General features: G+C 67.4%; 55 protein-coding genes and 2 pseudogenes (1 of these 57 running past the window's edge). 22 read left to right on the top strand and 35 right to left on the bottom strand.

Translation table 11 applies throughout. The features are described 5' to 3' along the window. A protein-coding gene (locus AO501_RS08750; RefSeq protein ID WP_055577351.1) for a DUF3152 domain-containing protein crosses the window boundary here: on the bottom strand, positions 1–291 show its beginning. 735 nt of this gene lie to the left of the window's left edge; 291 of the gene's 1,026 nt are visible here — the first part of the coding sequence; its start codon is at positions 289–291; its stop codon lies off the left edge, out of view. A 183-nt stretch (positions 292–474) separates the two neighbouring features. On the opposite strand from AO501_RS08750, the gene AO501_RS08745 reads away from it, so the two are divergent. Beyond that, the gene (locus tag AO501_RS08745) at positions 475–1,161 is read left to right on the top strand and encodes a TetR/AcrR family transcriptional regulator (protein ID WP_055577350.1); all 687 of its coding nucleotides are present in this window, start codon (positions 475–477) and stop codon (positions 1,159–1,161) included. Here the strand turns inward: AO501_RS08745 and AO501_RS08740 are convergent. Beyond that, positions 1,158–1,418: a DUF3107 domain-containing protein gene (locus tag AO501_RS08740; protein ID WP_055577349.1), complete on the bottom strand. Its 261-nt coding sequence runs from the start codon at positions 1,416–1,418 to the stop codon at positions 1,158–1,160. The genes AO501_RS08745 and AO501_RS08740 overlap by 4 nt on opposite strands. 216 nt (positions 1,419–1,634) lie before the next feature. Here AO501_RS08740 and AO501_RS08735 point away from each other — a divergent pair, with 216 nt between their 5' ends. Next, on the top strand, positions 1,635–2,378 hold the full coding sequence (locus AO501_RS08735) for an MmpS family transport accessory protein (protein WP_231752409.1): 744 nt from the start codon (positions 1,635–1,637) through the stop codon (positions 2,376–2,378). Here AO501_RS08735 and AO501_RS08730 read toward each other — a convergent pair. Continuing rightward, positions 2,375–3,079: a ferritin-like fold-containing protein gene (locus AO501_RS08730; RefSeq protein WP_055577347.1), complete on the bottom strand. Its 705-nt coding sequence runs from the start codon at positions 3,077–3,079 to the stop codon at positions 2,375–2,377. The genes AO501_RS08735 and AO501_RS08730 overlap by 4 nt on opposite strands. Before the next feature lie 255 nt (positions 3,080–3,334). On the opposite strand from AO501_RS08730, the gene AO501_RS08725 reads away from it, so the two are divergent. Then, the gene (locus tag AO501_RS08725; protein WP_055577346.1) at positions 3,335–4,837 is read left to right on the top strand and encodes a DEAD/DEAH box helicase; all 1,503 of its coding nucleotides are present in this window, start codon (positions 3,335–3,337) and stop codon (positions 4,835–4,837) included. Positions 4,838–4,853: 16 nt separating this feature from the next. Beyond that, positions 4,854–6,068, top strand: coding sequence for a hypothetical protein (locus AO501_RS08720; RefSeq protein ID WP_055577345.1), 1,215 nt, complete (start codon positions 4,854–4,856; stop codon positions 6,066–6,068). Positions 6,069–6,143: 75 nt separating this feature from the next. Here the strand turns inward: AO501_RS08720 and AO501_RS08715 are convergent, their stop codons facing one another. Continuing rightward, the gene (locus AO501_RS08715; protein WP_156452418.1) at positions 6,144–6,944 is read right to left on the bottom strand and encodes a ParA family protein; all 801 of its coding nucleotides are present in this window, start codon (positions 6,942–6,944) and stop codon (positions 6,144–6,146) included. A gap of 87 nt (positions 6,945–7,031) precedes the next feature. On the opposite strand from AO501_RS08715, the gene AO501_RS08710 reads away from it, so the two are divergent. Genes AO501_RS08710 through AO501_RS08700 form a run of 3 tightly spaced genes read left to right on the top strand, consistent with a single transcriptional unit; the run spans position 7,032 to position 9,216 of the window. Next, positions 7,032–7,643 (top strand): acid phosphatase, encoded by a 612-nt coding sequence (locus AO501_RS08710; RefSeq protein WP_055577343.1) that lies wholly within the window; start codon positions 7,032–7,034, stop codon positions 7,641–7,643. After that, a complete protein-coding gene (locus tag AO501_RS08705) occupies positions 7,640–8,737 on the top strand; it encodes an isochorismate synthase (RefSeq protein ID WP_055577342.1) in 1,098 nt (365 codons plus the stop codon). The genes AO501_RS08710 and AO501_RS08705 overlap by 4 nt, the downstream gene beginning before the upstream one ends. Then, on the top strand, positions 8,734–9,216 hold the full coding sequence (locus AO501_RS08700; protein ID WP_055577341.1) for a GNAT family N-acetyltransferase: 483 nt from the start codon (positions 8,734–8,736) through the stop codon (positions 9,214–9,216). Before AO501_RS08705 ends, AO501_RS08700 begins: the two co-directional genes overlap by 4 nt. On the opposite strand, the gene AO501_RS08695 is transcribed toward AO501_RS08700, so the two are convergent. Then, entirely contained in the window at positions 9,168–9,599 is a 432-nt protein-coding gene (locus AO501_RS08695; protein WP_055577340.1) for a hypothetical protein, read from the bottom strand. The two genes, AO501_RS08700 and AO501_RS08695, sit on opposite strands and share 49 nt — an antisense overlap. 54 nt (positions 9,600–9,653) lie before the next feature. Continuing rightward, positions 9,654–10,877: a sensor domain-containing diguanylate cyclase gene (locus tag AO501_RS08690; RefSeq protein WP_055577339.1), complete on the bottom strand. Its 1,224-nt coding sequence runs from the start codon at positions 10,875–10,877 to the stop codon at positions 9,654–9,656. 353 nt (positions 10,878–11,230) lie between these two features. On the opposite strand from AO501_RS08690, the gene AO501_RS08685 reads away from it, so the two are divergent. Both AO501_RS08685 and whiB1 read left to right on the top strand, forming a co-directional pair. Beyond that, entirely contained in the window at positions 11,231–12,187 is a 957-nt protein-coding gene (locus AO501_RS08685) for a diacylglycerol/lipid kinase family protein (protein WP_055577338.1), read from the top strand. 290 nt (positions 12,188–12,477) lie between these two features. After that, positions 12,478–12,732, top strand: a complete 255-nt coding sequence (whiB1, locus tag AO501_RS35240; protein WP_036353357.1) for a transcriptional regulator WhiB1 — start codon at positions 12,478–12,480, stop codon at positions 12,730–12,732. Positions 12,733–12,789: 57 nt separating this feature from the next. Here the strand turns inward: whiB1 and AO501_RS08680 are convergent, their stop codons facing one another. After that, entirely contained in the window at positions 12,790–14,292 is a 1,503-nt protein-coding gene (locus AO501_RS08680; protein ID WP_055577337.1) for a sensor histidine kinase, read from the bottom strand. 21 nt (positions 14,293–14,313) lie between these two features. After that, positions 14,314–14,529: a biotin/lipoyl-binding carrier protein gene (locus AO501_RS08675; protein WP_055577378.1), complete on the bottom strand. Its 216-nt coding sequence runs from the start codon at positions 14,527–14,529 to the stop codon at positions 14,314–14,316. 167 nt (positions 14,530–14,696) lie between these two features. Here AO501_RS08675 and AO501_RS40670 point away from each other — a divergent pair, with 167 nt between their 5' ends. Further along, positions 14,697–14,771, top strand: a complete 75-nt coding sequence (locus AO501_RS40670) for a 50S ribosomal protein bL37 (RefSeq protein WP_011728008.1) — start codon at positions 14,697–14,699, stop codon at positions 14,769–14,771. A gap of 3 nt (positions 14,772–14,774) precedes the next feature. Here the strand turns inward: AO501_RS40670 and rsrA are convergent, their stop codons facing one another. Then, positions 14,775–15,074 carry a mycothiol system anti-sigma-R factor gene (rsrA, locus tag AO501_RS08670; RefSeq protein WP_055577336.1) on the bottom strand — a complete coding sequence of 100 codons (300 nt, stop codon included), beginning with the start codon at positions 15,072–15,074 and terminating at the stop codon, positions 14,775–14,777. Next, positions 15,071–15,727 (bottom strand): sigma-70 family RNA polymerase sigma factor, encoded by a 657-nt coding sequence (locus tag AO501_RS08665; RefSeq protein ID WP_197419802.1) that lies wholly within the window; start codon positions 15,725–15,727, stop codon positions 15,071–15,073. Before AO501_RS08665 ends, rsrA begins: the two co-directional genes overlap by 4 nt. 255 nt (positions 15,728–15,982) lie before the next feature. On the opposite strand from AO501_RS08665, the gene AO501_RS08660 reads away from it, so the two are divergent. Then, positions 15,983–16,831 (top strand): SDR family oxidoreductase, encoded by an 849-nt coding sequence (locus tag AO501_RS08660; protein ID WP_055577334.1) that lies wholly within the window; start codon positions 15,983–15,985, stop codon positions 16,829–16,831. A gap of 1 nt (position 16,832) precedes the next feature. Further along, on the top strand, positions 16,833–17,321 hold the full coding sequence (locus AO501_RS08655) for an aminoacyl-tRNA deacylase (RefSeq protein ID WP_055577333.1): 489 nt from the start codon (positions 16,833–16,835) through the stop codon (positions 17,319–17,321). Here the strand turns inward: AO501_RS08655 and AO501_RS08650 are convergent. From AO501_RS08650 to AO501_RS08640, 3 genes are read right to left on the bottom strand one after another with little or no spacing between them, the layout of a single operon-like run. Next, complete coding sequence (locus AO501_RS08650; protein WP_055577332.1) at positions 17,299–18,099, bottom strand: alpha/beta fold hydrolase; 801 nt, start codon at positions 18,097–18,099, stop codon at positions 17,299–17,301. The two genes, AO501_RS08655 and AO501_RS08650, sit on opposite strands and share 23 nt — an antisense overlap. Continuing rightward, positions 18,096–19,784, bottom strand: coding sequence for a PHA/PHB synthase family protein (locus AO501_RS08645; protein WP_055577331.1), 1,689 nt, complete (start codon positions 19,782–19,784; stop codon positions 18,096–18,098). The genes AO501_RS08650 and AO501_RS08645 overlap by 4 nt, the downstream gene beginning before the upstream one ends. A gap of 2 nt (positions 19,785–19,786) precedes the next feature. Next, a complete protein-coding gene (locus AO501_RS08640) occupies positions 19,787–21,292 on the bottom strand; it encodes a long-chain-fatty-acid--CoA ligase (RefSeq protein WP_055577330.1) in 1,506 nt (501 codons plus the stop codon). Positions 21,293–21,425: 133 nt separating this feature from the next. Between AO501_RS08640 and AO501_RS08635 the strand changes: the two genes are divergently transcribed. Beyond that, complete coding sequence (locus tag AO501_RS08635) at positions 21,426–22,616, top strand: PucR family transcriptional regulator (protein WP_055577329.1); 1,191 nt, start codon at positions 21,426–21,428, stop codon at positions 22,614–22,616. Positions 22,617–22,644: 28 nt separating this feature from the next. On the opposite strand, the pseudogene AO501_RS37010 reads toward AO501_RS08635, so the two are convergent. The 3 genes and pseudogenes from AO501_RS37010 to AO501_RS08625 form a co-directional block, all read right to left on the bottom strand. Then, positions 22,645–22,811, bottom strand: a pseudogene (locus AO501_RS37010) (undecaprenyl-diphosphatase); the annotation flags it as partial. Next, positions 22,811–23,688 (bottom strand): annotated as a pseudogene (locus tag AO501_RS08630) (3-hydroxyacyl-CoA dehydrogenase family protein). The pseudogenes AO501_RS08630 and AO501_RS37010, both read right to left, overlap by 1 nt. A gap of 28 nt (positions 23,689–23,716) precedes the next feature. Beyond that, positions 23,717–24,481 (bottom strand): SOS response-associated peptidase, encoded by a 765-nt coding sequence (locus AO501_RS08625; RefSeq protein ID WP_055577328.1) that lies wholly within the window; start codon positions 24,479–24,481, stop codon positions 23,717–23,719. Positions 24,482–24,525: 44 nt separating this feature from the next. Here AO501_RS08625 and aroA point away from each other — a divergent pair, with 44 nt between their 5' ends. Further along, entirely contained in the window at positions 24,526–25,803 is a 1,278-nt protein-coding gene (gene aroA / locus AO501_RS08620; protein WP_156452414.1) for a 3-phosphoshikimate 1-carboxyvinyltransferase, read from the top strand. Continuing rightward, entirely contained in the window at positions 25,800–26,780 is a 981-nt protein-coding gene (gene rsgA, locus AO501_RS08615; protein WP_055577326.1) for a ribosome small subunit-dependent GTPase A, read from the top strand. The genes aroA and rsgA overlap by 4 nt, the downstream gene beginning before the upstream one ends. Here the strand turns inward: rsgA and AO501_RS08610 are convergent. Next, positions 26,767–27,240, bottom strand: coding sequence for a winged helix-turn-helix transcriptional regulator (locus AO501_RS08610; protein ID WP_055577325.1), 474 nt, complete (start codon positions 27,238–27,240; stop codon positions 26,767–26,769). The two genes, rsgA and AO501_RS08610, sit on opposite strands and share 14 nt — an antisense overlap. A 97-nt stretch (positions 27,241–27,337) precedes the next feature. Between AO501_RS08610 and AO501_RS08605 the strand changes: the two genes are divergently transcribed. Genes AO501_RS08605 through AO501_RS08595 form a run of 3 tightly spaced genes read left to right on the top strand, consistent with a single transcriptional unit; the run spans position 27,338 to position 30,000 of the window. Further along, on the top strand, positions 27,338–28,510 hold the full coding sequence (locus tag AO501_RS08605; protein ID WP_055577324.1) for a thiolase family protein: 1,173 nt from the start codon (positions 27,338–27,340) through the stop codon (positions 28,508–28,510). A gap of 28 nt (positions 28,511–28,538) precedes the next feature. Beyond that, positions 28,539–29,498: a nitrilase-related carbon-nitrogen hydrolase gene (locus tag AO501_RS08600; RefSeq protein ID WP_055577323.1), complete on the top strand. Its 960-nt coding sequence runs from the start codon at positions 28,539–28,541 to the stop codon at positions 29,496–29,498. Next, positions 29,485–30,000, top strand: a complete 516-nt coding sequence (locus tag AO501_RS08595) for a DUF302 domain-containing protein (RefSeq protein WP_055577322.1) — start codon at positions 29,485–29,487, stop codon at positions 29,998–30,000. The genes AO501_RS08600 and AO501_RS08595 overlap by 14 nt, the downstream gene beginning before the upstream one ends. On the opposite strand, the gene AO501_RS08590 is transcribed toward AO501_RS08595, so the two are convergent. From AO501_RS08590 to AO501_RS08535, 12 genes are all read right to left on the bottom strand, one after another. After that, the gene (locus AO501_RS08590) at positions 29,974–31,260 is read right to left on the bottom strand and encodes a carboxylesterase family protein (protein WP_231752406.1); all 1,287 of its coding nucleotides are present in this window, start codon (positions 31,258–31,260) and stop codon (positions 29,974–29,976) included. The two genes, AO501_RS08595 and AO501_RS08590, sit on opposite strands and share 27 nt — an antisense overlap. 11 nt (positions 31,261–31,271) lie before the next feature. Next, positions 31,272–33,047 (bottom strand): PecA family PE domain-processing aspartic protease, encoded by a 1,776-nt coding sequence (locus AO501_RS40100; RefSeq protein ID WP_055577320.1) that lies wholly within the window; start codon positions 33,045–33,047, stop codon positions 31,272–31,274. Positions 33,048–33,165: 118 nt separating this feature from the next. Next, positions 33,166–34,032, bottom strand: coding sequence for a 3-keto-5-aminohexanoate cleavage protein (locus AO501_RS08580; protein WP_055577319.1), 867 nt, complete (start codon positions 34,030–34,032; stop codon positions 33,166–33,168). A gap of 4 nt (positions 34,033–34,036) precedes the next feature. Beyond that, positions 34,037–34,573: a hypothetical protein gene (locus tag AO501_RS08575; RefSeq protein WP_055577318.1), complete on the bottom strand. Its 537-nt coding sequence runs from the start codon at positions 34,571–34,573 to the stop codon at positions 34,037–34,039. After that, positions 34,574–36,283 carry a GMC oxidoreductase gene (locus tag AO501_RS08570; protein WP_055577317.1) on the bottom strand — a complete coding sequence of 570 codons (1,710 nt, stop codon included), beginning with the start codon at positions 36,281–36,283 and terminating at the stop codon, positions 34,574–34,576. Next, a complete protein-coding gene (locus AO501_RS08565) occupies positions 36,280–37,761 on the bottom strand; it encodes a flavin-containing monooxygenase (protein ID WP_055577316.1) in 1,482 nt (493 codons plus the stop codon). The genes AO501_RS08570 and AO501_RS08565 overlap by 4 nt, the downstream gene beginning before the upstream one ends. A 34-nt stretch (positions 37,762–37,795) precedes the next feature. Further along, positions 37,796–38,878, bottom strand: a complete 1,083-nt coding sequence (locus AO501_RS08560) for an AraC family transcriptional regulator (RefSeq protein WP_055577315.1) — start codon at positions 38,876–38,878, stop codon at positions 37,796–37,798. 9 nt (positions 38,879–38,887) lie between these two features. Then, complete coding sequence (locus tag AO501_RS08555) at positions 38,888–40,168, bottom strand: fatty acid desaturase family protein (protein ID WP_055577314.1); 1,281 nt, start codon at positions 40,166–40,168, stop codon at positions 38,888–38,890. 56 nt (positions 40,169–40,224) lie between these two features. Continuing rightward, positions 40,225–41,358, bottom strand: coding sequence for a ferredoxin reductase (locus AO501_RS08550; protein WP_055577313.1), 1,134 nt, complete (start codon positions 41,356–41,358; stop codon positions 40,225–40,227). 54 nt (positions 41,359–41,412) lie between these two features. Continuing rightward, entirely contained in the window at positions 41,413–41,913 is a 501-nt protein-coding gene (locus AO501_RS08545; protein WP_055577312.1) for a DUF6912 family protein, read from the bottom strand. Beyond that, positions 41,910–42,746 carry a polyphosphate kinase 2 gene (ppk2, locus tag AO501_RS08540; RefSeq protein ID WP_231752405.1) on the bottom strand — a complete coding sequence of 279 codons (837 nt, stop codon included), beginning with the start codon at positions 42,744–42,746 and terminating at the stop codon, positions 41,910–41,912. Before ppk2 ends, AO501_RS08545 begins: the two co-directional genes overlap by 4 nt. 31 nt (positions 42,747–42,777) lie before the next feature. Next, positions 42,778–44,187 carry a WS/DGAT/MGAT family O-acyltransferase gene (locus tag AO501_RS08535; protein WP_055577310.1) on the bottom strand — a complete coding sequence of 470 codons (1,410 nt, stop codon included), beginning with the start codon at positions 44,185–44,187 and terminating at the stop codon, positions 42,778–42,780. A 120-nt stretch (positions 44,188–44,307) separates the two neighbouring features. On the opposite strand from AO501_RS08535, the gene AO501_RS08530 reads away from it, so the two are divergent. Beyond that, positions 44,308–44,832 (top strand): Rv3235 family protein, encoded by a 525-nt coding sequence (locus tag AO501_RS08530; protein ID WP_371934969.1) that lies wholly within the window; start codon positions 44,308–44,310, stop codon positions 44,830–44,832. Here the strand turns inward: AO501_RS08530 and mddA are convergent. Further along, positions 44,788–45,558, bottom strand: coding sequence for a methanethiol S-methyltransferase (mddA, locus tag AO501_RS08525; protein ID WP_055577376.1), 771 nt, complete (start codon positions 45,556–45,558; stop codon positions 44,788–44,790). The two genes, AO501_RS08530 and mddA, sit on opposite strands and share 45 nt — an antisense overlap. Before the next feature lie 96 nt (positions 45,559–45,654). On the opposite strand from mddA, the gene AO501_RS08520 reads away from it, so the two are divergent. After that, entirely contained in the window at positions 45,655–47,295 is a 1,641-nt protein-coding gene (locus tag AO501_RS08520) for an alkaline phosphatase D family protein (protein ID WP_055577309.1), read from the top strand. Here the strand turns inward: AO501_RS08520 and AO501_RS08515 are convergent. Then, positions 47,279–48,892 (bottom strand): ATP-binding cassette domain-containing protein, encoded by a 1,614-nt coding sequence (locus tag AO501_RS08515; RefSeq protein WP_055577375.1) that lies wholly within the window; start codon positions 48,890–48,892, stop codon positions 47,279–47,281. The two genes, AO501_RS08520 and AO501_RS08515, sit on opposite strands and share 17 nt — an antisense overlap. Positions 48,893–48,941: 49 nt before the next feature. Beyond that, positions 48,942–50,402 carry an HD domain-containing phosphohydrolase gene (locus AO501_RS08510; RefSeq protein WP_231752407.1) on the bottom strand — a complete coding sequence of 487 codons (1,461 nt, stop codon included), beginning with the start codon at positions 50,400–50,402 and terminating at the stop codon, positions 48,942–48,944. A 151-nt stretch (positions 50,403–50,553) separates the two neighbouring features. Between AO501_RS08510 and AO501_RS08505 the strand changes: the two genes are divergently transcribed. Continuing rightward, positions 50,554–51,315: an adenylate/guanylate cyclase domain-containing protein gene (locus AO501_RS08505; protein WP_055577307.1), complete on the top strand. Its 762-nt coding sequence runs from the start codon at positions 50,554–50,556 to the stop codon at positions 51,313–51,315. An 8-nt stretch (positions 51,316–51,323) separates the two neighbouring features. On the opposite strand, the gene secA is transcribed toward AO501_RS08505, so the two are convergent. From secA to AO501_RS08490, 3 genes are all read right to left on the bottom strand, one after another. After that, entirely contained in the window at positions 51,324–54,176 is a 2,853-nt protein-coding gene (secA, locus tag AO501_RS08500) for a preprotein translocase subunit SecA (protein ID WP_055577306.1), read from the bottom strand. Between the two features lie 62 nt (positions 54,177–54,238). Further along, the gene (hpf, locus tag AO501_RS08495) at positions 54,239–54,940 is read right to left on the bottom strand and encodes a ribosome hibernation-promoting factor, HPF/YfiA family (protein WP_055577305.1); all 702 of its coding nucleotides are present in this window, start codon (positions 54,938–54,940) and stop codon (positions 54,239–54,241) included. Between the two features lie 229 nt (positions 54,941–55,169). Then, entirely contained in the window at positions 55,170–55,802 is a 633-nt protein-coding gene (locus AO501_RS08490; protein ID WP_055577374.1) for a ComF family protein, read from the bottom strand. Positions 55,803–55,980: 178 nt separating this feature from the next. On the opposite strand from AO501_RS08490, the gene AO501_RS08485 reads away from it, so the two are divergent. Beyond that, the gene (locus AO501_RS08485) at positions 55,981–56,877 is read left to right on the top strand and encodes a L,D-transpeptidase (RefSeq protein ID WP_082658482.1); all 897 of its coding nucleotides are present in this window, start codon (positions 55,981–55,983) and stop codon (positions 56,875–56,877) included. Positions 56,878–56,882: the final 5 nt, after the last annotated feature.

Genomic DNA, 56,882 nt, shown 5'->3' with positions numbered 1-56,882 from the left:
GTGCGTCGCATGGGCAGCCGGCTTGGGTGTGCTCGTCCCGGTCACCGTCTGGTAGACGACGACCAGGGTGAGCACCGTCAGCAGGGGCAGCGCATAGGCCCGCCAGCCGTAGGTCGACACGAATCGTCCCAGCCAGGTCTGCTTGCGCCATTGGCGCGGCCGGTCCCGGTCCGCGCGAACGCGCCCGGCACTCTGGCCGAGTGGGTCGCGCTGGGCGCGTAGCGGCTCACGCCAGTCGTCACGCAGCACGGGCGCGCGACCGGGACCGTGGGGCGGCCACTGGGACGTCATTTTCCCAGGATGGCACAGTCGCTACGGGCAACCAGCCCTGGCGCGCCCGAAAAAACGCGCGGACCTGCTTCACATCGACCTCACACCCCAGCGAGTCCGCAGGTAGTAAGGTCATGGCAAGACAAGGGCGGCCGGGGGGAATGGCCTGAACGGTCGCCGGCCGAAGCGATCAGATTGAGGACGATGAGCGAGCTAGCCAAGACGGTGCAGCGACGTGCCGTCAGATCAGCCGACGGCGTTCGGCCGATTGAAGGCGCTCCGGTCTCCAACCGCCGGGGTAACCGGTTGCCGCGCGACGAGCGTCGCGGCCAGCTGCTGACCGTCGCCAGCGACGTCTTCGTGGAGAGCGGCTACCACGCCGCCGGGATGGATGAGATCGCCGACCGCGCCGGGGTGAGCAAACCGGTTCTCTACCAACACTTTTCGAGCAAGCTGGAGCTGTATCTGGCAGTGCTCAATCGGCACGTGGAGAACCTGGTCAGCGGCGTCCAGCAAGCGCTGGGCCGCACCACCGACAACCGGCGCCGGCTGCACTCTGCGGTGCAGGCCTTCTTCGACTTCATCGAGCACGACAGCCAGGGCTACCGGCTGATCTTCGAGAATGACTACGTCACCGAGCCCGAGGTCGCCGCGCAGGTGCGGGCGGCCACCGAATCGTGCATCGACGCCGTCTTCGCCCTCATCGCCGAAGACTCCGGCCTGGACCCGCACCGCGCCAGAATGATCGCGGTCGGGTTGGTCGGCATGAGCGTCGACTGCGCCCGGTACTGGCTGGACTCGGATCGCCCGATCTCGAAGTCCGACGCGGTCGAGGGCACCGTGCAGTTCGCCTGGGGCGGCCTGTCGCACGTGCCGCTCGCCCGTTCCTAACCCTTGGCAGCTTTGGCGGCGACGGCTTCGGCTCCGACCCCGAATCCCACGCGGCGTGCGTCCGCGACACCGATCTCGACGTAGGCGATCTTGGCCGAGTTGATCAGAAAGCGCCGGCCGCGCTCGTCATTCAGGCTCAGCAGACCAGCGTCGTCGCGCAGCGCGGCTCCGACGAGTTCTTCGACCTCAGCGGGCGTCTGCGTACTGGAGAACACCAGCTCGCGCGGACTGTCCGTGATACCGATCTTGACCTCCACGGGGGCCCCTTCCGTTGGCGTTTTCATCGCAGGCGTCTGTGCAGCAGGCTAGTAGACGGTCCGGACGCGCATAGCGCCCCGCCCCCGAACCGGGAGTTCGCGGTTAGTGAACAAACCCGTCACGATTCGGTTTAGGCACCCGCTGGAACCCCGTTCCAGACAGCCGGCGTCATTAACATCGGCACCATCAGTAACATCCGTGACACCCTCTACGACATCGTCCGAGACCTCGAAGAGTTCCCGGGTGATGAAGTTCGCGCGGAAAGTTACCCGCGGGACTTCGACGACGATCCGGAGACGGACAGCTGGGACGAGCCCGACTACGAAACCGACGAGGAATGGGCCTGGCCCGCCGACCGCCGCTGGCGTCCGATCGCCCTGCTCCTGGGCGCCGTCGTGGCGATCGGCGCCATCGCCACCGCGGTGATCATCAACAGCGGCGACAGCGCCACCACAAAGGCCACCGTCGGAGTGACACCCCCCAGGACGGCTGTCACGTCGCCCAGATCGAGTGCGCCACCCAGCGCGACCACAAGTGCCCCGCCCACCTCGTCCCGCGCCGCGCTCCCCCCGGAGACGGTCACCACCATCGCGCCCAGTGACGCGCCCACCAAGACGGCGGTGCCGCCCACCCGGCTTCCGAACGCGGCCCCGGCCCCGACGGCCGCCCCTCCGGGTGCGACGCTCAACCCACGCGCCGTCGTCTACAGCGTGACGGGCACCAAGCAGCTCTTCGATCTGGTCAACATCGCCTACACCGATGCGCGCGGCTTCCCGGTGACCGAGTTCAACGTCGCGCTGCCCTGGACGAAGGTCGTCGTGCTCAATCCGGGCGTGCAGACCGAATCGGTGATCGCGACCAGCATCTACGGGCAGCTGAACTGCTCGATCGTCAACGCACAGGGCCAGCTGGTGAAGGCGTCGACCAGCAACTCCGCCCTGGCGACCTGCACTCGCTAGGCCAGGCCCAGTTCGCGCATCCGGCTGTCGTGGGTGTGCTGTAGCCGTTCGAAGAACGCGCCGAGCTGCCCCAGGCCGCCCGTCCCGGAGACCACCAGATCCACCAGTTCGTCGTGGTCGGCGAGCAGGAATTGCGCCTGGGTGATGGCTTCGCCGAGCAGTCGGCGCGACCACAGCGCCAGCCGGCTGCGCTGTTTGCCGCTGGACGTCACCGCCGCCCGAACTTCGGCGACGACGAACTGGGAGTGACCCGTCTCGGACAGCGCCGCGCGCACCACGTCGGCGACCTCGTCGGGCAACCCGTCGGCGATCTCCAGGTACAGGTCGGCGGCCAGCGCGTCACCGACATACGTCTTCACCAAGGCTTCCAACCAGGTACTCGGAGTAGTCAGCCGGTGGTAATTTTCCAGCGCCGAAACGTACTTGGACATCGCCGGCACCACGTCCACACCACGTTGTTCCAGGGCGTCCCGCAGCAGCTCGTAGTGGTTCATCTCGGCGGCGGCGATGCTGGCCATCGAGATCCGCCCGCGCAGATTCGGGGCCATTCGCGCCTCTTCGGTCAACCGGTAGAACGCTGCCACCTCGCCATATGCGAGCAGCGCGAACAGTTCGTTGACGCCGGGATGATCCGCCGGCAGTTGTGGCCTGGGCGAATCGGCCGCCTCGTCGTAGGAGTCAGCGGAGGATGGCGAAGGCATGGTGACACTTTAGTCGGCAGGATTAACGGAACATGGGTGCCCGCTGGGCGACCAGGTACCATGCTTGTAGGTAGTGGCTGAATCTGTGCTGCTGCTGCCCAAAGAAATGTGCGTGCACGCAACTGGCCCGCCCCGATCTTTCCAGCGGGCCTCGGCGACGTAATCGGAGTCGGAAATCGTGCGCGCGAACCGCGACACAGACGAAGTACCGACTCAAAACTCGATTACTGTCACCGAAAGGCTCTTACCCCGCGTATGACCGCACTTAAAAGCACTACCCCACTGACCTTTGCCAGCCTTGGAGTCCGCGACGAAATCGTCAGCGCACTGGCCGAAAAGGGCATCGAAACCCCGTTTGCTATCCAGGAGCTCACCCTTCCGCTCGCGCTCGCCGGCGAGGACGTCATCGGCCAGGCCCGCACCGGCATGGGCAAAACCTTCGGCTTCGGCGTACCGCTGCTGCAGCGCATCACCTCCGAGACCGCGACGCGGCCGCTGACCGGCGCACCGCGGGCCCTGGTCGTGGTACCGACCCGCGAGCTGTGCCTGCAGGTCAACGATGACCTGGCCACCGCAGCCAAATATCTCAAGGCCACGAACGAAGACGGCGCCCAGCGGCCGCTGTCGGTCCTTGCCATCTACGGCGGCCGCGCCTACGAGCCGCAGATCGAAGCGCTGCACAAGGGCGTCGACGTCGTGGTGGGGACCCCCGGCCGGCTGCTCGACCTGTGCCAGCAGGGCCACCTGCAGTTGGGCGGGTTGTCGGTGCTGGTGCTCGACGAGGCCGACGAGATGCTCGACCTGGGCTTCCTTCCCGACATCGAGCGCATCCTGCGCCAGATTCCCGCCGACCGGCAGTCGATGCTGTTCTCCGCGACCATGCCGGACCCGATCATCACCCTGGCCCGCACCTTCATGGTTCAGCCCACCCACATCCGCGCCGAGGCCCCGCACTCGCTGGCGGTGCACGACACCACCGAGCAGTTCGTCTACCGCGCCCACGCCCTGGACAAGGTGGAACTGGTCACCCGGATCCTGCAGGCCCGCGATCGCGGCGCGACGATGATCTTCACCCGCACCAAGCGGACCGCTCAGAAGGTCGCCGACGAGCTGCAGGAACGCGGTTTCGCGGTCGGAGCCGTGCACGGCGACCTCGGGCAGATCGCGCGCGAGAAGGCGCTCAAGGCGTTCCGCTCAGGTGACATCAACGTGTTGGTCGCCACCGACGTGGCCGCCCGCGGCATCGACATCGACGACATCACGCACGTCATCAACTACCAGTGCCCCGAGGACGACAAGATGTACGTCCACCGGATCGGGCGCACCGGCCGCGCCGGTCGCACCGGCATCGCGGTCACGCTGGTGGACTGGGACGAGCTGGAACGCTGGGCGACGATCGACAAGGCGCTGGGCCTGGGCTCCCCCGACCCGGCCGAGACCTACTCCAACTCACCGCACATGTACGCCGAACTGGGCATCCCGGCCGAGGCCGGTGGCACCGTGGGAACGCCACGCAAGGCCCCGGTCAAGCGTCGCGAGGCCAGCAGCAGCGGCAGTTCCGAACGCCCCGCCCGCCGCCCGGACCGCCGCAAGCGCACCCGCGGCGGCAAGCCGGTCACCGGCCACCCCGAGGCGAACGCGGCCGCAGTCGCTGACGCGCCCGCCGAGGATGCGGCACCTGCTGCCGGCGCGCCCAGCAGCAGCCGGCGTCGTCGGCGTCGTCGCAAGCCGGCGGATGCCGCCGCGGTGACCAACTGACGGCATACTCACTTCCGTGGTCCGACCCGAGCGCCGCACCAAGACCGACATTGCGGCCGCCGCGGCCATCGCGGTCGTCGTCGCGGTAGCCGCCTCGCTCATCTGGTGGACGAGTGACGCCCGGGCCACCATCAGTCGGCCGGCCGCGACACCCGCGCCCACCGCTACCCAGGCCCGCGACGTTCCGGCTGCGCTGCACCAGCTCTGGACCACCCCCAGCCCGGCCACCCGGGTGCCCGTCGTGGTGGGCGGCACCATCGCCACCGGCAATGGTCGCGAGGTCCAGGGCCGCGACCCCGGCACGGGTCAGGTCCAGTGGAGTTACTCGCGCGATACCGACCTGTGCGGGGTGACCTGGGTTTACCACTACGCAGTCGCCGTCTATAAGGACGACCGGGGCTGCGGTCAGGTCAGCACCATCGAGGGATCAACCGGGCGCCGTGGCCCGGCCCGCAGCAGCTACGCCGATCCGGCGGTGCGTCTGTCCTCGGACGGCACCACCGTGCTGTCGGCGGGCGACACCCGGCTGGAGATGTGGCGCTCGGACATGGTCCGGATGATGGCCTACGGCGAGACCGACGCCCGCGTGAAGCCGGTGAACCGGGGCCTGCACTCGGGTTGCACCCTGGAATCTGCGGCAGCCAGTTCGTCCTCGGTGGCGGTGCTCGAGGCCTGCGCGAACCAAGCCGACCTGAAGCTGATCCTGCTGCGACCCGGCAAGGAGGACGACGAGCCGCAACAGCAGGTGGTTCAGGAATCCGGGGTGCGCCCCGGCACCGGCGCACGGGTGGTATTGGTCTCCCAGAACCGCGCCGCGGTGTACCTGCCGACACCGCAACCGCGCCTCGACGTGGTCGACGAAACCGGCACCACGGTGTCGAGCACGCTGTTGACCGGCCCGCCCTCGGCGTCGTCGGTGGTCTCCAATACCGGGAACCTGATCACCTGGTGGACCGGTGACGCGCTGCTGGTGCTGGACGCGACGACTCTGACCGCCCGCTACACGATCGCGGCCGGCGAGACCGCCGCCCCGCTCGGCCCGGGGGTGATGATGGCCGGTCAGCTGCTGGTGCCGGTGACCGGTGCGCTCGGGGTGTACGACCCGGTGAACGGCGAGGCCAGCCGCTATATCCCGGTGGAGCGGCAGCCGATCAGTACCGCGGTGATCCCGGCGGTGTCAGGCTCGCGGGTGCTCGAGCAGCGCGGCGACACCTTGGTGGCGCTGGGCTGACTCACCTGCGCGAGCAGACACGAAATCACCCGGGAGCGTGCGCTCCGAGGCGATTTTGTGTCTGCTCGCGGGGAATTAGTACTCCACTGCGAAGGTCGGCAGCGCCTTGCCGGTCTTCCAGTGCTTGAGCAGCGCCTTGGCCAGGTCCCGATAGGCCAGCGCCCCCTTGTTCTTGCGGCCCGCCAGCACCGACGATCCCGACGCGCTGGCCTCGGCGAAGCGCACCGTTCGCGGAATCGGCGGCGCCAGCACCGGCAGCTCGTAGCGATCGGCGACGTCGAGCAGCACGTCGCGGGTGTGAGTGGTCCGCGAGTCGTAGAGCGTCGGAAGGGCCCCCAGCAACCGCAGATTCGGATTGGTGATCTGCTGGACGTCGGCCACGGTGCGCAGGAACTGACCCACCCCGCGGTGCGCCAGCGTCTCGCACTGCAGCGGCACGATGACCTCGTCCGCGGCGGTCAGCCCGTTGAGCGTGAGCACCCCAAGCGAAGGCGGGCAGTCGATGATCACCACGTCGAAATCGTCGGCGAGCTTGGCCAGCGCCCGCTTGAGGGCGTACTCGCGTCCGGCCCGCATCAGCAGCATCGCCTCAGCACCCGCAAGGTCAATGTTGGCCGGCAGCAACGTCATTCCCTCGTCCGTCGTCACCAGCGCGGCGCTCGGTTCGACGTCGCCGAGCAGCACCTCATGGACGGAGACGGGCAGCTTGTCCGGATCCTGGCCCAACGAGAAGGTCAGACACCCCTGGGGGTCCAGATCGACGAGCAGCACTCGTTTTCCCTCGTCCACCATCGCCGCACCGAGGGAAGCGACCGTCGTCGTCTTGGCCACACCGCCCTTCTGGTTGGCTACCGCCAGTACCCGCATGTCACTCACAGTGCCCATCCTGGCACGGAACCCGTTGCCTCGTTCGGGTGGCGGGCCCGGCACGGCTCTCGGCGTGTCTCGGGCAGAATCGCGAGCATGGGCGTACAAGATCACCGGCTGGTGCTGTTGCGCCACGGGGAGACCGAATGGTCGAAATCGGGGCAGCACACCGGCCGCACCGACATCGAGCTGACCGGCGCCGGCCGGGAACAGGCGGAGTTCGCCGGGGTGGTGCTGGGCGACCTTCACCTCAAGCGCCCGATGGTGATCTGCAGCCCGCGCCGCCGGAGCCTGGTCACCGCCGACCTGGCCGGACTCATCGTCGACCAGGTCACGCCGCTGGTCGCCGAGTGGGACTACGGCGACTATGAGGGACTGACCACTCCGCAGATCCACGAAACCGACCCGGACTGGCTGGTGTGGACGCACGGCTGTCCCGGGGGCGAAAGCGTCGCACAGGTCAGCGATCGTGCCGACCGGGCCATCGCTCTGGCGCTGGAGAACATGGAGTCACGCGACGTGCTCTTGGTGAGCCACGGCCACTTCTCCCGCGCAGTCATCACCCGGTGGTGCCAGTTCGATCTGCGCGAGGGCAGCCGCTTCGGCATGCCCACCGCCACCATCGCGATCTGCGGGTTCGAGCACGGCATCCGGCAACTCGCTCAGCTCGGCTTGAGCTGCCATCCGAAACCGTCTGCGATCGCGTGAGCCCCGAACCGGCGTTTGCGCTGACCGGGCCACGGGGGACGCTGGTCGCCGATCGGGCCCGTGACAGCTTCCCCGACATTGCCTCGGCGCAAGCGGCACTGCACACGGGTCGGGCCTCAATAGTGTTGGGCGCGTTGCCTTTCGATGTCACGCGACCGGCAGCGCTACTGACCCCGGACACACTGCGCCGCATCGATGCGCTGCCCGACTGGCCGACCGATCCGCTGCCGGCCGTTCACATCGGCGCCGCCGTACCGCCCAGTGACGAGCATCGCGACCGCATCAGGCGCGCCCGCGAACAGCTTGGGGCGCCGGACAATCCGCTGCGCAAGGTGGTGCTGGCCCGCGCGTTGCGGCTGTCCGCCGACGCACCCGTCGACGGCCGCGCCGTCCTGCGACGCCTCGTCGACGCCGACCCGACGGCGTACGGCTTCCTCACCGACCTGAGTGCGGCCGGCCCGGCCTACACCGGGGCGGCCCTGGTCGGCGCCAGCCCGGAACTGTTGGTCGCCAGATCCGGTGAACAGGTCGTGTGCCGGCCGTTCGCCGGTTCAGCGCCCCGCTCGGATGACCCCGACACCGACGCGGCCAATGGCGCCGCGCTGGCCGGATCCGACAAGAATCGCCACGAACACCAGCTGGTCATCGACACCATGCGCGCGGCGCTCGAGCCGCTGTGTGACGACCTGACCATCGCCGCCGAACCGCAACTGAGCCGCACCGCGGCCGTCTGGCATTTGTGCACCCCGATTGTCGGCCACCTTCGCGATACTTCAACCAGCGCAATCGATCTGGCCCTGGCGCTACACCCCACCCCGGCGGTCGGCGGGGTGCCGACCCGACAGGCGGTCGAGTTGATCGATGCCTTGGAGGGCGACCGCGGGTTCTACGCCGGAGCGGTGGGTTGGTGCGATGCACGCGGCGACGGTTACTGGGTGGTGTCGATCCGGTGCGCCGAGTTGTCGGCCGACCGCCGCACCGCACTGGCCCGGGCGGGCGGTGGCATCGTCGCCGAATCCGATCCCGACGACGAAGTCGCGGAAACCACCACGAAATTCGCGACGATATTGAGAGCACTGGGAGTGCAGCAGTGACCGAGCAGATCCGCCGGGCCACACCGGACGACGTTGCCGACATCACGGCCATGATCCACCAGCTCGCCGAGTTCGAGCACGCCGCCGACGAGTGCACCGTGACCGAAAAGCAGATCACTGCAGCACTTTTCGGAGACGCGCCGACGGTGCACGGACACGTGGCCGAGTGCGACGGCCAGATCGCCGCGATGGCCCTGTGGTTTCTGAACTTCTCCACCTGGGACGGGGTGGCGGGCGTTTACCTCGAGGACCTCTACGTGCGACCGCGCTTTCGTAGACGCGGCTTGGCCCGCGGGCTGCTCGCGGCCCTGGCCTCCGAATGCGTGCGCAACGGCTACAGCAGGCTGTCGTGGGCGGTGCTCAAGTGGAACACCGACGCAATCGCGCTGTACGACGGCGTCGGCGGGCGGCCGCAGACCGAGTGGACCACCTACCGGGTGTCGGGGCCCGAACTGGCCGCGCTGGCCGGACCGGGCTGATCCCGCCCGGCGGCCCACCGCACCGCCGGCCCACTGAACAGCAGCGCCAAGGTCACCAGCGCCACCAGCGCCACCGGAGTGCCGAACACCGGCCGGTGCGAACCGACCGCCAGGTACCAGGCCACCGGCAGCAGCAGTAACTGTGTGAACACGGCCAGTCCCCGGCCCCAGCGCTTGCCCCTCACCAGGGCCAGCCCGGCCGCCAGCACCCCGGCCCCGATCACCGCGAACCACGCCGCCGTGCCCAGTCCGTTGACGACATGCTGATCGGCTCCGGCGAGCCCACGGACAACGAGGATCGCGGCCACTACGAGCCCAGCGACACCTTGGGCCGCGACGATGAATCCGGCTCGACGGACGACGGACGGGGCGGGAACGGTCACAGCGCCAGCGTAGTCAGGCTGCGCCGCGCGGGCCGAGATTGCCCAGGGTTGGCGTCAGGGGCCGAAAGTGCAGCCGCCGCCCCGTTGTTTTGCCTGGTACATGGCTTGGTCCGCCTGATGCAGGGCATCACTGCCCAGTTGCCCGGGGGTGATCATGCTGACGCCGATCGTGACGCTCCCGGGCGAGTGCGTTCGTACCCGCTCCACCAGCGTGCAGGCCAGTTGGCGAGCCTTGTCGGCGGAGGTGTGGGGCAGCAGAGCGGCGAATTCATCGCCGCCGATGCGGGCGAAGACGTCAGACAGGCGTAGCTGGCAGCTGATGATCTGGGCCACGCTCTCGATGTAGCCGTCCCCGGCCGCGTGGCCGTACTGATCGTTGATCCGCTTGAGGCCGTCGAGGTCGATCATCAACACCGCCGCCTCTCCCTGATAGCCATGACGGCTGAGCAGCGCGCCGTGCTGGGCGAGTTCCTCGGCGAACTGCGCGCGGTTGAGCACTCCGGTCAAGGGGTCTCGAGTCGCCTGGTGCCGGAGGAGTTCTTCGTCGCGTTTGCGAGCGGAGATGTCCTCAATGTGGGAGATGAAGTGCAGAGGCTGACCGTCCGCGTCGCGGACCATCGAAGCCGAGAGGTGGACCCAGATCAGGTGTCCGTCCTTGGCGTAGTAGCGCTTATCGATCTGATAGCTGGTGATCTCACCGTGCAGCAGCCGGGTGGCTTCATAGAGGTCCGAGTCGAGATCGTCGGGGAAGGTGATGTCCTGGAACGTCAACCGGGTCAGTTCCTGCTCGTGGTATCCGGTGATGCGACACAGCGCCCGGTTGACCCACTGGAAGCTGCCGTCCAGACCGACAACGGCAATACCGATCGGCGCGCTATCGAACACGGCCTTGAACATGGTCGGGGTACTGCACTGAACAGCTCGGTCCCCAGACACCCCGGTCATGTCGCGAACGAGTGCATGCAACGTCACACTCGGCGCAGAACGGACCGCGAGGACGACCATTTCGACGGGTAGTTCGGTGCCGTCTTTGGCGCGAACTACCTGTGCAACGACGTTGCCGACAACCGGCGACCGGCCGGTGCGCAAGCAGTCCACCAGGGCCTGCAACGCCAAGCCGCTCTGCTCGCCGGCAGAGACTCGCAGAAGCTCCGCCAGCGGCTGCCCGACCGCTTCCGCCGCGGCCCAGCCCAACATCGCGGTCGCGGCGCCGTTCCACTCCAGCACGCGACCGTCCGAATCCAGACCAACACAGGCATCCACGAAGGAGCCCACCATCGGGCGAGGACGGTCATCTACCCCTCGCGCGCCGTCGGGGTTAGACAACGCGAGAGCCATTGCGCCGGTGGCTGGTTGGTGTAACCGGAACTCGCAACTCCATGCACTCCCTCCGGCGGCGTCGGGACCAACAGGCAGCGCGGCCGGTGGGCGTTGGCCGCGGTCCTCTGGGTGAGTATCGCGCGGGAACGCAGATTCTGGTGCCGAACGGGTCGAATGAAGCTCAGCGGCCCGTCGCGCTTCTCCTCAGCGGCCCGTCCCGGCCCGCATCGTCGTCACGCCCCATCACAATCGCGCTTCTCCTCAGCGGCCCGTCCCGGCCCGCATCGTCGTCACGCCTAAGCTCAAACGTCATGCGTGCCATGTTGATCGTCAATCCGATTGCCACCACCATCACGCCGAGCGCCCGCCAACTGGTGGGGCACGCCCTGGGCAATCGGCTCGACCTCACCATCGAGCTCACCAACTACTCCGGTCACGCCGAGGAGCTCGGACGCAAGGCCGTCGCCGACGAGTTCGATCTCGTCGTCGTGCACGGCGGCGACGGAACGGTCAACCAGGTGGTCAACGGCATGCTCGGCCGGCCCGGCTCCGCCCCGGCAGGACCGGTTCCGGCGCTGGGCATCATCCCCGGCGGATCGGCGAACGTACTGGCCAGGGCTTTGGGCATCCCGCGAGACGCCTCCGGCGCGACCGACCAGCTCATCGCCCTGCTGAACGCCTACGAGCGCCACCACGAGTGGCGCCGCATCAGCCTGATCGACTGCGGCGAGATATACGCGCTGGTCAACGCCGGCATGGGCGTAGACGCGGAAGTGGTCCAGGCAGTCGAAGAAGAGCGGAAGAAGGGCCACAAGATCACCCCGCTGCGCTACTGGCGGGTGGCCACCCCGGTCTCGGTGAGGTTCAGCCGCCGCGAGCCCAACCTGATCCTGGAGCGGCCCGACCACGAGCCCGTCTCCGGCGTCCACTTCGTCTGGGTGTCCAACACCAGCCCGTGGACCTACAGCGACGACCGGCCGATGGTCACCAACCCGGGCTGCAGCTTCGAGACCGGCCTGGGGCTGTTCGCGCTCACCAGCATGAAGCTGATACCTACCCTGCGACTGCTGCGCCAGCTGCTCGCCAAGCGACCGAAGCTGGAAGCCGAACAGCTCATCCGGGACGATGACATCAGCCACATCCGCGTCAGCACGATGGCGGGGCCGGCCGCCTGTCAGTACGACGGAGAATACCTCGGGCTGCGCGAAACCATGACCTTCCGGGCCGTACCGGCCGCCTTGGCGGTCGTCGCGCCTCCGCCAAAATAACGTCGCCGACCTGCGGAAATCGAAGATGTGACAAGCCCGCGACAAAAATGTGGGGCGAAATTTCCCGAGTAGTGTAGTACAACGGAGTAAGGGCTTGTGTAAGAGTTCGATGAAGTGAGATACCCCACGGGCCCGCGTAACACTATTGACATCTGTTGAGCCTGTGAAACGATCAAAAGGTTGCATGCAGAAATATGCAGAGGTACGGAAACCTTTCTTGAGCACGCTCAACAGCCAAGAAGAAAAATGCCCGTGCGCAGTGCTGCGCACTTAGTGAGGAGTAGCAACTAATGGATTGGCGCCACAGGGCGGTCTGCCGTGACGAGGATCCGGAGCTGTTCTTCCCGGTTGGGAACAGCGGCCCGGCACTCGCGCAGATCGCTGACGCGAAACTGGTCTGTAATCGGTGTCCGGTGACCACAGAGTGTCTCGGATGGGCTCTGAATACTGGTCAGGACTCGGGCGTCTGGGGTGGGATGAGCGAAGACGAGCGGCGCGCACTCAAGCGTCGCAACGCCCGGACGAAGGCCCGCAGCGGAGTCTGACAACTCAGCTAAGCAGCTTTACGGCCCCGATTTCATCGGGGCCGTATTGCTGCCCGCCTAAACCAGCAACCGCCCCATCCGGCCGATCGGCACCCGCAGCACCACGTCGGTGCCGCGGTCGGGGCCTTCTCGCATCCCCAGGGAGCCGTCCAGCTCCGCGGACACCAGCGTCCGCACAATCTGCAGCCCCAGGCTGTCCGACTTCTCCAGGCTGAACCCGTCCGGTAGGCCACGCCCGTCGTCGTGCACCACGACGTCCAGCCACCGCGCCGAGCGTTCGGCGCGAATCGTCACCGATCCCCCGGTGGCCGACGGATCGAACGCGTGCTCGATCGCGTTCTGCACCAGTTCGGTGATCACCATGATCAGCGCCGTCGCCCGGTCGGAGTCCAGCACCCCCAGGTCGCCCACCCGGTTGATCCGGATCGGCCGGTCCACCGAGGCCACGTCGTTCATGATCGGCAGGATCCGGTCGATGACCTCGTCCAGATTCACCTGCTCGTCCACCGACATCGACAGAGCGTCGTGCACCAGCGCGATCGACGACACCCGGCGCACCGACTCGATCAAAGCCTCGCGCCCCTCGGCGTTGACGGTGCGGCGGGCCTGCAGCCGCAACAGGGCCGCCACCGTCTGCAGGTTGTTCTTCACCCGGTGGTGAATCTCACGGATGGTGGCGTCCTTGGAAATCAGCGCGCGGTCCCGCCGCTTCACCTCGGTGACGTCGCGGATCAGGATCGCCGCGCCCACGTTCTCACCGTGGACCACCAGCGGCAGCGTCCGCAGCAGCACGGTGGCGCCGCCGGCGTCCACCTCCATCCGCATGCTGGACCCGCCGGCCAGCAGGTTGAGCACGTGTTCGGCAACCTCTTGCGCCTCGAACGGGTCCGAGATCAGCGGACGGGTGACCTTGATGAGGTTGTGGCCTTCCAGTTCACTGGTCAGGCCCATCCGGTGGTAGGCCGACAACGCATTGGGACTGGCGTAGGCGACGATGCCCTCCACATCGAGCCGGATGAAGCCGTCACCCGCCCTCGGGGTCGAACGGGACATGGCGACGTCCCCGACGTCGGGGAAGGTGCCCTCGGCGATCATGTGCAGCAGGTCGACGGCGCACTCCCGGTACGCGGTTTCCAGGTGGCCCGACATGCGCTGCGCGGCCAGTTCAGTCTGGTGCTGGGTGAGCACCGCCACCACCTGGCCGCCGTAGCGGACCGGGGACGCCACGATGTTGGGGCCAGGCAATTGCCACGAATGGTTTTCTGCCGCTTCGCTTTCCTGGATAGCGACCCCGGAGCTGAACGTTTCAGCGACCAGCGGCAGCCGGTCGGCCGAGACGACGCTGCCGACCGCGTCGGTCTGCAACACCGTAGGCGAGGTGTTGGGCCGGCACTGCGCCACGCACACCAGCATGCCGTCGTCCCGGTGGACCCACATCAGGTAATCGGCAAAGGACAGGTCGGCCAGCAACTGCCACTCCCCCACCACGGCATGCAGGTGATCGACGGCGTTGCCGGGCAGAACGGTGTGCTCGGCGAGCAGATTACCGAGAGTGGACATGCAGTGAGTGACGCCTGACGGCTAGCTGATCACGGCTATAAGGTCGCCGGCCTGGATCACATCACCGACGGCAACGCTCACCCTGCTGATGGTTCCGGCGACCTCGGCCAGCACCGGGATCTCCATCTTCATGGATTCCAGCAGCACCACGACGTCACCCTGGCCGATTTGGTCGCCTTCGTTGACCACGACTTCGAGCACGCTGGCCACGATCTCGGCGCGGACCTCCTCGGACATCATCACCCCACTCGTATCGGCCGATTCTGCGTATATCGAACCATAAGGCGGGTCGGGGTGGCGCCGCGCGGGCTAATGAGGGCGCGTCGCCGGTCTCATGAGACACTGGAGGGCAACCCGGCGGCCGGTGTGCCGCCCAGCTCATTCAGACGAAACGAGGTTCCATCATGGCCAAGCGTGGCCGCAAGAAGCGTGACCGCAAGCACAGCAAGGCCAACCACGGCAAGCGCCCCAACGCCTAAACCTCAGGCCTGAAACTCTCCCCGGACGATCGTCGTCCGGCGGATTTCCAGCCGGAGGCGCTCGCGCAACGTGTCGGGCGCCTTCTCACCACTGCATTTGGTCGCGATCAGGGCTTTGAGCCGCTCCTCGATGCCGTAATGCTGAAAGCATCCGGGGCATGCCTCGAGGTGCCGGCGCAGGCTTTCCTTCTTCTCAGGGGTGCACTCGCCGTCGAGCAGCGTCCATACCTCGGCGATCACCTCGGCACAGCCGAAGGCACCGTGGTCATCGTGCTCGCTGGGTCGGCCGCAGGACTCACTCATGACGACACCTCCTCGTGTGCCTGCTCACCGCGGGTGAAACCACGATCCTTGGCCACGTCAGCCAGCAACTCGCGCAGCTGACGGCGGCCCCTGTGCAGCCGGGACATCACGGTACCGATCGGCGTTCCCATGATCTCGGCGATCTCTTTATACGGAAAACCTTCGACGTCCGCGTAGTAAACCGCCATCCGGAACTCTTCCGGCAGCGCTTGCAGCGCCTCTTTGATCTCGGTGTCCGGCAGCGACTCGAGTGCCTCGACCTCCGCCGAGCGCAGTCCGGTCGAGGTGTGCTCCGCGTTGGCAGCCAGCTGCCAGTCGGTGATCTCCTCGGTCGGATACTCCGACGGCTGCCGCTGTTTCTTGCGGTAGCTGTTGATGTAGGTATTGGTCAGAATCCGGTACAGCCACGCCTTGAGATTGGTGCCCTCGCGGAACGAACGGAATCCGGCGTACGCCTTCACCATCGTCTCCTGCAGCAGGTCCTCGGCATCGGCCGGATTGCGCGTCATGCGCAGCGCACCGCCGTAGAGCTGGTCGAGCAGCGGAATCGCGTCGCGTTCGAAGCGCGCCGTCAGCTCGGCGTCGGTCTCGTCAGGCTTGGGCGGCCCGTTCGTGGCACCGTCTAGCCCGGTCTCGCCATCGATGTCGGCCATCTTGATTAATACGGTCCCTTCGGTTGCGGTGTCGCCGGGGCGCGCAAACCACGCCGCCGGACTCGCAAGGAAGCGATCCAACCGCTCCGCACCCAAGAGGCTCGTCGCAGTTGACACCGAACTCCCTCCTTCAATCTAAAGGCCGCCACCGAACCGTGCAGTCACCGCCTCACATAACGGCAATTTCCGGCGCGCTATTTCCGGCGTGTGATCCCGCGCACGGGCTCAATGGCAGGTGGCGTTAATGTGACGGCCATGTCTCTCAACGGCAAAACCATGTTCATCTCCGGCGCCAGCCGCGGTATCGGCCTGGCGATCGCCAAGCGCGCCGCCCAAGACGGCGCCAACATCGCCCTGATCGCAAAGACGGCCGAGCCGCACCCGAAGCTTCCCGGCACGGTGTACACCGCCGCCAAGGAACTGGAGGAAGCCGGCGGACAGGCCCTGCCGATCGTCGGCGACGTCCGCGACCCGGACTCGGTGGAGTCCGCCGTCGCCAAGACCGTCGAGCAGTTCGGTGGCATCGACATCTGCGTCAACAACGCCTCGGCCATCAACCTGGGGTCGATCCTCGAAGTGCCGATGAAGCGCTTCGACCTGATGAACGGAATCCAGGTGCGCGGCACCTACGCCGTGTCGCAGGCCTGTCTCCCGCACCTGAAGGGCCGGGAGAACCCGCACATCCTGACGCTGTCGCCCCCGGTCCTGCTGGGCAAGGAGTGGCTGAAGCCGACGGCGTACATGATGGCCAAGTTCGGTATGACGTTGTGCGCCTTGGGAATCGCGGAGGAGATGCGCCAAGAGGGCATCGCGTCCAACACCTTGTGGCCGCGCACCTTGGTGGCCACCGCAGCGGTGCAGAACCTGCTCGGCGGCGACGAGGCGATGGCGCGTGCCCGCAAGCCCGAGGTGTACTCCGACGCCGCCTACGTCATCCTCAACAAGCCCTCGCGGGAGTACACCGGCAACATGGCGCTGTGCGAGGACGTGCTGCTCGAGTCCGGCGTCAGCGACCTGTCGGTCTACGACTGCGTGCCGGGCGGGAAGCTCGGCGTCGACTTCTGGGTGGACGGCGTCAACCCGCCGGGGTACACCCAGCCCTGACGTGACGGCCGCCGCGACACCGGCTTTGGCGGCACTGACCAAAGCCGGTGTGCCGCACCAGGTGGTGAAGTACGACCACGATTCCCGCGAACGCTCTTTCGGCGCCGAAGCGGTCAGTGCGCTGACTGAGTCGGGAAGCATTGCGGCAGAACAGATTTACAAGACGCTGATTATCGCGGTGCCCGGCGGCCTGGCGGTGGCCATCCTGCCGGCGTCGTCGAAGTTGTCGCTGAAGGCAGCCGCCGGGGCGCTGGGCGTCGGGAAGGCCGCCATGGCCGAACCCGCGGTCGCCGAGCGGACCACCGGCTACGTGCTGGGTGCGGTGTCCCCGTTCGGGCAGCGCAAGCGGCTGCCGACCGTGCTGGATGCCGGAGCGCTGGCCTGGGAGACCGTGTACTGCAGCGCGGGCCGCCGCGGTTGGGACGTGGCGGTTGCGCCGCAGGATCTGATCCGGTTGACCGGCGCCGTCACCGCCCCGATCCAGGCTTAGCGGTCAGGAAACCCTCGATGACGGGCGCCAGCTCGGCGGCGTTGTGCACCACGTCGATATGCCCGCCCGCGTGCAGGTGCAGACGGGAATGGGGAAGCAACCGGTGCATGATGTGCGCGTTGATCACCGGGATGATCGGGTCGTCGGTGCCCGCCACGATCAACGTCTGCTGCCGCACCGCCCGCAACGCGAACAGGCTGGTCCACACCGAACCCGCGAGCAGCTGATGCAGGTAGCCGACCTTGGAGCCGGCATGCAACTGCTTGACGAACAGCCGCGCCACGTCCTCACCATGAGCGCGGACGGTACCGCCGTAGAGCTCACCGGCGATGTAGGCCGCGTAATCGGGATCCGAGAAGCGGCGCGGGGTAACCATTTTCGCCAGCACGCGCGGGTGGGCAGGCACCATCAGCGCTCCGGTTCCGGTCGCCACCAGGACCAGCCGCCGGCACCGCCGCGGATTCTGAAACGCGAACTGCTGCGCCAGCGCGCCACCCCAGGACAGGCCGAGGATGTCAACCACGCCGAAATCCAGCTTCGTCAGCACCCGACCCAATACCCAGGCGAGGTAGGGAAAGCCGTAGGGCAGCGGCGAAGTCGGCGATCCCCCGGTGCCCGGGACGTCGAATCTGATTACCGGACAACCGAATTGCTCGACCAGCGGGTCCAGTACCTCGAGACTGGCGCCGATACCGTTGCACAGCACCAGCGGCACCCCGGTTCCGGGCCGAACCTCGACCCGGATCCGCTGGCCGCCCGCCGTGACGTAGTGGCTCACTTTTCCATCACATAACTGCCGGGCGCCGGTCCCAGCGGCGGAAGGCCCTCCCCGCCCAGGGCTTTCGGAGCGTCGATCTCGGGCCCGCTGCGGTCGGCCAGCCAGGCCACGTAATGCGGCCACCAGGAGTCGGCGAATTTCTCGGCGGTGTCGAGCCACTGTTGTGGATCCTCCTCGCCCACCGGACCGACCCGGTAGGACGCCTTCGGATTGCCGGGCGGGTTGACTAGGGCCGCGATGTGACCGCTGGTGGACAACACGTAACTGTTGTCCTTGCTGCCCAGCAGGCGCGCACTGCGATAGGTGGCCTGCCACGGTGAGATGTGGTCGGCGACGCCGCCGATCACGTAGGCGTCCGAGGTGACCTTGCCCAGGTCGACCGGACTACCCAGCATGCTCACCGCGCCGGGGGTCAGCAGCGCGTTCCGCAGCCCCATCAACACCATGTCGCGGTGCAGCGCGGCGGCCATCCGGGTGGTGTCGGCGTTCCAGAACAACACGTCGAACGCCGCGGGCTTACGACCTTGGACATAGTTGTTCACCACGTATCGCCACACCAGATCGGTGGGGCGTAGCCAGGCGAACATCTCCGCCATGTCGCGGCCGTCGAGAAATCCCTTCTTGGCCGACACCCGAATCGCGGCCTGCGCCGCCCGTTCGCTCATCGCCGCCGCGGCTACGCCGGCCCGGGTCTCGTCGAGGACGGTGACGGCCAGCGTCAGGCCCGCGACCCGGTCGCCCTCACCGATGTCGGCCAGGTGGGCAGCCGTCATGGCGGCGAGGATGCCGCCCGAGCAGGTGGCCAGCAGGTGGGTGTTGTCGGTCCCGGCGATCTTCTGCACGGCGTCCATCGCCTCGATGATCGCCGCGCCGTAGGCGTCGAATCCCCAATCCCGGTGCCTGGCCTGTGGATTGCGCCATGAGATGACGAACACCTGTTGGCCTTGACTGACGAAGTACTCGATCATGCTGCGGCCGGGCGCGATGTCCATGACGTAGTACTTGTTGATCACCGGCGGCACCATGAGCAGCGGGATCGCCCGTACCTTCGCGGTCTGCGGGGCGTACTGGATGAGTTCGAACATCGAGGTTTGCAGCACCACGGCACCCTTGGTGACGGCCACCGTCTCGCCCACCACATAGGCGTCAGGCTCAACCATCGCCGGCACGCGCGGCTTCGAAAGCATGTCCCGGGCAAAGGCTTTGAGGCCGCGCACGGCGCTCAGCCCACCGGTGTCGATCAGCGCCTTCCAGCCGAGCGGACTGATCAGCGGATTGTTGCTCGGGGCCAGCCCCTCGACCACGTTGTCGAGGACGAACTGCATCCTTTCCTTGTCGCGCCAGTCGAGTGCGGCGTCGTCCAGCAGTTCGCCGGCCGTCTCGGCCCCGGCCAGGTAGGCCTGCATGATTCGGTGCAGCAGTGGATTCTCCTGCCACGCAGGGTCGCTGAACCGTTTGTCGGCCCGCGCCGGCGCGCGTTGCGACTTGCCTGCGGCGATTCTGCCGAGTTCACGGGTCAGGGTGCCGACCCGGTCCGCGACGGCGCCCGGCTGTTGCGCGAGGCTTCCGGCGACCCGCGCCCAAGTGGCGTCGGGCATCATCCGACTGGCGAAGGGCCGGGTGGCGCTGGTGAGCAACAGGTCCAGCGGGGCGGCCAGTTCGTCTGGTTTGTGTTGAGTGGCCATGGTTATCGGGTGCTTTCGGTGGTAGGGACGGTGATGTCGCGCTTCTGGACCTTGCCGGTGGGGCCCTTGGGCAGCTCGTCGACGAGCCAGACCAGGCGCGGGTATTTATAGGCGGCGACCCGGCTCTTGACGTGGTCGCGCAGTTCCTCGACGGTCACCACGCTGTCCTTCTTCAGGGCGACCGCGGCGCCGACTTCCTCGCCGAGCGAGTTGTGCGGGATGCCGACGACGGCGGCTTCGGCCACCGCCGGGTGCTCGTAGAGCACTTCCTCGATCTCCCGGGGATAGACGTTGTATCCCCCGCGGATGATCAGGTCCTTGATGCGGTCGACGATGTAGTAGAAGCCGTCTTCGTCGACACGTCCGACGTCGCCGGTGTGCAGCCAGCCGTCCTCGGTGATGGTGGCCCGGGTGGCTTCCGGCAGATTCCAGTAGCCCTTCATCACGTTGTGGCCCCGGATCTGGATCTCCCCGGTCTCCCCTTGCGCAACCTCGGCCCCGCTCAGGTCGACGACCCGCATTTCCACCCCGTCGATGGGCGTGCCGATGGAACCGGGCTTGCGCGGTCGGTCAGGATGATTGAAGGCGGCCGCCGAGGAGCTTTCGGAGAGCCCGTAGCCCTCGAGAACGGTGCAGCCGAAGGTTGTTTCGAAATTGACGAGAACCTGCACGGGCAGGGCGGCGCCGCCGGACACGCAGGTCCGCAGAGTCCGCGTCCCCGCCGCCGCGTCGGCGGCACCGAGCAGCGCGGAGTACATCGTCGGCACGCCTTCGAAGACCGTCACGCAGTCGCGCTCGATCACCTCAAGCGCCTTGCGCGGGTCGAACCGGGGTATCAGCGTCAACGTCGCACCCGCGCGCACCGCGCTGTTGAGCGCTCCCGTCAACCCGAAGACGTGAAACAGCGGCAGGCAACCCATCACCACATCGTCGGGCCCGATCTTCGCCAGGGTGCGCACCGTGACGTCGGCGTTGTGACCGATGTTGCCGTGAGTGAGCATGGCGCCCTTGGGTTTTCCAGTAGTGCCGGACGTGTGCACGATGACTGCTACATCGTCGGCGGCCCGCTGGACCGGACCGTTCTGAGCGGGCAGGTCGGCGATCAGCCCGGCCAGTCCGGCGTCGTCGACGAGCCAGCACCGGGCTCCGACCTCGTCGGCCCCGGCGGTGGCCTCCGCAGCGAAGGCGGGCGTGGCGAACAACGCGGTGGCACCGCTGTTGGACAGGTAGTAGGAAACCTCGCGGGACTTGAGCAGCGGGTTCATCGGCACGGCGACGGCGCCCCGGTACATGATTCCGAAGAACGCGATGGCGTAGGCGGGGGTGTTGGGCAGCATCAGGCCGACCCGGTCGCCGGGCTGGATGCCGGCCCGCTCGAGCAGGGTCGCGACCCGCGATGCCGCGGCGTCGAACTCGGCGAAGGTGAACTGCAGGTCGTCGCAGCGCAGGGCCACGCGGTCGGGGTAAAGGTCTTTCGACACAACGAGATTGGTGCTCAATGCGGTCATGGGTCTGCCTCCGGGAAGTGCTTGTCTGGGCCTGACTCCAGCGTCGTGCCGGCGGCCTCGAACGACAATGTCCCCGCCGACAACGTGAAACCCGGTTCGGTGTTCCCGCGCACAACGGGCTTAAGGTTTGACCATGGGCGTCGGCACGACGGTGGACCCACACGTCATCGAACTCGGCAGGCTGATGCTGGCCCGCGCTCCGAGTCTGGGTGAAGCCATGGCCGAACAGTTGTGCCGCGAGATCGACGCCTACAGCGACGGGACCGTCGTGTCGAAGGACGAGGTACGCGAAAGCTGCGTCGCCAACCTGACATTCATCTTCGACTCGCTCGCCAGTGATTCCGACGGCGGCGCGGACGTGGCGCCCGCCGAGCGCACCGGCACCGCACGGGCGATCAGCGGGGTGCCGCTGCCGGCGGTGATGACCGCGTACCGGATCGGCTTTCGCTTCATGTGGGAGCAGACCCTCGCCGTCGCACGCGAGGCAGCTATACCCACCGACTCCATTCTGAATGCGACCTCTCGGGTCTTCTTTGCCCAGGAGAGGTTCACCCAGGCGATGAGCGACGCCTACCGGGAACAGCTGACGGTGCAGATCCTGGAGCGGGAGGAGGAACGCTCGGCGCTGGTGGAAGCGCTGCTGTCGCGCCGGATGACCGACCGGCAGAGCCTGTGGGAGGCTGCGGACCTGTTACGGCTGCCCACCTCGGGGCCGTACGTCGTGGTGGCGGCGGAACTGCCGGCGATCGGCAAGCTCGGCCTGCCGGCCATCGAGAACAGGCTGTCCGCCCGCGACATTCGGTCCGCCTGGCGACTGCTGCCCGAACTTCAGGTCGGCATCGTCCATCTTCGGGAACCGGCGCACACCCTCAACACCCTGGTGGAGGTGCTTGGGCATGCAGCCGCGGCCCGGGTCGGAATCAGTCCGCCGTTCCACGAACTGCCCGAGACCGCAGACGCGTTGCGCTATGCCCGGCTGGCGGTCGCCGGTAACTCCCCCGACCTGGTCACCGTGTTCGACGACACTCCGCTTGCCCTCGCGGCGGTCAGTGCACCCGAGGTCATGACGCGCATCAGATCCTCGGTACTGGGTCGGCTGGACGGCATGCCGGCCGAGGAACGGGCCATCCTGGTCGACACCTTCCGTGCCTGGCTGGCTGCCGGCGGCTCAGCCAATGACACTGCGGCACAGATCTATTGCCACCCGAACACGGTGCGGCACCGGCTGCGTCGCATCGAGGAGTTGACCGGCAGGACGCTCACCCGTCCCAAAGACGTCGCAGAACTCTGTCTCGCGTTCGAAGTAGATCAGCGGCTGCCGTGACGTGTCAGCGCACGGCCGGCCAGACCAGGCTGGCGGCCCCGACGTGAACTCCGACGATGAACGCCAGATAGGGCGACTGCGGCGCCGTCACGTTCAGGTCTTCGCATGTCCGAGGCTGGACATCGGAAACAATTCGGTGACTCCCTGAAAGGCGCCGACGACGATGGCCCCGGCAAAGCTCAAGTGCGCGCCCACTATTGAGTTTTTCCCCAGTCGTAGAAACCCTCGCCCGTCTTCACGCCCAGCTTGCCCGCGTCGACGTAAGACTGCAGTAGATCCCGCACGCTCTGCGGCAGGTGCGGAAACTCCTGCGCGTAGTTGTTCTCGATGTCGAGCACCACGTCCAGGCCGACCAGGTCCATCATCTGGAACGGCCCCACCGGGAAGCCAAAATTGACCTTCCAAATGCCGTCGACATCTTCGGGGCGGGCTACCCCCTCGGCGACGACGGCGACGCACTCGCGCTTGATGGCCGCCCAGACCCGGTTGAAGATGAACCCGGTGCACTCCTTGCGGGCTTCGAAAGGATGCACCCCGAATTCGGGCAGCACGGCCAGCAGAGTGTCCAGCAGGCCACGGTCGGTCTGGCCGTCCGACATCAGTTCCAGAGCGTTGAACTCAGGCGGCATATTGAAGTGCATGTTGCACAGGCGCGTCTTGTCGCGCACATTTCGGCCATCAGCCGCGACGGAAAGGACGACGAGTTGGTGGCGAAGATGGTGCCCGGCGGTGCGGCCTGGTCAATGTCGCCCCACAACGGGATCTTGATGTCCAGCCGCTCGGGCACCGACTCGACGGCCAGCCAGGCGCCGTCGAGCGCCTCCGGCAGAGTCGCGGCGCCGACAGCGGTACCCAACTCACCAAAGCCTCTGTCAGTCAACAGTTTCGGCAGAGATTCGGTGACGTACCCGACCGCCTCGTCCCGCTGCTCGGCGCGCCGGGCGTAGATCCGCACCGGTCCCCCGCGACTCGCCATCATCAGCGCGATGCGACGGCCCAGGGTGCCCGCACCGATCACGGCGACGGGGCGGTCCTGGATTTCTTCGAACGTGTGGGTGTATTTGCCGGTCACATACGCATGCTAGGTCGCACGCCAGCGCCTAGAGCAACGTCATCTGCCCGGGCTCCGGCTCGGCCGGCTCCAGCAACTCCGGCCCGTTGTTGCGGATGTTGTTGACCAGTTTGGACACCTCGCGCATCTCGATGTCCCGCACGTCCGGCGGGCGTGCCAGCAGTTCGGGATCCAGCGGCGCGTCCGGGTTCAACCAGGCATCCCAGTCGCCCTCACCCAACATCAGCGGCATGCGGTCGTGGACCTCGGCCAGCTCGCCCACCGCGTCGGTGGTGATGATGGTGCAACTGAGCAACGGCTTCGCCTCTTTGTCGGATTTCCAGACCGACCACAAACCGGCCGCGAACAGCGGTTCACCGTCCCGCCGGTGCATGAAAAACGGTGTCTTGCCTGCCTTTTTCGCGGTCCCACCGTCGGGATTGGCGCGCCATTCGTAGTAGCCGTCCATCGGAACCAGGCAGCGCTTGCCCTTGGCGGAGCCCCGGAAGGCCGGCGAGGTGGCGACCTTGTCGGCGCGCGCGTTGATCAGCAGCGGACCCTTGGTTTCCGGCTTACCGTCAGCGTCGGCCTTCACCCACGGCGGCAACAGACCCCACCGCATCAGGCGCACCCGGCGGGTGGGTTGATCGTCGGGCTCGTCGTGGCGGGTCACCACGGTGGCGATCGTCGTGGTGGGGGCCACGTTGTAGTTGGGCTCGGAGGCCCGTTCATCGGAGCCCGTGGCCTCGTCGATTGCCTTGATCTTCTCGGCCAGCAGGGCCGGATCCGTGGTGACTGCGAACCGTCCGCACATATCTCCAATGGTGGCAGATGACCCCGACAAGAGATGATGGACCGGTGAACGCATGGCAGGCCCCGTCCACACCGACACCGGTGCACGCGACCGTGACCGTTCCGGGCTCGAAATCCCAGACCAACCGCACCCTGATACTGGCCGCGCTGGCGGCCGCGCAGGGCCAAGGCACCTCCACCATCACCGGCGCACTACGCAGCCGCGACACCGACCTGATGATCGGCGCGCTACAGACACTGGGCCTGCGCGTCGAGGGCCCCGGGCCCGACCTGACGGTCAGCGGCGGCATCGGCCCCGCGCCTGGCGCCCGGGTGGACTGCGGCCTGGCCGGTACCGTCCTGCGTTTCGTGCCGCCGCTGGCCGCCTTGACCGCGACCCCGGTCGTCTTCGACGGCGACGAGCAGGCCCGCGCCCGGCCGATCGCCCCGCTGCTCGATGCGCTGCGCGGACTGGGTGTCCCGGTCGACGGTTCGGCGCTGCCGTTCCGGGTGCAGGGCAGCGGCGCGGTAGCCGGCGGCACCGTGGCCATCGACGCCTCCGCTTCCTCACAGTTCGTCTCGGGCCTGCTGCTGTCCGGCGCGTCGTTCACCGAGGGACTGGCCGTGCAGCACACCGGCGCGTCGCTGCCGTCGGCGCCGCACATCGCGATGACGGTGGCGATGCTGCGGCAGGCCGGCGTGGAAGTCGACGATTCGGTCGCCAACCGCTGGCAGGTGCTACCGGGGCGGGTCAAGGCGCGGCACTGGGAGGTCGAACCGGACCTGACCAACGCGGTCGCGTTCCTCGCGGCCGCGGTGGTGACCGGTGGCACCGTCCGCATCACCGGCTGGCCGCAGACCAGCGTGCAGCCCGCAGAGCACATCCTGGACCTGCTGAAGAAGACGGGTGCGGTTGTGACACAGAGCGATTCGGCCCTGGAGGTACAGGGCACGGCAGGTTACGAAGGGTTTGACGCCGACCTGCGCGACGTCGGCGAGCTGACACCGACGGTGGCCGCGCTGGCCGCGCTGGCCCGCCCGGGATCGGTGTCGCGGCTGACCGGGATCGCACACCTGCGTGGACACGAGACCGACCGGCTGGCCGCGCTGAGTACCGAGATCAACCGCCTGGGCGGCGACTGCCGGGAAACCGACGACGGCCTGGTGATCACCGCGACGCCGCTGCGGCCCGGCCTCTGGCACGCCTACGCCGACCACCGGATGGCGATGGCGGGTGCCATCGTCGGGCTGCGGGTTCCCGGCGTCGAAGTCGACGACATCGCCGCCACCACCAAGACGCTGCCCGAGTTCCCGCAGCTGTGGCGCGAAATGGTGGGCGATTGAGGCCTGGCGACTACGACGAGTCCGACGTCAAGGTCCGGTCCGGCAAGGGGTCGCGGCCCCGGACGAAGACTCGCCCCCAGCACGCCGACGCCGAGTCCGCCATGGTGGTCAGTGTCGACCGCGGCCGCTGGGGGTGCGTGCTGGGCGGGGACCCCGAGCGCCGCGTGGTCGCCATGCGGGCCCGCGAGCTCGGCCGCACCCCGATCGTCGTCGGTGACGACGTCGACATCGTCGGTGACCTGTCCGGACGGACCGACACCCTGGCCCGCATCGTGCGGCGCGGCCCGAGGCGAACGGTGTTGCGGCGCACCGCCGACGACACCGACCCGACCGAACGGGTGGTGGTGGCCAACGCCGACCAGCTGTTGATGGTGGTGGCCCTGGCCGATCCGCCGCCCCGCAGTGGCCTGGTGGACCGCGCGCTGATCGCCGCGTACGCCGGCGGGCTGCGGCCGATCCTGTGCCTGACCAAGACCGACCTCGCGCCGCCCGAACCGTTCGCCGAGCAGTTCGTGGATCTGGACCTGACGGTCGTTGCCGCGGGTGTCGACGATCCGCTGCTGGCGGTGGCCGACCTGCTCGACGACAAGATCACCGTGCTGCTCGGGCACTCCGGGGTGGGGAAGTCGACGCTGGTGAATCGCCTTGTGCCCGAGGCGGATCGAGCGGTCGGGCAGGTGACGGATATCGGGCGTGGCCGGCATACCTCCACGCAGTCGGTTGCGCTTCCGCTGTCGAATGGCGGTTGGGTGATCGACACCCCCGGCATCCGCTCGTTCGGGCTGGCCCACATTCAGCCCGACGACGTGATGAAGGCATTCTCCGATCTTTCCGAAGCCATCGAAGACTGTCCGCGGGGCTGCGGGCACATGGGGCCGCCGGCCGACCCCGAATGCGCGCTGGACGCGCTCAGCGGGACGGCGCCGCGTCGCGTCGCGGCGGCACGCCGGCTGCTGGCCACCCTCAGGGAGACTTGACCACCCGCATACCCAGCTCCTCCGCGGGAACGAGATGCCCTTCGGCACAGCGGATTTGGACTTCCGCTGCGGCGCCACAACCCACGTGTTCCAGCCGGAGCCGGTGTTTGCCCGGCAGATGCCGCTGACCCCACTGGAACAGCGACCACACCACCGGCATGAACTCGATGCCCGACTCGGTGAGCACGTACTCGTCGCGCCTGCGCTGCCCGGGCTCGCGATAGGGGCGGCGTTGCAGCAGCCCGAGGTCGACGAGCTCGCCCAACCGGGCCGACGTCGCCGCCTTGGTGATGCCGATCCGGCGGGCGAAGTCGTCGAACCGGGTGGTGCCGTAATAGGCCTCGCGCATGATCAGCATGGCGGACTTGGTGCCGACCACGGCCATCGTCTTCTCGATCGCGCACTCCCCGACCGCCGACCACGACTCCCGATCAGCAAGCGGCCCCTGCAGCATTGTCACGCACGTCACCTCCGGACTGGGTTGCTTTCAGTATACCCAGGTGTTATAGCTGAGTATAGACAGCAATACTCAGCTGCTAAGGACTCAAGGAGGAGCCATGACCCGTGATGCCGTGATCGTCGGCGCAGTTCGGACCCCTGTCGGCAAGGGCAAGGCCAACGGTGCGCTGCACGGCGTGCTGCCGGCCGATCTGCTGGCCCACAGCCTGCGCGAGGTGGTGGCCCGTTCGGGCGTGGATCCCGCGCAGGTCGACGACGTCATCGCCGGCGCCGTCACGCAGGTCGGCGACCAGGCCGTCAACATCGCCCGTAATGCCTTGCTGGGGGCCGGTTTTCCGGAGTCGGTACCCGGCACCACAGTCGACCGGCAGTGCGGCAGCAGCCAGCAGGCGATCAGCTTCGCCGCCCAGGGCGTGATCGCCGGCGCCTACGACATCGTCATCGCCGGCGGTGTGGAGTCGATGAGCCGGGTGCCGATGGGCACGTCGGTATTGCCGGGCAGCAACCCGTTCGGCGAGGACATGGCGCGGCGCTACCCCGACGGGCTGGTGCCGCAGGGCATCAGCGCGGAACTGATCGCCGCGAAGTGGGGATTCTCCCGCGCCCAGCTCGACGAGTTCTCCGCCGCCAGCCACGAGAAGGCCGCCCGCGCCACCAAGGACGGGTTGTTCGACAACGAGCTCATCCCGATCGCGGGGCTGTCCACCGACGAGATCATCCGGCCCGGCACCACCGTCGACACCCTGGCCGGGCTCAAACCGGCGTTCTACAGTGAGGCGATGGCGGCGCGGTTCCCGCAGATCAACTGGCAGATCACGCCGGGCAACTCCTCCCCGCTGTCCGACGGCAGCGCGGCGGTGATGATCACCAGCAGCGAGGCGGCGGCGAAGCTGGGCCTGAAGCCGCTGGCCCGCATCCATACGGCCACCGCGGTGGGCTCTGACCCGCTCTACATGCTGACCGGCGTCATACCTGCCACCGAACGGGTGCTGCAGCGTGCCGGCCTGACGCTGGCCGACATCGACCTGTTCGAGGTCAACGAGGCGTTCGCGCCCGTGGTACTGGCATGGGCGCAGGACACCGGAGCCGATCTGGCCAAGACCAACGTCAACGGCGGTGCTATCGCGATTGGTCACCCGCTGGGCGCCAGCGGTGCCCGCATCATGACCACCATGGTCAACGCGCTCGAGCAGCGCGGCGGACGCTACGCGCTGCAGACGATGTGCGAGGGCGGCGGCATGGCCAACGCCACCATCATCGAGCGGCTCTAGGGGGGCCTGAGAAAGGGGGAGTAGGGAGATGACCGTAATCCGTGCTGCCGCAGTGCAACTCAGTCCGGTGCTGTACAGCCGGGAGGGCACTGTCGACAAGGTGGTCGCTAAGATCGCGGACCTGGGCGCCCGCGGCGTCCAGTTCGCGACCTTCCCCGAGACGGTCATCCCCTACTACCCATACTTTTCCTTCGTCCAGCGGCCGTTCCAAATGCGTTCGCAACACCTGAGATTGATGGAGCAGGCGGTGACCGTACCGTCGTCGTCCGTCGAGGCGATCGGGGCGGCTGCCCGCACCGCCCACATGGTGGTGTCGGTCGGAGTCACCGAACGCGACGGAGGGTCGCTGTACAACACACAGTTGCTGTTCGACGCCGACGGCACGCTGATTCAGCGGCGCCGCAAGACAACTCCCACCTACCACGAGCGGATGGTCTGGGGACAGGGCGACGGAAGCGGGTTGCGCGCGGTGGAGAGCGCTGTCGGGCGCGTCGGTCAGTTGGCCTGCTGGGAGCACTACAACCCACTGGCTCGGTACGCGCTGATCGCCGATGGCGAGCAGATCCACTCGGCCATGTTCCCGGGATCGTTCGGGGGTGACCTGTTCGCCGAACAGACAGAGATCAGCGTGCGCAACCATGCGCTGGAGTCGGGTGCGTTCGTCGTCAATGCCACCGCTTGGCTCGACGCCGATCAGCAGGCACAGATCGCGGCGGACACGGACAGCCCCACCGCACCGATCTCGGGCGGTTTCTTCACCGCGATTATCTCGCCCCAGGGCGAGTACCTCGGCGAGCCGCTGCGCTCCGGTGAAGGCGAGGTCGTGGCCGACCTGGACTTCTCGCTGATCGACACCCGCAAGATCCTGATGGATGCCAGCGGGCACTACAGCCGACCCGAACTCCTGAGCTTGCGGGTCGATCGCACTCCCACCCCACACGTGCACGAGACCATTCACCCTGAGGCGGTCGAACATGTCAGCGTCTGAGACCCCCTTCCAGGGCGTACGTGTGCGATACGACAGCGCCAAGAGCTATGACGAACTGGTGACAGCCTTGCTCGCCGACATCGGCGATCAACCGGTACCCCTTGCCGAAGTCACCAAGCCGTCAGACAGCTGGCGAAGCTATCAGGCCGGGGTCGAACCACACGTCGGCCCAAGTGGATTCATGCTTTTCGCGCTGATCGACCATGGGTCCTGGCTGCCCAATGCCGGCATCGACCGCAGGGCGCTGCGCGTCATCCTCGGCAATCCCCTGATCGCGATCACCATGCTGCGTCACGACGTGACCGCGGGCCTGTTCGCCCCGGTGGAGCTACTCATCCTTGACGAACCGAACGGCAGCAGCCTCACCTACGTCAAGCCGTCGTCGCTGATGGTCGTCGAACCGAATCCTGAATTGCTGAGCGCCGCAGAGCAACTCGACGCCAAGCTGGCAGCGTTGGCCGACAAGGTGACCCGCTCAGATTCGGAGCGAGGACCTGGCTAAGCCGGCGACGCCGTGGTGGGCGAAGGCGGCCCAGTAACCTCGCGTCCTGCGAGCCAGCTCGGTGTCGATCGAGTCGGGTCCCGGACCGAGCATCGGCGCGTCGGCCCAGATCTCCGGCGTGCCGAACAGCAGCGGCAGTTCGATGCAGTGACACGCGCGAAAGGGCGCGCCAGGAGGTGACCAGTCCACCCGGAAGGTCGCGGCGGCGCCGCCACTCGACGTCCAGAAGTTGGCAAGGCCACGCGCGGGGCCGCCGAATATCCGCCTGGTCAGTACTTGACCGAGCAATCGCGCCATGACCCGGCCCGGCCGGCCCAGCCGTTGAAGTCGTTGCCCCCGTGGGTCCATGGCGACGAACGCGTCAGCGTCGTTGCGGGTGTAGCCGACGAGTATCTCGACCCGGCCGGCCACGTCCGTGAGTACGCGGCTTTCGTCGCCCGCGGCAGGCATCGGATCCACGCCTGCGATGGGTGCGAACGGAAATCCGCCGACCAAGCCGAATCGTTGTGCCGTTGTCACAGCGGCAGTCTGGGCGTCGAGCAGCTGTTCCACGGTGGCCTCGCCAGCGGCGACACCCGCGAGCACCGCGGTCACCGCCTCCCGCATCGCGGCCGTCATCGCCTCTCTACCCTTTCGCAGACCGAGCGGGGCGCTTTGCAGGATCGCGCGGTGGAACAGACCCGCGGTATGGCTGCCGAGCATCAATGACAGCACCGCATCTGCGCCCGCGGACTGACCGAAGATCGTCACGCGCGCTGGGTCGCCGCCGAACGCCGTGATGTAGCGCCGGGTCCACTGCAACGCCAGAATCTGATCCCGCGACCCCAGGTTCGCTACCCCGTCCGCGTCGGGGTTGAGGTATCCGAAGATGCCGAGCCGGTAGCTGACCGTGACGACCACGACGCGCCCTTCCGTGGCCAGCGCGTCCGGGTCATATTTGGGCGCCTCTCCGCTACCCGACATGTACGCCCCGCCGTGGAACCACACCATCACCGGCAAGCCCTGCGCGTCGTGCGGTGCCGTGACGCTGAGTACCTGGCACTGTTCACTTTTGGCGAGGCTGTCGGCGATCGGGCCGTTGACGAAGTCGAGCCGCGACGTTGCCTGCGGGCACGCCGCACCGCGCCTGGTCGCGTCGCGCGGCTCGCGGTGCCTCGGGGCGGGAATGGGCGCGGCGAACCGTTCGGCAGTCGCATAGGGAATGCCGTGGGCTTTCAGGACAGTGCCGTCGTCGTCGACAAGCAGTGGACCGCAACCCACTTCGAGGAGTCTCACGGGCTGTTTGGCGGGTAATTCCAGATCGCGGTCCCGAGATCGGCAGGACTGTAGGAGAAGTAGATCGGACCTTGCAGGAAGGGGTAATACCCGGTATTCGCCCCGTCCGACGCGGACGAGACATACGGCTGATTGCCCAGTGCCTTCATGGTGTCCGTCACCGTCTCGGTGTACAGCAACGTCTGGGTACCGGTGGCATACACCGAAACTGTCGTTCCCACAGGCAGATTGTCGCCGACCGTCAACTGAGAGAGGGACGTTGGAAGCGTGTAGTGCGGGAAGTTGCCGCCCAGGCCACCGGAATCGATCACCGCGTACCCGTCGCCCTGATAGACGATCGGTGTGGTAGCCGAACTCACTCCGTTGTAGGTGATTTGGACCCCCAGGGCGGTGGAGTACCAGCCGCCGGACACGGAGGTAACGGGGGTGAACGGGTTGGGACCGAACTGGAGTTGACCCGCGGGTTCGTTCATCAGGAAACCCTGGTTGAGCACGCCCGGCAGTTGGTGCAGGGGGCTGGTCAGGCCCTGGTCAACCGCACCCCCGACGCCCACGCCCATGTTCGCGCTGATGGCGTACTTCGGGTTCGACCAGTCGGACTGCGGCACTGGCACCCAACTTCCGTTCTGATATTCCTCCACCTTGTCGATGACGCCGATGGTGGTCGGCTGGGTGAGCATGCCGTTGCCGAAGTCCACCGGCGCCTTGTAGATGGTGTAGTGATTGATCTGGAATCCGCCGTAGTCCACCGAACCGGTGCCGACCGACGGGCCCAGGTTGGCTATGGTCTGCGCATCGAGTTCGGTGATCGGGATGACGAGACCGCCGGATCCGGTGTCGACCTCAGTGACGATCGGCGGCGCGCCGCCGACCGAGAGGTTGATGGTCGAGTAGTTGTTGGTGCTGGTGTAGGTCAGCGCGACGGTGGGCTGACCGCCCGCGGCACCCTGAGCACCCGCGGTACCGAGGAGGCCCGCTTTCCCACCGAGGCCACCGGCGCCGAGCACCCCACCCGTCCCGCCGCCGCCGCCGTTGCCGACGAGGAAGCCGCCGCTGCCTCCGGCGCCGCCGGCCGCCAGTTCGCCGCCGATCCCGCCGCCGCCACCAGTGCCCCACAGGATGGCGTTGCCGCCGGCGCCCCCGATGCCGACTGGCCCGCCGGCACCGCCCCACCCACCATTGCCGTACAGCAGGCCGCCGGTGCCACCGGCCCCGCCGAGCGCGCCCCAGCCGCCGGACCCGCCATTGCCGCCGGTGCCGATCAGGCCGGCTGCGCCGCCCGCACCGCCGGCTGCGCCCGCCGCCGTGCTGTTACCCCCGTTACCGCCGCTGCCGATCAGGATTCCGCCGGCACCACCGGGAGTTCCGATCCCCTGCGCGTTGGTGGTGCCGTCCGCGCCGGGGCCGATCAGGGGACGCCCCAACAAGGCGTTGGTCGGTGCGTTGATCAGCGCCAGCACATCCTGCTCAAGCGTCTGCAACGTCGCCGCGCCACTGGCCTCAGCCGCCGCATAGCTGCCGCTTGCGGCGGACAGCGTCTGCATGAAGCGGGCATTCCACGCATCCGCCTGCGCGTTGAGCAGCTGATACTGATGGCCGTGCGACGAGAACAGCGCCGCGATCGCGGCCGACACCTCGTCGACGCCGGCGGCGAGTACATCCGTAGTCGCTACTGCCGCAACGGCATTCGCGTCAATTAGCCCGGCACTGACGCCGGACAACCGCAACGCCGAAGCTGCCACCACGTCCGGCACCACCGTTATGAACGACATCCGAAACCTCCCAGGCCCCCGAAAACCTGATGAGCACGACGGTCACCCAACCTACAGCAGTTAACAACCCGCTAACCAGGACTTTTAGGTGAATTTCAGATTTGGATCGTGATCGGGCTTACTTGAGACCGAGAATCTGCGCGGCCTCATCCGGCGAAGCGACGGGCCGGCCGAAGCGCCCACAGAGGTCCACGGCCTCTTCCACCAACTCGACGTTGGTCGGGGTGCGGTCGCCGCGGTAGAACTCAAGCCCCAGGTGCAGGTGCCCGCCTCGCTGCAGCGCGAGCTTGGCCACCGGACTGGCGCAGAGGTCACCGCCGACGACCGAAACCGCCCACGGAATGTCGCACCCGTCAAGCAATTCCAGGTAGGCCTCCAGCGCACGCTCGGTCGGGGGTAGCCCGAAGGGCGCTCCGAGATACCCCAGTTCGGTGGAGAAGTAGAGCTTGATCATCGCGCCCCGCGGCAGCTGGCCCGCGCGCCACCACGCCAGCGTGGTTCGCAGGAAGCCGGGTTCATAAATGGCCAGACTGGGACCCAGCCCGGCTTGATGGCATATCTCGAAGGCCCTGGCGATCGTGTCAAAAGAGTTGCTGTAAACCAGATTCCCGGTAGGTATGCCCGCGGCGTCGGTGCCACCGAGGTTGACCGACCCGGGGTCGGCGAGCCCCACGCGCAAACCGGCCGCGGCGAGCGGGACGAGGTGTTCGTAAGAGATGGAGAAACCCTCGCCGAAGTGGATCGTCGGGTAGAGCAGGGCGTCAGGCCGGGCCGCGAGGATCGGCCGCCAGGCCTGCAGGTAGCGCTCGGCTGCCTGCTCGACGGTGATGCCGTAACGGTCGATGTGGTTGTGGATGATCGCCGCACCCGCCTCGATGCAGGCCAACGCGTCCGTGGTGATCTCCGAGGGATCAACCGGCACATGGGGATTCGCCGTCTTGGAGGTGGCGCCGTTGATGGCGCACTCGATGATGACGGGTCCCACGAACTCAGAGCCAGCCGGTGCGGGCCGCGGCGACCGGCTCGGCGGGCGACGGCGCCAACTGGCCGTCGCGCACTCCGTCGAGCATCCGCTTGACGGTGGCGACAATCTCCGGCGCCGACGCCGCCAGGCCCGTGAGATCGGCCTCGGTCACCTCCGATACGTCGACACCGGCCCGCTCCAGCACGCCGGCCGGGTCGGCCAGCTGACCCGCCAGCCAGGACACCGGGTCGGCGGACAGCTCCGGGACGAAGTGCCGGCGTCCCGGTTCCCACCCATCGAACCGGGGGTGGTGATGGGCGCGGTCCAGCGTTCCCGGCGGGCTCTCGGTCGAGCCGAAAAGGTCGACCCGCCATACCGGCCGGGTGAAGGTGATCGGTATGCCGGCGTAAATCGACCCCTGCGGATCGGCCCGGTCGACCAGCCGGAGTTCCAGCCGGACCCCTCGTTCCGGGGTTTCCTGACCTGTCATCGGGGACGGGTCGACGAAGTACATGTCTCCGACGACCACGCCCAGGGTTTCGAATCCGAACGCTGCGAGCATCTACCGAGCGTAGTCCCGGTCCGAGCGCAAAGCGCCAGGCGCACTCGCCGGAACGGCGGGATTGACCGGCACCACCGGCGAGACACGAACATAACCGGAGCCGACCGGCGGGCGCGGGTCCGGTTCGCCCTTGTTCGGCCACAGCGACGTGGCGCGCTCGGCCAGCGCGGTGATGGTCAGCGACGGATTCACGCCGAGGTTCGCGGTGATCGTGGAGCCGTCGATCACGTGTAACCCGGGGTGCCCGTGCATGCGGTGATACGGGTCCACCACGCCGTCGGCCGCGGTCTCGCCGATCACACAGCCCCCGATGAAGTGTCCCGTCATCGGGATGTCCGCAAGATCTGCCCAGGCGCCGCCGGCGATCCCGTCGGTGTGCTCGGCGGCCCGCCGGGCGACCTCGTGGCCGACCGGGATCCAGGTCGGGTTCGGCTCGCCCACCCCCTGCCGGGTCACCATGCGGCGGCCGAACAGCCCGGGCCGGGTGAACGTGGTGAGCGAATTATCGTGGGTCTGCATCACCAGCAGCGGGATGGTCTGCTGCGACCAGCGCTTCGGGTTGAGCAGCCGCCGCAGGTCCCGGCGTTGCCGCACAAGCTCTTTCATGCCGGTCCGCCAGCGCCTCCCACCGTCCAGGCCGTCGACCAGGACCGTGCCCATCAACCCCATCAGGTTGGAATCGTGGCCGTAGCGGCACGGCTCGACGTGGGTGTGCTCGTCGGGGTGGATGGATGAGGTGATGGCCACGCCCTCGGAGTAATCCACGTCATCGCGGCGCGCCCGCACCGCCAGGATCGCCTCGGAGTTGGTCCGCGACAACTCCCCCAAGCGCGGCGAGACGTGCGGCAGACTGCCGCCGTCGCGCAACCGGTGCAACAGCCGCTGGGTACCCAGTGCCGCCGCGGAGAACACCACCTGCTCGGCGGTGAACGTCCGGCGCCGCCGGCGGATCTTGCTCCCGGTGCGACGGGTGATCACGTCGTACCCGCCGTCGCGGCGCGGCCGCACGTCGACCACGGTGGTCAGCGGATGGATTGCCGCGCCGAGCTTTTCGGCCAGGTACAGGTAGTTCTTCACCAGCGTGTTCTTGGCGTTGTGCCGGCAGCCCGTCATGCATTCGCCGCAGTGCAGGCAGGCGTTGCGGTCTGGGCCCGCACCGCCGAAGTAGGGGTCCCCCACCGGTGCGCCCGGGGCGGCCAGCCCGTCGGCGCCGCTGAAACACACCCCGACGCGGGTGGCATGGAAAGAGTCCGCGACGCCGAGGTCGGTGGCTATCTGCAGCATCACCTTGTCCGAAGGTGTTGTGCGCGGATAGGTTTCGACTCCGAGCATCCGGGTGGCCTGGTCGTACCAAGGGGCAAGCTCGTCCTTCCAGTCGGTGATGCCGCTCCAGCGCGGGTCGGCGTAGAAGGGGTCGCCGGGCTCGTAGAGGGTGTTCGCATAAACCAGCGAGCCACCGCCTACCCCGGCACCGCTGAGCACCACGGCGTCCGACAGCACGTCGATCCGCTGGATGCCGTAGCAGCCGGCCGATGGCTTGAACAGGTAATCCCGCACGTGCCAACTGTTCTTCGCGAAGTCCTCGTCGCGAAACCGCCGTCCCGCCTCCAGAACGCCTACGCGGTAACCCTTCTCGCTGAGTCGCAGTGCGGTGACGCTGCCGCCGAAACCGGACCCGATCACCAGCACGTCATAGTCGTATCCGGTCACGCGTTCACCTCCGCCGGCACGGGAAGAACTTCGTGGTAGTCCTCGAGATCCGCGATCTTGGTGCGGCGCTGATATTCGTGGACCAGCCCCGGCCAGTTCGTGGTGACCCGGCCCGAGCCGGTGCGGTACCAGGAGTCGCAGGTCGTCCAGACGCCGCGCTCGAGTCGGGACTGCACACCCGCGTCGTAGGACTGCTCGACATCACGCCGGACCTCGAACGCGCGGGCCCGCGGACCGCGGGCCAGTTCCTGCACGATCTGCCGGATGTAGCGGGACTGCTGCTCCATCATCAGAATGATCGAGCTGCTACCGAGATTGGTGTTGGGGCCGTAGATCAGGAACATGTTCGGAAACCCCGGGACGGCCATGCCGAGGTGCGCGCGGGCACCCTCGGCCCATTCGGTCTGCAGATCGCGTCCCTGACGTCCGGTGATCGTCATCGGGGCCAGGAATTCGGTGGCCTTGAAGCCGGTGCCGTAGATGATCACGTCAACTTCGTGCACCTGTCCGTCGGACGTGCGCACGCCGGTCGGCGTCACCTCGGTGATGGCGCCGGTCTCGACGTCGACGTTGTCGCACGCCAGCGCCTGATACCACTCACTGCTGAACAGCACGCGCTTGCAACCGATCGCGTAGTCGGGAGTGAGCTTCGCCCGCAAAACCGGATCCTTGATGTGGCGCTTGAGGTTTGACAACGCGAGCGTCTTCAGCACGCGCGCCAGCGGCGCCGCCCTGGTCAGCGCGAAGCCCAGAAGTTCGGTGGTCTCCCAGATGGTGCCGCGCATGGCCGCGGCGAATCCCGGGACGCTCGCGAAGGCGGCGTGGTGCTTATCGGTGTAAGCGCGGTCGAGCTTGGGCACCACGTAGGGCGCCGAGCGCTGAAAGACGGTGACCTGGGCCGCGTTCTGCCGGATACGGGGGACGAACTGGATGGCCGACGCGCCGGTGCCCAGCACGGCCACCCGCTTGCCGGTCAGGTCGACGTCGTGGCGCCACTGAGCCGAATGGAACGAGGGGCCCGCGAACGTCTCGAGTCCGGGGATGTTCGGCAGCGCCGGCCGGGACAGCTGCCCGACCGCCGGCACCAGCACATCCGCCTCGAAGACGTCGCCGGACGAGGTCGCCACCCGCCAGGTGGCGGTGCTGTCGTCATAGGAGGCGGAGGTGACTTCGACTCCCGTCCGCACCAGGCGGCGCAGACCGAACCGGTCGGCGGTGTCGTGAATGTAGCCCAGGATGTCCGGTTGCTCGGCGTATCGCCGCCCCCAGTCGGTCTTGCGGGCGAACGAGTACGAGTACAGGTTCGACGGGACGTCGCACGCGGCCCCGGGGTAGGTGTTCTCCCGCCAGACGCCGCCGATGTCGTCGGCCTTCTCTAGAACCGTGACGTCGGCGAGCCCGTCTTTGGACAGTTCGTAGGCGGCGGCGAGACCACCGAAGCCGGCCCCGATCACCAGAACGCGAGGTTTTGATGTCATGTCTCCGACGTTAGGGGCGGGGAAGCCCCTGGTGTCAGCCGATTGCGGACGGCGAATCCATGATTCCGGCCAAACGTGAGGTCGCCGACCGCTGATAGCGGGCCGGCGTCGTCCCTGTCCACCGCTTGAAGGCGGCGATGAAGCTGGTGGACTCGGCGTAGCCCAGCCGCAACGCGACGTCCTCCACCGAAAGCGCGCCGGTGGCCAGCAGCTCCTCGGCCAGCACCCGATGCACCTCCTCGACCAGTTCCCGGAAAGTGGTGTTCTCCTCGGCCAGCCGCCGCCGCAGGGTCCGCTCGCTCATCGCGAGCTGGCGGGCCACGGCCGCGATCGTGTGGGGTTCGCCGTCGATGGAGGCCAGCCGGTCCCGGACTTGGCGGGCCACCCCGGTGCGCTGGCGGCGGCGCTCCAGCAGCGCCTGGCACTGCTGCTCGCACATGACCATGCTCAGCTCGCTGGCCTGCGGTAGCCGGTTGTCCAGCAGCCCCACCGGCCAGCGCGCCACGGTGGCCGGTGAGTCATAACCGGGCGTGACGCCGAACGCCTCGCGCGCCGCGGCGTCTCCCGATGCGGGGGCAGGGCCGGCGAAGTCGATGGAGGTGAACGGGATCGGGCTGCCCAGCAACTCCGACATCACCCGGGCGATTGCCGCGAGGTCACGCCGCATCAGGAATTCGGCCACCGGACCGGTCAGGTCGGGCAGGTCGAGCCGCAACGCCACCACCGGCCCCTCGACGGTGACGGTCGGCAGGCAGAAGCCGTAGCTGAGGTCGTAGTACCGGGCCGCGAACCGGACGGCGTCGCCCAGTGTCGAACTGGTCAGGCAGGCGAACCCGAAGATGCCGAACGATCCGACGTAATAACTGCGGCCCACCCGGACACCGAGGTTGGCCGGGTCGCCCAGCAGATTGACCAGATTCGTTGCGACCGCCAGTTCCTGGCGGCCCAGAATCATCCGCTCGTGGTCGTGCAGGTCGGCCTCGGACAGCCCGGAATCCGTGAGCACGTCCGACACGGAAAGTCCGTTCTGACAACCAAATTCAGCCATCAGGGCGACGCTGGCGGTGGTCCGCGGGAAATCCCAGTGCGACACCTGGGAGCCGACGAACACCTGCACTAGACCAGGTTAAGCCGCCAGGTCGTCGTCGGTGGGCGCGGACGCCGCACGCCGGTTGCGCCGCCAGCCGCGCACGGTGGCGATCGCCGTCTTGAGACCGCGACGGCGTCCGGTCGTCGGGTCGGTCCCGGCGAAATCCGGTCCCAGCTCGACGAACATCCGCTCGCTGCGGGTCTCGGGCGCATTGTCGGCGTCGTCGCGCAGGTACTTGTCCGGCAGCGACAGCTTGGCCAGCGTGCGCCACGTCTTTCCGTACTGCATCAGGAAAGAGCCTGTGGTGTAGGGCAAGTCGTACTTGTCGCAGACTTCCCGGACGCGCACCGAGATCTCGTGCAACCGGTTGCTGGGCAGATCCGGGTAGAGGTGGTGCTCGATCTGGTGGCACAGGTTGCCGCTCATGAACCGCAGCAGCCAGCCGCCCTCGAAGTTGGCACTTCCCAGCATCTGGCGCAGATACCACTGGCCCTGCGTCTCACCGACCATGTCCGTCTTGGTGAATTTCTCCGCCCCGTCCGGGAAGTGGCCGCAGAAGATGACGGCGTTGGCCCAGACGTTGCGGATCACATTGGCCAGCGCGTTGGCCTTCAGTGTCGAGCCGTAGGTGGCGCCGGGCGACAGGGAGGTGAGCGCCGGAAACGCGACATAGTCCTTGAACACCTGGCGACCGGCCTTGAGCAGGAACTCGTCGATCCGCTCGCGGGCCTCCGCGTGGTCCATCCGCTTCTTGACGATCTTGCCGATCTCGACGTGCTGCATGCCGACGCCCCACTCGAACAGCAGCAGGAGCAGGGTGTTCCACACCAGATTGAAGATGTTGAAGCGTTTCCAGGGCTGGTCGCGCGTGACCCGCAGCAGGCCGTAGCCCACGTCGTCGTCGATGCCGAGGATGTTCGTGTACTTGTGGTGCACGAAGTTGTGGGTGTACCGCCAGTGCTTGGACGAACCGCTCATGTCCCACTCCCAGGTGGAGGAGTGGATCTCGGGGTCGTTCATCCAGTCCCACTGGCCGTGCATGACGTTGTGGCCGATCTCCATGTTCTCGATGATCTTGGCCACGCCCAGCGTCGCGGTGCCGGCCCACCAGGCGGAGCGGCGCGAGCTGGCGGCCAGAATCACCCGGCCGGACAACTCCAAAGCGCGCTGCGCGGCAATGGTGCGGTGGATGTAGCGGGCGTCCCGCTCACCGCGGGAGTCCTCGATGTCGCGGCGTATCGCGTCCAGTTCGATGGCCAGATTCTCGATGTCGGCGTCCGTAAGGTGCGCGAATACATCGACGTCTGTGATCGCCATGGTCTCCTCGTGGATCGTGAATAACCTACGTCCCCGTAGGTTACCTGCCGGTAACTCTAGATGTCGACCGCACAGTCGCCCGATGCGGCCGACACACACGTCTGTATGCGGGTTCCGGGGTCGTGCTGCTCGCCGGTCCGCAGGTCACGAACATGACCCTCCACCAGGTCGACGACGCAGGACTGACAAATACCCATCCGGCAACCGAACGGCATCTGCACACCGGCTCCTTCGCCGGCATCCATCACCGACGTCGCCGCGTCGGCGGCCACACTCCTGCCGCTGCGGGCGAACGTCACCGTCCCGCCCGCTCCGGCCGGCGCCGCTTTGGCCACCGCAAACCGCTCGAGGTGCAGCCGGTCGCCCAGGCCCGCGGCGCTCCACACCTTGGTGGCCTGGTCGAGCATCCCCGCCGGCCCGCACGCCCAGGTCTGTCGTTCGCGCCAGTCGGGCACCAGCTCATCGAGCTGGGACAGATCGAGGCGACCCTGGGCCCGGGTCTGGCGTACCGAGAGGCGATAGCCGGGGTGGGCGGCGGCCAGTGCGGCCAATTCGGCGGCGAACATGACGTCCGATTCGGTAGGCGCCGAATGCAGATGCGTGATATCGCCGATCTGGTTGCGGCGCACCAGAGTTCGCAACATTGACATCACCGGGGTGATCCCCGACCCGGCAGTGAGGAACAGGATCGAAGGCGGCGCCGGGTCCGGCAGCACAAAATTCCCCTGGGGCGCGGCCAGTCGCACGATGGTCCCCGGTTCGACGCCGGCCACCAGGTGCGTGGACAGGAAACCCTCGGGCATCGCCTTGACCGTGATCGTGATCGTGCCCGCGCTGACCGGGGTCGACGTGAGCGAATACGACCGCCAGCGCCAGCGCCCGTCGATGAACAGGCCGATACCGATGTATTGACCGGGCTGGTAGTCGAAGCTGAATCCCCAGCCGGGCTTGATGACCAGCGTCGCGGAGTCCTCGGTCTCGCGCCGGACGCCGACAATGCGGCCCCGCAACTCGCGGGCCGACCACAGCGGATTGGCCAGGCGCAGGTAATCGTCGGGCAGCAACGGGGTGGTGATTCGCGCGGCGAGCTTGCGCAGCGCGTGCCAGCCGGGATGCCGGTCGGCACCGGCGATGGCCGGGCGCCTGGTGTTCACGACGTTGGCGGACAGTACCGCGTTCTTGATGCCCATATCGGAAGCTACGGTACCGTAACTTACGGTTGCGTAGCTAGTTTGGGGGCTAGTTCAGAGCAGCTCGAGCAGGAATGGAAGTTCCTGCGTGGCGTACCAGGCCAGGTCGTGATCCTGGGCATCGCCGACCACCAGGTCGGCATCCTCGTCGCCCAGGTCCGCCTCATCGATCACCTCGATGGCCGCCAGCACCGCCTGCTCGGCGCCGGCGTTGTCCACATAAGCGGCGATCACCCGGTCAATCGGCACCGGGCCGGAAAGCCGGACCACCGCGTCATCGAGATCGGGGCGGAAAACGATGTCCTCGACATCGGCGGCCAGCACCGCCCGCCGCGGCGGCAGCCCGTCTCCGTGCTCCACCGCAAGCAACCGCAACGACGCCAGCGCGGCCTCCCGCAGTGCCACCTCGGCGAGTTCGTCGTCATCGCCCTCGGCATAGGACTCCCGCAACGTCGGCGTCACCGCGAAGGCCGTGCCGCTGACCGGCTGCAGCGACCCGTCGGCGACGAGTTGTTGCAGCATCGCCAGGGTGGCCGGGATGTAGACCTGGGTCATGCCGGCTTGATCAACGAGGCCGCGTAGTCGTCGACGTAGGTCGACAACTCACGGGGCGGCCGCTTGTAATCGCCACTCACGACCGGCCTTTCGGGAATGGTGACCTTGGGCCTCTTCACTTCTTCGTATTCGATCGTGGAGAGCAGGTGGTGCATCATGTTCAGTCGCGCGTGCTTCTTGATGTCCGATTCGACGACGTACCAGGGGCTGACCGGGGTATCGGTGTGCACCATCATCTCGTCTTTGGCGCGCGAGTATTCCTCCCAGCGATAGATGGATTCCATGTCCATCGGGCTGAGTTTCCATTGCCGGACGGGGTCGTTGCGGCGGGCTTTGAAACGCCGCAGCTGTTCGGTCTCGGAAACCGAGAACCAGTACTTGCGCAGCAGAATCCCGTCGTCGATCAGCATCTGCTCGAAAATCGGCGTCTGCCGCAGAAACAGCACATACTCCTGCGGTGTGCAGAATCCCATGACCTTTTCCACACCGGCGCGGTTGTACCAGGAGCGGTCGAACAGGACGATTTCTCCCCTGGCCGGCAGATGGGCGATGTAGCGCTGGTAGTACCACTGACCGCGTTCCCGGTCGGTCGGCGCGGGCAGCGCCGCGATGGTGGCCAGCCGCGGGTTGAGGTATTCGGTGATCCGCTTGATGGCGCCGCCCTTGCCGGCCCCGTCGCGTCCCTCGAAGATGACCACGACGCGGGACTGAGAGTGCCGCACCCACTCCTGGAGTTTCACGAATTCCGTTTGCAGCCTGAATAATTCGGCCTCATAGAGATCATTGGAGATCTTCGGCGCGGCCGCGGATTTCTTCTTCTTCGGGGTGCTCACATCAATGGATGTTATCGGTACCCGCGCCGAACTACCGGGAAGCTTCCAGCAGCTCGTCCAGTGCCTGGTTCAGCAGACCCGGCAGCAGGTCGACGTCGCTCATGGCGTCGCGGTCGGCGTTGATCCCGAAATACAGCATCCCGTTGTAGGAGGTGACACTGATCGCCAGCGCCTGATTGTGCAGCAACGGCGGCACCGCATAGGTTTCCAGCAACTTGGTGCCGGCGATGTACATCTGCGACTGCGCGCCCGGCGCGTTGGTGATGAGCAGGTTGTAGGAGCGGGCCGCAAAGCTGGTCGCCACCCGGATTCCCATCGCGTGCAAAGTCGGCGGGGCGAACCCGGACAACGTGACGATGGTCCTGGCGTCCACCCGGCTGGATGCTGCTGGGTTGGACTCGGTGGCATGGGCGATCTGCGACAGCCGCACCACCGCGTTGCCCTCCCCCACCGGCAGGTCGACGAGGAACGGCGTCACTTCGCTCATCGCCTGGCCCGGGCCGGTCGAGTCGAGTTGTTCGTCGGCGTACACCGACAGCGGCGCGAGCGCGCGCACCGTCGCCGTCGACGAAACCGCCTCCCCGCGCGACATCAGCCAGTTGCCCAGCGCCCCGGTCACCACGGCGAGCACCACGTCGTTGATGTCGCAGTCGTAGCGCGCCCGCACCGCGCGGTAATCGTCGAGTTTGCCGCGCGCGACCGTGAAGCGCCGATTGCGCGACACGGGAGCGTTGAGCGGGCTGCTGGGCGCGGTACCGCGCGCCACCGTGCGCGCCATGTCGAACACCCGGCGGCCGGCCTCCATGAGCTGGGTCGAGCTGGTCACCAGCCCCGCCAGCGAGGACCCCACGGCGCGCATCTGCGTGCCCGGGCCCGCGATCCAGTCGCCGATCGCGCCGATCATCAACCGGGTGCTGCCGGGGTCGCGCTCGGGCACCCAGATGTCCTCGGGAAACGCCGGCGAGCGCCGCGTCCGGTCGGCGATCACATGGTTGATCTCGAGCGCACCCATCCCGTTGATCAGCGCCTGATGGGATTTGGTGTAGAGGGCGATGCGGTTCTTGGCGAGGCCTTCGACGAGGTACATCTCCCACAACGGCCGCGACTTGTCCAGCGGCCGCGCAGCCAGCCGCGCGATCAGTTCGTGCAGTTGCTCGTCGCTGCCCGGGGACGGCAGCGCCGACCGCCGCACGTGATAGGTGATGTCGAAGTCGCGGTCGTCGATCCACACCGGCCGGGCCATGCCGAACTTGACCTCGCGCACTTTCTGGCGGTACCGCGGGATCTGCGGTAACCGCTGTTCGACGGTGGCCAGCAGCGTCTCGTAGCTCAATCCCGATCGCGGGCGCCGCAGGATCGACAGCGAACCGACGTACATCGGGGTCGCCGTGTTTTCCAGCCGGTAGAAGGACGCGTCCGCAGTGGACAAGCGAGTCACCATCGCGGCTCGGTCCTCCTCAAGTCGTCGCCTTTCGTTTTCGGGATCATGCAGTCGCCCCACGGTAACCGCATTCGCGGGTCCGCGAAGGTCGGGGCTGGCGCCCACGGCGCTTGTGGATCAATGCCGTCGGGTGAATACCGCAGACCGGCGATCGTCTGCCACTCTCCACGGGTGCCCGTTTCCGACACCGCCGTAACGCCGGTGATCGACTACGAACCGCCGGCGCACCCGCCCGGGCCTGATGCGCCGCGCTGCCGGCCCTCATCGCCGGCGTCGGTCCCGCGCCCGCGTCCTCGCCCGGCGCCGAAGACGCCGCTGTCGCCACGGATGCGCCAGGCGGCCGCCTTCGCCGACGCCGCGCTGCGCCGCGTGCCGGAGGTCATCGACCGGCGCCGCCCGGCCGCCCAACTCGGCACGGTGCTGGCGCCGTCACTGGTCGAGGCGGTGCTGGCGGTCGGCCGGGCCACGGCCGGGACGCCCGGCGCCGCGGTGTTGCGCCGGATGCGGGTCCAGCCTGCCCTCGGTGACGACGCGGCCGAGGTATTCGGCTCGTACAGTCGCGGCGAGCGGGTCCACGCGATCGCCTGCCGGGTGGAGCAACTACCTCCCGGCCGATGGCTGGTGGTAGCCCTGCACATCGGCTGATCGCCGGAAGCGGGGAACCAGCATCGGAACCCGGCGACGGTAGTCGCGGTACCGCTCGCCGAGTTGCGCCGTCAGGTCGCGCTCTTCCAGCTGCAGGGCGATCAGGATGTAGGCCGTGGTGCCGATGGCGAACAGCAGGTGCCCCGCTGTCATCGTCGGCGCCGCCCAGAACGCCACCAGAAAGCCGAGCATGATCGGGTGACGCACCAACCGATAGAGGAGATGAGTGCGAAAACCCAAGTCGCTGTAGGGATTTCCCCGCCAGGCGAGATAGACCTGCCGCAACCCGAACAGGTCGAAATGGTTGATCATGAAGGTCGAGGCCAACACCGTCGCCCATCCGACCCAGAACAACACCCAAATCGCCCAGCGCCCGGCCGGTTGCCGCACCTCCCAGACATGCATCGGCATGCTGCGCCACTGCCAGTAGAGCACCAGCAGAACCGAACTGGCCAGCAACACATAGGTGCTGCGCTCGATCGTCGTCGGCACCCACCGAGTCCACCAGCGTTTGAATGCCGGACGGGCCATCACACTGTGCTGCACGCCGAACAGGCCGAGCAGCGCCAGATTGATCAGCAGCGCCTGCCACAAGGGTGCGCTGATCCCGGTGTTTACGTTGCGCGGCACCAGGATTGCGCCGACGAAGCCGACGGCGTACAGGAAGGCGACCAGGAACACCAAGTAGCTCAGGGTGCCGTAACAGATTGTCAGATAGCGTTTCATGGGCTGATTGTTCGGCGCGACCATGCGTGTGGGCATGGGGCGGATGCCTCAAACTCGGAGCGGCGCGTGCCTCTGGGGTGGTTCTAGGGTGGTTGAATGGCACTCTTGCTCGGTCCCGCGTTGCGGCACGTGTCCGATACGACCGCGCTGGTGTGGGTCCAAACCGACAGTGCGGCAACGGTGCAGGTGCTGGGCGGATCGGCCCGGACGTTCACCGTGCAGGATCACCACTATGCCCTGGTGACGGTGACCGGGCTGACTCCGGACACCGTCACCGAATACGACGTCACGTGCGACGGCGAAGTGGTTTGGCCGCTGCCGGATTCAACGTTCCCGCCGAGCGTCATCCGGACCCGGGGGCCGGAATCCACCCATCGGCTGCGGGCGATCTTCGGATCGTGCCGGTACCCCAAGACCGACGACTCGAGCATCGAGTCGAAACTCGGGTTCGACGCGCTGGACGTGTACGCCGCCCGGATGGCCACCCAGCCCACCGACGACTGGCCCGAGGCGCTCATCCTGCTCGGAGACCAGTTGTACGCCGATGAGCTGACACCAGAGGCGCGGCGACGACTGGCCGGCCGCCGCGGCCGGGCCAAGCGGGCCAAGCGTCCGCCGGACGAGGTGGTCAGTTTCACCGAATACGAACGGCTGTACCGTCATTCGTGGAGCGACCCCGAGATCAGGTGGCTGATGTCCACGGTTCCCACCGCGATGATCTTCGACGACCACGACATCAGGGACGACTGGAACACGTCGGCTTCCTGGCGGGCCGACATGCAGGAGAAACCCTGGTGGCGCGACCGGATCAGAGCCGGGCTGGCCTCTTACTGGGTGTATCAGCACCTGGGCAACCTGAGCCCGGCTGAGCTGGCCGCGGACGAGGACTACCGGCGCCTGCTGGCGACCGACGGTGACTGCTGGCCACACCTGGTCGAGCTGGCTGACCGCGCCGACGCAGAGGTGGACGGCAACAAGGGCGTCAGGTTCAGCTACCGATGGGATCTCGGCCGCAGCCGGCTCATCATGATCGACTCACGCAATGGCCGGATCCTGGACTCGGGCCAACGCATGATGATCGGGGAGCACGAGTTCGACTGGGTGCAGTCACAGGTCTGCGACGGCCTCGACGAATTGGACCACCTGATGCTGGCCACGTCGGTGCCGTGGCTGATGCCGCCCGCCCTCGGAGACTTGGAAGCGGTCAACGAACGCAACGCCGACCGGCCCGGGCTGCCCGGCAGGCTTGCCGAAAAGACGCGCCAGGCAGTGGATTTCGAACACTGGCCGGCGTTCCACAAATCGTTCGAACGGCTGGCCGAGCTGATTCGATCGGTGGCCGGTCATTCCCCCGGGCCGGCCACCGTCAACGTGCTGTCCGGCGACGTGCACCACAGCTACGCCGCGCGCGCCGAGTGGGCCGGTGAGTCAGGTGAGCCGGCCGCGGTGCACCAACTGGTGTGCTCACCGGTGAACAACTACGTGCCGCTGTTCGTCAAGCCGGTGTTCACCCTGGCTTGGACGCGTCCCGCTGCCAAGCTGGCACGCTGGTGGGCGCGCCTGCGCCACGTTCCGGCGCCTCCGCTGTCCTGGGTGAACACCTGCGGTCCCCTGTTCGGCAACACCATCGCCACCCTGCTGGTGGACGGCCGCGGCGCCGAGGTGCTGTTCGAACAGCCCCGCGGCGCCGACGCGCTGGACGAAGTGGGTCGGGTGCGGCTCAGCCGGCCGACCTGACGCCGGACCTGCGGTCCAGTACCCACACCGTGGCCAGCGTGAGCGCGACCGCGAAGCAGCCCAGCGCCAGCAGACTTCCACCGGTGCCTCCGCTGAACGTCTCCCGGTAGCCGGACATGGCCGGCATCGTGGTGGTGAACCGGTCCAGGTTCAGATCACGCCCCAGCGCTTCGAACGCATGGCGGTTGGACAGCCCGAGGCTCATCAACCGCCCCGGCAGGGCCATCTTGTCGACGGGGACGATGGCGCCGCCGAACAACACCTGCGGGAAGCACAGCATAGGCAGCGCGAGCGCCGCCTGTGCGGCGTTGTGCACCGCGGCGGAGGCGAGCAGGCCAAGGGCCAGCGCGGAGGTCGCTTCGATCACCATCGTCGCGAATAGCAGGGCGTAGACATGCCATCCGGCGGCCGGCAACCGGCCCAGACCCCGCAGCACGAGCAGCAGCACTGCGCTCACCGCGGCCAGCACCGGCAGCAGGGCGGTGACCTTGGACGCCACGTAGGCCGCCACGCTGAGCCCGGCAAGGCGTTCCCGCCGGAACACGGCGATCTCCCCGACGATTTGCAACAGACCGTAGGTGAGGCCGAAGAAGAAGCCGTCGAACGCGATCCAGAAGACGATCTGGGCCGGGCCGACATCGCCGGCGCCACCGGGGTCCAACGCCCCGCGCCGGAACAGCGTCGCCATCATGGCCGTGACCAGTACCGGTGAACCGAGCAGCACCGCCAGGGTCAGCCGGTTGCGGACCAGCACGTCGGCATTGCGGCGCGTCAGCAGCCACCACTGCCGAAAGGCGTTCGGGCGCTTGATTTCCGGACCGGCGGGCGTCGTCGCGCTCGTCCGGTGTGCGATCGGCTCGATCATCGGGATGTAGTCGCCGACCAGTCGGTTATACACGTCGGCCAGGTTGTGCACCCCGAAATGCCGGCGTGCGTTCGCCGGGCTGCCGTTGAATGCGAGATGGCCGTCGCGGGCCAGGAAGATCACCCGGTCACACTGATCGATGCCGGCCGGCTCATGCGTGGTGAGCACGACCGTCACCCCGCGCCGGCTAAGGCCGCGCAACAGCCGCATCACATCGGCCGCCGTCGAGGGGTCGAGCCCGGAGGTCGGTTCGTCGAGGAAGAACAGGCGCGGGCGGGTCAGCAGTTCGACGGCGATGCTGGCGCGCTTGCGCTGGCCGCCGGACAGCGAACGCACCGGCACCTCGGCCCGGTCGGTCAGGTCGAGATCCTTCATGACCTGCTCGACCGCACGGTCCGCCTCGCCGGCGGTGGTGCCCGCCGGCAGTCGGAGCCGCGCCGCGTAGCGCAGCGTGCGGCGGAGCGGCATTTCGACGTGGATGATGTCGTCCTGGGGCACGTAGCCGACACCTGCTTTTCGTCCGGCGCCTTCTCCGGCCACGGTGTGCGAGACCGCCCCGCCGGTCGGCGGCTGCAGTCCCGCAAGGATTTTCAGCAGAGTGGTCTTTCCCGCTCCGCTGCCACCGGCGATGGCGACCAGCTCCCCTGGTTCTATGCGGAGCGACAGTTTCTGCAGGATTTGTCGTGTGCCGACCCGTCGGCTCACATCGATGGCATGTACTAGTGCGGTCATGCTGAGGATCATCGGCCGGCGGCGGGACCGGTCACATGGGGCGCTTGCCTCAAATCATCCCGCGGTCGATCGCCGCAAGGCTTGCCTGGGTGCGGTTGTTGACGCCCAACTTCGTATAGATCCGCTCGACGTGATTGCGCGCGGTCTTCTCGGCGATGAACAGCTGGCTGGCGATTTCACGGTTCGACCGGCCCTGCGCGACGAGTCGCAGGACTTCCACCTCACGGGCGGTGAGCCCGGAAGACCATGAGGTGCGCCGGGTGGCCCGATGCCCGGCCGCGGCCAGCACGGCTTCCACCGAGTCGGCGTCCAGCCGTCCGCCGCGCGCTTCCCGGCGTAGTTCGGCCGCGGCGGCGTCCGGATCGAGGGCGGCCCGTTGCGGGCGTGGCTCCAGCAGTTGCCGGTAGGCCACCACGGCGGCGAGAAGCCGGTCCTGAGCGGTCAATTCGTTGCCGGAAAGGCCTCGGGGAAAGCCGGATCCGTCGATACGCTCCTCATGCTTGGTGGCCACCGACACCACCGACTCCAGGCCGTCGATCCGGCTCAGGATCCGGCCGGTCAGGTAGGGGTACATCCGTACCCGCTCCCATTCGGCCGTACTCAGCGGACCCTTCTTCTCCCAGATCTGGTTGGACACACCCAATCTGCCCAGACCCTGGACCAGGCCCGCGCGGTACAGACGGGTGATATCGGCCGGCGGCATGCGGCAGTGCCGGGCCGCCGCAGCCGCCAGATCGGCGACACCGCGCGAGTAGCCCGGCGAACATGGACATTTCAGATCGACGAAATCCGCCATCGCCCTGAGTAATTCGTTGATCTCGTCGGCGCCGATGATGCGGTCGCGGTCGGGCGCCTGCGCCAGCGCCGCGGTCCACACGTCTATTTCGAGTAGGCCGTCGACGATCGCGGCCGCATCGCGGGTGAACACATCGGCCACCGCAGGGCTGAACTGCGTGCCACGGCGGGACCGGGCGGTCTCGACCGCGTGATCCAGGCCGCCTGTGCGCAGGTGGACCTCGATGACATCGGCCAGGTGGACGATGTGGATCTCAAGTGGAATGCCTTCTCCGCGAGCGCCATTCGGCATTCCCCGGCCGTCCCAGCGCTCGAAGATGTAGGCCAGTGCCGCCCCCACCTCGCTGTCCAGGCCGATCCGGTCGGACAGCACCCCGGCCGAACTGCAATGGGAACTGATCAGGCTGGCCACCTGGTTGCGGGCGGTGAGCAGGAAGGCCGCCGAGCGCAGTCCGCGTTCCCACGCCGGCAGTCCGCGCCCGACGTGGCTGACCATCAGACGCAGGAACGGCAGGCCGGCCATATCCACCCCGTAGGTGTCGGCCCGGAACGCTATGTCGTCACCGAACAGCGCCGAAAGTTCATGGGAATCGGCGTGACAACCGATCCAGCCCACCAGATTGGCGTAGTACACCGTCGCGCGCTGGCCCGCGTCCAGACCCATCCGGTCGGCGACGCGGGTCGCGATCAGGGTGGACCGAAGCATGTGTTCCATCGGTTGACCCAGACCGAGGTCGATAGCCAGCGAGATAGCCGCCAGCAACTCGGCTTTGCGCACGCCCTCATTCTGCACGCTATGGGGCTTCTGCACTTACTGGGGCAACTGCCCCATGTGACGCCCCGTTGCGTGGCCCTAGCCTGGGCCCATGGTCACGGTGATCGAACACAACCCCTGGGACAGCGTCCTCACCGACGGTCACGCGTCGCTGGTCAAGGCACGGCGGGTGTTCCGCTACCTGCCATCGGCGCCGCGATGCAAGCTGTGCAACAACCCGTTCGGCGGCCCCGCCGGCCGGGTTCTCGCGGTCGCCGGGTTCAGTCCCTCGCGCAAGAACCCGAACCTGTGCAGCCGTTGCTGCGACGCACTGCCGGCGGGCGGTGCCGAGGTGGACGTCGCGGTGCTGTTCGCCGACGTCCGGGGGTCCACCGCGCTGGGTCAGCGCGGCGCGGCCAAGGACTTCGCGGCCCTGCTGAACCGGTTCTATAGGGCCGCGACGCAGACGCTGCTCCGGCACGACGCGGTGATCGACAAACTGATCGGCGACGAGGTGATGGCGTTCTTCGTGCGCGGCATCAGCGGTCCGCAGTACCGAGGCCATGCCGTCGCGGCCGGATTGGACCTGCTGCAAGCGGTCGGTTACGGCAGCGCCGAGGGCCCGTGGCTGGAGTTGGGTGTGGCGGTCAATGCCGGCATCGCGTACGTGGGCAACGTCGGCGACGCGGTCGTCGACTTCACCGCCCTGGGCGATCCGGTCAACGTCGCGGCGCGGATGCAGCAACACGCCAAGGGCGGGGAGTTGCTCGTCGCGACCGGAGTAGCCGACGAGCACGCAGCTACGGCCCGGCGACGTCGACTGAACCTGCGAGGCTACGCGCAGCCGGTCGACGCGTTCGTCTTAGCCGTCTGAACGGGCTGCTAGCGCTTCTTCACCGATTTCGGCGGCTTGGCGCCGCGGCCCTGGCTTCGCGCCGCGGCCCGCCGTTCCCGGCGGCTGCCGCCCGCGGCGGCGCCGGCGGAGGTCTTGGCCCCGCCGCCGTTGCGCTGCACCTGCGCCGAACCGTCCTCGGACGGGCCGGAGTAGGTGAGGGCGGGCGCCCCGCTGTCGCTGCTGTCGTCGATTCCCTTGGCGCGCAACGTGCTAACTGGCTCTTTAGCGCGGGTGGGCTCGTCTTCGCCGTCGGATGCGGCAGCGGTGGCGAATTCGGCCAACCCTTCCGGCTGTTCGACCGGCGCGACGTCGACCTGCGGTGCCGGGACCGCCTCCACGCTGACGTTGAACAGGAAGCCGACCGACTCCTCCTTCATGCCGTCCAGCATGGCCATGAACATGTCGTAGCCCTCGCGCTGGTACTCGACCAGCGGGTCGCGCTGGGCCATCGCGCGCAGCCCGATGCCCTCCTTGAGGTAGTCCATCTCGTAGAGGTGCTCACGCCACTTCCGGTCGATCACGTTGAGCAGCACATTGCGCTCCAGTTGGCGCATCGCGCCCTCGCCGGCGATCTCCTCCAACTCGGCTTCCCTTGCGGCATAAGCCTTGTCGGCATCCTTGAGCAGTTCGTCGAGGAGTTCCTCGCGGGTCAGGTCGTCACGCTCGGAGTCCGCGTCGTGGTGAGTGAGGCTCTCGTGGCTGATGCCTACCGGGTACAGCGTCTTCAGCGCCGTCCACAATGCATCCAGGTCCCAGTCCTCGGCGTAACCCTCACTCGTCGCACCGTTTACGTACGCGGTGATGACGTCGGTCAGCATTTCCTTGGCCTGCTCCTTGAGGTTCTCCCCCTCGAGGATGCGGCGGCGCTCGGCGTAGATGACCTTGCGCTGCTGGTTCATCACCTCGTCGTACTTCAGGACGTTCTTTCGCATCTCGAAGTTCTGCTGCTCGACCTGGGTCTGCGCGCTCTTGATGGCGCGGGTGACCATCTTGGCCTCGATCGGGACGTCGTCGGGCAGATTCAGCCGGGTCAGCAGGCTTTCCAGCGCCGCGCCGTTGAAGCGGCGCATGAGCTCGTCACCCAGCGACAGGTAGAACCGCGACTCCCCCGGGTCACCCTGGCGGCCGGACCGGCCGCGCAGCTGGTTGTCGATACGGCGGGACTCGTGGCGCTCGGTGCCCAGCACGTACAGGCCGCCGGCCTCGATGACCTCCTTGGCCTCCGAGCTCGCTTCCTCTTTGACCTTGGGCAGCTCCTGGTGCCAGGCCTCTTCGTATTCCTCGGGCGTCTCCACCGGGTCCAGGCCGCGCTCGCGCAGCCGCTTGTCGGTGAGGAAGTCGACGTTGCCGCCCAGCACGATGTCGGTACCGCGGCCGGCCATGTTGGTGGCCACGGTGATGCCGCCACGCCGGCCGGCCTCGGCGATGATGCCGGCCTCCTGCTCGTGGTACTTGGCGTTGAGGACGTTATGCGGGATGCGCCGCTTGGTGAACTGGCGCGACAGGTACTCCGAGCGCTCGACGCTGGTGGTGCCGATCAGGACCGGCTGGCCCTTCTCGTAACGCTCGGAGACGTCGTCGACCACGGCGATGTACTTGGCCTCTTCGGTCTTGTAGATGAGGTCGGACTGGTCGGTGCGGACCATCGGCTTGTTGGTCGGGATCGGCACCACACCCAGCTTGTAGATCTCGTGCAGCTCGGCCGCCTCGGTCTGGGCGGTACCGGTCATGCCGGCCAGCTTGTCGTAGAGGCGGAAGTAGTTCTGCAGTGTGATGGTGGCCAGCGTCTGGTTCTCGGCCTTGATCTCGACGTGTTCCTTGGCCTCGATGGCCTGGTGCATGCCCTCGTTGTAGCGGCGACCGATCAGCACGCGGCCGGTGAACTCGTCGACGATGAGGACCTCACCGTTGCGGACGATGTAGTCCTTGTCGCGGTTGAACAGCTCCTTGGCCTTCAGCGCGTTGTTCAGGTAGCTGACCAGCGGAGAGTTGGCCGCCTCGTAGAGGTTGTCGATGCCGAGCTGGTCCTCGACGAACTCCACGCCCTTCTCGTGCACGCCCACCGTGCGCTTGCGCAGGTCCACCTCGTAGTGGGTGTCCTTCTGCATCAGCGGCGCCAGCCGGGCGAACTCGGTGTACCAGTTGGACGCACCGTCGGCCGGCCCGGAGATGATCAGCGGGGTACGGGCCTCGTCGATCAGGATGGAGTCGACCTCGTCGACGATGGCGAAGTTGTGCCCGCGCTGCACCAGGTCGTCCAGCGAGTGCGCCATGTTGTCGCGCAGGTAGTCGAAGCCGAACTCGTTGTTGGTGCCGTAGGTGATGTCGGCGTTGTAGGCGACGCGGCGTTCCTCCGGCGTCATCTGGGCCAGGATGACGCCGACGTCCAGGCCGAGGAAGCGGTGCACCCGGCCCATCCACTCGCTGTCACGTTTGGCCAGGTAGTCATTGACGGTGACGACGTGCACGCCCTTGCCGGCCAGCGCGTTGAGGTAGGCCGGCAACACACAGGTCAGGGTCTTGCCCTCACCGGTCTTCATCTCGGCGACGTTGCCCAGGTGCAGGGCCGCCGCGCCCATCACCTGCACGTCGAACGGGCGCTGGTCGAGCACCCGCCAGGCGGCCTCGCGGGCCACCGCGAACGCCTCGGGGAGCAGGTCTTCGAGGTCCTCCGGGTTTTTCTCGTCTGCCAGACGCCGTCTGAACTCGTCGGTCTTGGCCCTCAGTTCCGCATCGGTCAACTTTTCTACGTCGTCCGACAACGTGTTCACATAGTCGGCCACCTTCTTGAGGCGTTTGACCATGCGACCTTCACCAAGGCGCAGCAATCTCGACAGCACAGCTTTGTTCCCCTGTTGGGTAGGAGTCTTTCAGGCGACCCCCATCCTAGGTGACGGGGTGATCAGGCCAATCTGATCAGGCCGTAGTCGTAGGCGTGCCTGCGATAAACCACCGACGGCCGCTCGGTCTCCTTGTCGAAGAACAGGAAGAAGTCGTGCCCGACGAGCTCCATCTCGTAGAGCGCGTCGTCGACCGACATCGGCTTGGCCGGGTGCTCCTTGGTGCGCACCACCTTGCCCGGCTCGTGGTCTTTATGGTCCTTGCGGTCCGGCTCGGCGCCCAGGTGATCGTGCGCATCGGCCGGTTCGGCGTTGAACGCCTTCTCCGGCGGCGGCAGCACCGCGGTGGCCTCGGCCAGCGACACCGGCGTCTTGTCGCCGTAATGCACCTTGCGGCGATCTTTGCCGCGGCGCAGCCGGTTCTCCAGCTTGGCGACGGCCGATTCCAGCGCCGCGTAGAAACTGTCGGCGCAGGCCTCGCCGCGCACGACCGGGCCGCGACCGCGGGCGGTGATCTCTATGCGCTGACAGGCCTTGCGTTGGCGGCGGTTGCGCTCATGGTCAAGCTCGACGTCGAAAAGGTAGATGGTCTTGTCGAACCGCTCGCAGCGGGCGAGCTTCTGTGAAACGTAGACACGGAAATGATCGGGTATCTCGACGTTGCGCCCTTTGAACACGATCTCGGCGTTGGCCGTCGGTTCGGCCTGGTCTTCGGTTCCGGCTGCATCGAGAACCTGCTCGGAATCCGCGGTAAGCCTTGGCATTCGTGACAACTCGTTTCTCTTTTCACGTCACACGCGACCTGCGTGCCCGGCACTGATTCAGATACGCGCCGACGGGGTTAGAGCGGTACGAAAGAGCCACCGCCGCAGGCTGCCCGCCGGAGCAAGAGATCGTATTCTCACCTCCTACCGCGGGTGCTGCTGGTGTTGTCGACGTTAGCCCTTGTTCGCCTCACCGTGCCACCCCATTCGCAGACCTGTTGCGAGTTCTTCACGCGGCGGCGATGGCGAGAACCGCGGCTACCCGCACGCCGGCGGCCCGCAGCACCCGAACGGATTCCCGGGCCGTGGCCCCGGTGGTGACGACGTCGTCGACGACCAACACCTCGGTGTCGGGCCGTGGACCGCGCAGCCGAACCCGGCCGGCGATGTTGCGTTCGCGGGCCGAGCTGTCCAGTCCCACCGAGTCGCGGGCCAGGGCCCGCATGCGTAACGCGGCGGTGACCGTGACGTCCGGGTTGGCGGCCACGGCGGCGTGCGCGATCCGGGCGATCGGATCCCCGCCGCGCCGGCGGGCCGCGGAGCGCCGGGTGGGCGCGGGCACGATCGTCAGCGGGGTTTCCACCATGCCCCAGCACCAGAGCCGGTGGAGGCCGACGGCCAGGGCGTGCGCCAGGGGTGTCACCAGGTCTGCACGGCCGCGCTCCTTGAGCGCCAGGACGGCCTGGCGGCGGACGCCGGTATAGCGGCCGAGCGCGAACACGGGGACTTCCGGGTCGATGCGGGGACTGATCACCAGCGGCTCGCCCGGCTCGACGGCGAGTGCGGCGGCGCACGCCGGACACCATCGGGTTGCCGGAACTCCGCAGCCGCCGCATTGCAGCGGCGCAACCAGGTCGAGCAAGTCGAGCATGAGCACAGTGTCGCCGTAGGGGGTGACAAGGCCGGATGGAGACCGACTTGTAACCAAACACTGACCGACTTGCGCACGCGCGCTTACGTTTACGCGCTGGTGGCGGCCCTACCATTCGAGCAGCGACGTCTTATTACCCATCCGACAAATTAACCCTGGAGAAAAAGCCATGCGGGCGGCGATCCGGTCTCTGCTGGCGTTCCTGTGTATCACTTCGACGGTGATCGCGGGGCACGCCGGTGTAACGCTGATGGCGGCAAGCACCTCGAGCGGCTATTCCGGCATCGTCGCGATGCTGCCCGTACGCGGCTCCGTCGTGGGTGTCGCCCACCCGGTCGTGGTGACTTTCGGCAGTCCGGTCGCGGATCGTGAGGCCGTGGAGCGCGCCATCGAAGTGACATCGGCGCCCGCGATGAGCGGCAAATTCGAATGGGTGGACAGCAACGTCGTGCAATGGGTGCCCGACCGGTTCTGGCCGGCACACAGCACCGTGGCGCTCTCGGTGGGCGGTCTGCGCACGGAGTTCAAGACGGGTCCGGCCGTGGTCGGCGTCGCGGATGTCACCAACCACACCTTCACCGTCAGCATCGACGGGGTGGAAGCCGATACGGCGCCGCCGGCCCTCCCGGCGCCGCATCACCGGTCGCACTTCGGTGAAGCGGGCGTGTTGCCGGCGTCGATGGGCAGGCCGGAATACGCGACGCCGGTGGGGACGTACAGCGTGCTGGCCAAAGACCGCTCGGTGATGATGGATTCGAGCAGCGTCGGCATTCCCGTCGACAACCCCGACGGTTACCGGCTGCAGGTCGACTATGCCGTCCGCATCACCAACCACGGTCTGTACGTCCATTCGGCGCCGTGGGCGGTCAACGCGATGGGCGTCGACAACGTCAGTCACGGCTGCATCAGCCTGAGCCCCACCGACGCGGAGTGGTACTTCAACACCGTCCACGTCGGCGACCCGGTGATCGTCAAAGAGGGTGTCCCGGCGGTCGACAGCGGCAAGGAAGCCGACGTCAAGCCGCCGCAACCGTCGACCCTCAACCCCGATCGGCCGCCCAGCTAGAAGGG

Source organism: Mycobacterium gordonae (assembly GCF_001417955.2).
Taxonomy (GTDB): domain Bacteria; phylum Actinomycetota; class Actinomycetes; order Mycobacteriales; family Mycobacteriaceae; genus Mycobacterium; species Mycobacterium gordonae_B.
The sequence above is the reverse complement of the archived record's forward strand: the minus strand, read 5'-3'. Positions and strand labels throughout refer to the sequence as shown.

Coding starts and splice junctions, on each gene's coding strand:
- AO501_RS08745 (WP_055577350.1), top strand. CDS start 475: ATGAGCGAGCTAGCCAAGACGGTGCAGCGACGTGCCGTCAGATCAGCC.
- AO501_RS08730 (WP_055577347.1), bottom strand. CDS start 3,079: ATGCCTTCGCCATCCTCCGCTGACTCCTACGACGAGGCGGCCGATTCG.
- AO501_RS08725 (WP_055577346.1), top strand. CDS start 3,335: ATGACCGCACTTAAAAGCACTACCCCACTGACCTTTGCCAGCCTTGGA.
- AO501_RS08710 (WP_055577343.1), top strand. CDS start 7,032: ATGGGCGTACAAGATCACCGGCTGGTGCTGTTGCGCCACGGGGAGACC.
- AO501_RS08690 (WP_055577339.1), bottom strand. CDS start 10,877: ATGGTGGGCTCCTTCGTGGATGCCTGTGTTGGTCTGGATTCGGACGGT.
- AO501_RS08685 (WP_055577338.1), top strand. CDS start 11,231: ATGCGTGCCATGTTGATCGTCAATCCGATTGCCACCACCATCACGCCG.
- whiB1 (WP_036353357.1), top strand. CDS start 12,478: ATGGATTGGCGCCACAGGGCGGTCTGCCGTGACGAGGATCCGGAGCTG.
- AO501_RS08680 (WP_055577337.1), bottom strand. CDS start 14,292: ATGTCCACTCTCGGTAATCTGCTCGCCGAGCACACCGTTCTGCCCGGC.
- AO501_RS08675 (WP_055577378.1), bottom strand. CDS start 14,529: ATGTCCGAGGAGGTCCGCGCCGAGATCGTGGCCAGCGTGCTCGAAGTC.
- rsrA (WP_055577336.1), bottom strand. CDS start 15,074: ATGAGTGAGTCCTGCGGCCGACCCAGCGAGCACGATGACCACGGTGCC.
- AO501_RS08665 (WP_197419802.1), bottom strand. CDS start 15,727: ATGGCCGACATCGATGGCGAGACCGGGCTAGACGGTGCCACGAACGGG.
- AO501_RS08660 (WP_055577334.1), top strand. CDS start 15,983: ATGTCTCTCAACGGCAAAACCATGTTCATCTCCGGCGCCAGCCGCGGT.
- AO501_RS08645 (WP_055577331.1), bottom strand. CDS start 19,784: ATGGCCACTCAACACAAACCAGACGAACTGGCCGCCCCGCTGGACCTG.
- AO501_RS08640 (WP_055577330.1), bottom strand. CDS start 21,292: ATGACCGCATTGAGCACCAATCTCGTTGTGTCGAAAGACCTTTACCCC.
- AO501_RS08635 (WP_055577329.1), top strand. CDS start 21,426: ATGGGCGTCGGCACGACGGTGGACCCACACGTCATCGAACTCGGCAGG.
- AO501_RS08625 (WP_055577328.1), bottom strand. CDS start 24,481: ATGTGCGGACGGTTCGCAGTCACCACGGATCCGGCCCTGCTGGCCGAG.
- AO501_RS08605 (WP_055577324.1), top strand. CDS start 27,338: ATGACCCGTGATGCCGTGATCGTCGGCGCAGTTCGGACCCCTGTCGGC.
- AO501_RS08600 (WP_055577323.1), top strand. CDS start 28,539: ATGACCGTAATCCGTGCTGCCGCAGTGCAACTCAGTCCGGTGCTGTAC.
- AO501_RS08595 (WP_055577322.1), top strand. CDS start 29,485: ATGTCAGCGTCTGAGACCCCCTTCCAGGGCGTACGTGTGCGATACGAC.
- AO501_RS40100 (WP_055577320.1), bottom strand. CDS start 33,047: ATGTCGTTCATAACGGTGGTGCCGGACGTGGTGGCAGCTTCGGCGTTG.
- AO501_RS08575 (WP_055577318.1), bottom strand. CDS start 34,573: ATGCTCGCAGCGTTCGGATTCGAAACCCTGGGCGTGGTCGTCGGAGAC.
- AO501_RS08565 (WP_055577316.1), bottom strand. CDS start 37,761: ATGACATCAAAACCTCGCGTTCTGGTGATCGGGGCCGGCTTCGGTGGT.
- AO501_RS08555 (WP_055577314.1), bottom strand. CDS start 40,168: ATGGCGATCACAGACGTCGATGTATTCGCGCACCTTACGGACGCCGAC.
- AO501_RS08550 (WP_055577313.1), bottom strand. CDS start 41,358: ATGGGCATCAAGAACGCGGTACTGTCCGCCAACGTCGTGAACACCAGG.
- AO501_RS08545 (WP_055577312.1), bottom strand. CDS start 41,913: ATGACCCAGGTCTACATCCCGGCCACCCTGGCGATGCTGCAACAACTC.
- AO501_RS08535 (WP_055577310.1), bottom strand. CDS start 44,187: ATGGTGACTCGCTTGTCCACTGCGGACGCGTCCTTCTACCGGCTGGAA.
- AO501_RS08530 (WP_371934969.1), top strand. CDS start 44,308: ATGCCGTCGGGTGAATACCGCAGACCGGCGATCGTCTGCCACTCTCCA.
- mddA (WP_055577376.1), bottom strand. CDS start 45,558: ATGAAACGCTATCTGACAATCTGTTACGGCACCCTGAGCTACTTGGTG.
- AO501_RS08520 (WP_055577309.1), top strand. CDS start 45,655: ATGGCACTCTTGCTCGGTCCCGCGTTGCGGCACGTGTCCGATACGACC.
- AO501_RS08515 (WP_055577375.1), bottom strand. CDS start 48,892: ATGACCGCACTAGTACATGCCATCGATGTGAGCCGACGGGTCGGCACA.
- AO501_RS08510 (WP_231752407.1), bottom strand. CDS start 50,402: ATGGAACACATGCTTCGGTCCACCCTGATCGCGACCCGCGTCGCCGAC.
- AO501_RS08505 (WP_055577307.1), top strand. CDS start 50,554: ATGGTCACGGTGATCGAACACAACCCCTGGGACAGCGTCCTCACCGAC.
- hpf (WP_055577305.1), bottom strand. CDS start 54,940: ATGCCAAGGCTTACCGCGGATTCCGAGCAGGTTCTCGATGCAGCCGGA.
- AO501_RS08485 (WP_082658482.1), top strand. CDS start 55,981: ATGCGGGCGGCGATCCGGTCTCTGCTGGCGTTCCTGTGTATCACTTCG.